The sequence below is a fragment of the Sulfitobacter sp. S190 genome, from assembly GCF_025141935.1.
In the GTDB taxonomy this organism is placed as follows: domain Bacteria; phylum Pseudomonadota; class Alphaproteobacteria; order Rhodobacterales; family Rhodobacteraceae; genus Sulfitobacter.
Map to the genome: position 1 here is coordinate 502,692 of NZ_CP081120.1, position 56,379 is coordinate 559,070.

Annotated in this window: 58 protein-coding genes and 1 tRNA gene (2 of these 59 running past the window's edge); 42 read left to right on the top strand and 17 right to left on the bottom strand. The window is 61.9% G+C overall.

The window, feature by feature from the left end; translation table 11 throughout:
* The 8 genes from K3756_RS02575 to recO all read left to right on the top strand — a co-directional run.
* Positions 1-402, top strand: the 3' portion of a protein-coding gene (locus K3756_RS02575) for a DUF2062 domain-containing protein (protein WP_259990602.1). 273 nt of this gene lie to the left of the window's left edge; the window shows 402 of its 675 coding nt (coding positions 274-675); its start codon lies off the left edge, out of view; it ends in the stop codon at positions 400-402.
* Between the two features lie 14 nt (positions 403-416).
* A complete protein-coding gene (locus tag K3756_RS02580) occupies positions 417-1,172 on the top strand; it encodes a pyridoxine 5'-phosphate synthase (protein WP_259990604.1) in 756 nt (251 codons plus the stop codon).
* 9 nt (positions 1,173-1,181) lie between these two features.
* Positions 1,182-1,586: a holo-ACP synthase gene (gene acpS, locus K3756_RS02585; RefSeq protein ID WP_259990606.1), complete on the top strand. Its 405-nt coding sequence runs from the start codon at positions 1,182-1,184 to the stop codon at positions 1,584-1,586.
* Positions 1,587-1,700: 114 nt separating this feature from the next.
* Positions 1,701-2,540 carry a signal peptidase I gene (gene lepB, locus K3756_RS02590; RefSeq protein WP_259990608.1) on the top strand — a complete coding sequence of 280 codons (840 nt, stop codon included), beginning with the start codon at positions 1,701-1,703 and terminating at the stop codon, positions 2,538-2,540.
* Complete coding sequence (rnc, locus tag K3756_RS02595) at positions 2,537-3,223, top strand: ribonuclease III (RefSeq protein WP_259990610.1); 687 nt, start codon at positions 2,537-2,539, stop codon at positions 3,221-3,223. The genes lepB and rnc overlap by 4 nt, the downstream gene beginning before the upstream one ends.
* Positions 3,220-4,128: a GTPase Era gene (era, locus tag K3756_RS02600; protein WP_259990612.1), complete on the top strand. Its 909-nt coding sequence runs from the start codon at positions 3,220-3,222 to the stop codon at positions 4,126-4,128. Before rnc ends, era begins: the two co-directional genes overlap by 4 nt.
* Before the next feature lie 72 nt (positions 4,129-4,200).
* A complete protein-coding gene (locus K3756_RS02605) occupies positions 4,201-4,530 on the top strand; it encodes a DUF1491 family protein (RefSeq protein ID WP_259990614.1) in 330 nt (109 codons plus the stop codon).
* Positions 4,530-5,255, top strand: coding sequence for a DNA repair protein RecO (gene recO, locus K3756_RS02610; RefSeq protein ID WP_259990616.1), 726 nt, complete (start codon positions 4,530-4,532; stop codon positions 5,253-5,255). The genes K3756_RS02605 and recO overlap by 1 nt, the downstream gene beginning before the upstream one ends.
* Here the strand turns inward: recO and K3756_RS02615 are convergent.
* The 3 genes from K3756_RS02615 to K3756_RS02625 all read right to left on the bottom strand — a co-directional run bounded on the left by K3756_RS02615 (position 5,239) and on the right by K3756_RS02625 (position 7,897).
* Entirely contained in the window at positions 5,239-5,634 is a 396-nt protein-coding gene (locus K3756_RS02615) for an META domain-containing protein (protein WP_259990618.1), read from the bottom strand. The two genes, recO and K3756_RS02615, sit on opposite strands and share 17 nt — an antisense overlap.
* Positions 5,631-6,152: a TetR/AcrR family transcriptional regulator gene (locus tag K3756_RS02620; protein ID WP_259990620.1), complete on the bottom strand. Its 522-nt coding sequence runs from the start codon at positions 6,150-6,152 to the stop codon at positions 5,631-5,633. Before K3756_RS02620 ends, K3756_RS02615 begins: the two co-directional genes overlap by 4 nt.
* A 62-nt stretch (positions 6,153-6,214) precedes the next feature.
* Positions 6,215-7,897: an acyl-CoA dehydrogenase family protein gene (locus tag K3756_RS02625; RefSeq protein WP_259990622.1), complete on the bottom strand. Its 1,683-nt coding sequence runs from the start codon at positions 7,895-7,897 to the stop codon at positions 6,215-6,217.
* A 141-nt stretch (positions 7,898-8,038) separates the two neighbouring features.
* Between K3756_RS02625 and K3756_RS02630 the strand changes: the two genes are divergently transcribed.
* Positions 8,039-8,806 carry a sulfite exporter TauE/SafE family protein gene (locus K3756_RS02630; RefSeq protein WP_259990624.1) on the top strand — a complete coding sequence of 256 codons (768 nt, stop codon included), beginning with the start codon at positions 8,039-8,041 and terminating at the stop codon, positions 8,804-8,806.
* A gap of 1 nt (position 8,807) precedes the next feature.
* On the opposite strand, the gene K3756_RS02635 is transcribed toward K3756_RS02630, so the two are convergent.
* Complete coding sequence (locus K3756_RS02635) at positions 8,808-9,170, bottom strand: helix-turn-helix domain-containing protein (protein ID WP_259990626.1); 363 nt, start codon at positions 9,168-9,170, stop codon at positions 8,808-8,810.
* Between the two features lie 151 nt (positions 9,171-9,321).
* Between K3756_RS02635 and K3756_RS02640 the strand changes: the two genes are divergently transcribed.
* Positions 9,322-10,230 (top strand): LysR family transcriptional regulator, encoded by a 909-nt coding sequence (locus K3756_RS02640; protein ID WP_259990628.1) that lies wholly within the window; start codon positions 9,322-9,324, stop codon positions 10,228-10,230.
* A 66-nt stretch (positions 10,231-10,296) separates the two neighbouring features.
* Entirely contained in the window at positions 10,297-11,013 is a 717-nt protein-coding gene (locus K3756_RS02645) for a hypothetical protein (RefSeq protein ID WP_259990630.1), read from the top strand.
* A 72-nt stretch (positions 11,014-11,085) separates the two neighbouring features.
* On the opposite strand, the gene K3756_RS02650 is transcribed toward K3756_RS02645, so the two are convergent.
* Positions 11,086-12,684, bottom strand: coding sequence for a phosphoenolpyruvate carboxykinase (locus tag K3756_RS02650; RefSeq protein ID WP_259990632.1), 1,599 nt, complete (start codon positions 12,682-12,684; stop codon positions 11,086-11,088).
* A 403-nt stretch (positions 12,685-13,087) separates the two neighbouring features.
* Between K3756_RS02650 and K3756_RS02655 the strand changes: the two genes are divergently transcribed.
* From K3756_RS02655 to K3756_RS02685, 7 genes are all read left to right on the top strand, one after another.
* Positions 13,088-13,789: a response regulator transcription factor gene (locus K3756_RS02655; RefSeq protein ID WP_259990634.1), complete on the top strand. Its 702-nt coding sequence runs from the start codon at positions 13,088-13,090 to the stop codon at positions 13,787-13,789.
* Between the two features lie 8 nt (positions 13,790-13,797).
* The gene (locus K3756_RS02660) at positions 13,798-15,510 is read left to right on the top strand and encodes a sensor histidine kinase (protein WP_259990636.1); all 1,713 of its coding nucleotides are present in this window, start codon (positions 13,798-13,800) and stop codon (positions 15,508-15,510) included.
* 4 nt (positions 15,511-15,514) lie between these two features.
* Complete coding sequence (locus K3756_RS02665; RefSeq protein WP_259990638.1) at positions 15,515-15,940, top strand: HPr kinase/phosphorylase; 426 nt, start codon at positions 15,515-15,517, stop codon at positions 15,938-15,940.
* Positions 15,937-16,827: an RNase adapter RapZ gene (rapZ, locus tag K3756_RS02670; RefSeq protein WP_259990641.1), complete on the top strand. Its 891-nt coding sequence runs from the start codon at positions 15,937-15,939 to the stop codon at positions 16,825-16,827. Before K3756_RS02665 ends, rapZ begins: the two co-directional genes overlap by 4 nt.
* A gap of 2 nt (positions 16,828-16,829) precedes the next feature.
* Positions 16,830-17,222 (top strand): PTS sugar transporter subunit IIA, encoded by a 393-nt coding sequence (locus K3756_RS02675; RefSeq protein ID WP_259990643.1) that lies wholly within the window; start codon positions 16,830-16,832, stop codon positions 17,220-17,222.
* A gap of 11 nt (positions 17,223-17,233) precedes the next feature.
* Complete coding sequence (locus K3756_RS02680) at positions 17,234-17,503, top strand: HPr family phosphocarrier protein (protein WP_259990644.1); 270 nt, start codon at positions 17,234-17,236, stop codon at positions 17,501-17,503.
* Between the two features lie 106 nt (positions 17,504-17,609).
* Entirely contained in the window at positions 17,610-18,443 is an 834-nt protein-coding gene (locus K3756_RS02685; RefSeq protein WP_259993469.1) for a lysophospholipid acyltransferase family protein, read from the top strand.
* A 10-nt stretch (positions 18,444-18,453) separates the two neighbouring features.
* Here K3756_RS02685 and K3756_RS02690 read toward each other — a convergent pair whose 3' ends face one another.
* Positions 18,454-19,329: a 3-hydroxybutyryl-CoA dehydrogenase gene (locus K3756_RS02690; RefSeq protein ID WP_259990646.1), complete on the bottom strand. Its 876-nt coding sequence runs from the start codon at positions 19,327-19,329 to the stop codon at positions 18,454-18,456.
* A gap of 156 nt (positions 19,330-19,485) precedes the next feature.
* On the opposite strand from K3756_RS02690, the gene K3756_RS02695 reads away from it, so the two are divergent.
* A complete protein-coding gene (locus K3756_RS02695; RefSeq protein ID WP_259990648.1) occupies positions 19,486-20,316 on the top strand; it encodes a DUF6473 family protein in 831 nt (276 codons plus the stop codon).
* A gap of 63 nt (positions 20,317-20,379) precedes the next feature.
* Here K3756_RS02695 and K3756_RS02700 read toward each other — a convergent pair whose 3' ends face one another.
* The 6 genes from K3756_RS02700 to K3756_RS02725 all read right to left on the bottom strand — a co-directional run bounded on the left by K3756_RS02700 (position 20,380) and on the right by K3756_RS02725 (position 24,615).
* The gene (locus tag K3756_RS02700; protein ID WP_259990650.1) at positions 20,380-21,306 is read right to left on the bottom strand and encodes an electron transfer flavoprotein subunit alpha/FixB family protein; all 927 of its coding nucleotides are present in this window, start codon (positions 21,304-21,306) and stop codon (positions 20,380-20,382) included.
* Positions 21,306-22,064, bottom strand: coding sequence for an electron transfer flavoprotein subunit beta/FixA family protein (locus tag K3756_RS02705; protein ID WP_259990652.1), 759 nt, complete (start codon positions 22,062-22,064; stop codon positions 21,306-21,308). The genes K3756_RS02700 and K3756_RS02705 overlap by 1 nt, the downstream gene beginning before the upstream one ends.
* Before the next feature lie 211 nt (positions 22,065-22,275).
* Entirely contained in the window at positions 22,276-22,848 is a 573-nt protein-coding gene (locus K3756_RS02710; RefSeq protein WP_259990655.1) for a cob(I)yrinic acid a,c-diamide adenosyltransferase, read from the bottom strand.
* A gap of 12 nt (positions 22,849-22,860) precedes the next feature.
* Positions 22,861-23,055, bottom strand: coding sequence for a twin transmembrane helix small protein (locus K3756_RS02715; protein WP_259990657.1), 195 nt, complete (start codon positions 23,053-23,055; stop codon positions 22,861-22,863).
* 62 nt (positions 23,056-23,117) lie between these two features.
* Positions 23,118-23,948, bottom strand: a complete 831-nt coding sequence (locus K3756_RS02720) for an SDR family NAD(P)-dependent oxidoreductase (protein WP_259990659.1) — start codon at positions 23,946-23,948, stop codon at positions 23,118-23,120.
* Between the two features lie 73 nt (positions 23,949-24,021).
* Positions 24,022-24,615, bottom strand: coding sequence for an SH3 domain-containing protein (locus tag K3756_RS02725; protein WP_259990661.1), 594 nt, complete (start codon positions 24,613-24,615; stop codon positions 24,022-24,024).
* Positions 24,616-24,818: 203 nt separating this feature from the next.
* Between K3756_RS02725 and parC the strand changes: the two genes are divergently transcribed.
* The 3 genes from parC to K3756_RS02740 are packed head-to-tail and all read left to right on the top strand — an operon-like array spanning position 24,819 to position 29,557.
* The gene (gene parC, locus K3756_RS02730; protein ID WP_259990663.1) at positions 24,819-27,125 is read left to right on the top strand and encodes a DNA topoisomerase IV subunit A; all 2,307 of its coding nucleotides are present in this window, start codon (positions 24,819-24,821) and stop codon (positions 27,123-27,125) included.
* Positions 27,126-27,128: 3 nt separating this feature from the next.
* Positions 27,129-28,433: a DUF898 family protein gene (locus K3756_RS02735; RefSeq protein ID WP_259990665.1), complete on the top strand. Its 1,305-nt coding sequence runs from the start codon at positions 27,129-27,131 to the stop codon at positions 28,431-28,433.
* Positions 28,430-29,557, top strand: coding sequence for a M48 family metallopeptidase (locus tag K3756_RS02740; RefSeq protein ID WP_259990667.1), 1,128 nt, complete (start codon positions 28,430-28,432; stop codon positions 29,555-29,557). Before K3756_RS02735 ends, K3756_RS02740 begins: the two co-directional genes overlap by 4 nt.
* Here K3756_RS02740 and K3756_RS02745 read toward each other — a convergent pair.
* On the bottom strand, positions 29,543-30,931 hold the full coding sequence (locus tag K3756_RS02745) for a cytochrome P450 (protein WP_259990669.1): 1,389 nt from the start codon (positions 30,929-30,931) through the stop codon (positions 29,543-29,545). The two genes, K3756_RS02740 and K3756_RS02745, sit on opposite strands and share 15 nt — an antisense overlap.
* Positions 30,932-31,043: 112 nt before the next feature.
* On the opposite strand from K3756_RS02745, the gene K3756_RS02750 reads away from it, so the two are divergent.
* Both K3756_RS02750 and tuf read left to right on the top strand, forming a co-directional pair.
* Positions 31,044-31,649: a hypothetical protein gene (locus K3756_RS02750; RefSeq protein ID WP_259990672.1), complete on the top strand. Its 606-nt coding sequence runs from the start codon at positions 31,044-31,046 to the stop codon at positions 31,647-31,649.
* 174 nt (positions 31,650-31,823) lie between these two features.
* Positions 31,824-32,999, top strand: a complete 1,176-nt coding sequence (tuf, locus tag K3756_RS02755; RefSeq protein ID WP_259990674.1) for an elongation factor Tu — start codon at positions 31,824-31,826, stop codon at positions 32,997-32,999.
* Positions 33,000-33,262: 263 nt separating this feature from the next.
* On the opposite strand, the gene K3756_RS02760 is transcribed toward tuf, so the two are convergent.
* Positions 33,263-33,583 (bottom strand): Dabb family protein, encoded by a 321-nt coding sequence (locus tag K3756_RS02760; protein ID WP_259990676.1) that lies wholly within the window; start codon positions 33,581-33,583, stop codon positions 33,263-33,265.
* Positions 33,584-33,757: 174 nt separating this feature from the next.
* On the opposite strand from K3756_RS02760, the gene K3756_RS02765 reads away from it, so the two are divergent.
* Complete coding sequence (locus K3756_RS02765) at positions 33,758-34,420, top strand: CatB-related O-acetyltransferase (RefSeq protein ID WP_259990677.1); 663 nt, start codon at positions 33,758-33,760, stop codon at positions 34,418-34,420.
* A gap of 51 nt (positions 34,421-34,471) precedes the next feature.
* Here the strand turns inward: K3756_RS02765 and K3756_RS02770 are convergent, their stop codons facing one another.
* The gene (locus tag K3756_RS02770; RefSeq protein WP_259990679.1) at positions 34,472-34,969 is read right to left on the bottom strand and encodes a DUF892 family protein; all 498 of its coding nucleotides are present in this window, start codon (positions 34,967-34,969) and stop codon (positions 34,472-34,474) included.
* Between the two features lie 154 nt (positions 34,970-35,123).
* On the opposite strand from K3756_RS02770, the gene K3756_RS02775 reads away from it, so the two are divergent.
* From K3756_RS02775 to nusG, 4 genes are all read left to right on the top strand, one after another.
* Positions 35,124-35,199, top strand: a tRNA-Trp gene (locus K3756_RS02775).
* 120 nt (positions 35,200-35,319) lie between these two features.
* Entirely contained in the window at positions 35,320-36,057 is a 738-nt protein-coding gene (locus K3756_RS02780; protein WP_259990681.1) for a hypothetical protein, read from the top strand.
* 90 nt (positions 36,058-36,147) lie between these two features.
* Positions 36,148-36,345, top strand: a complete 198-nt coding sequence (gene secE / locus K3756_RS02785; RefSeq protein WP_259990683.1) for a preprotein translocase subunit SecE — start codon at positions 36,148-36,150, stop codon at positions 36,343-36,345.
* A 217-nt stretch (positions 36,346-36,562) separates the two neighbouring features.
* Positions 36,563-37,096 carry a transcription termination/antitermination protein NusG gene (gene nusG, locus K3756_RS02790; RefSeq protein WP_259990685.1) on the top strand — a complete coding sequence of 178 codons (534 nt, stop codon included), beginning with the start codon at positions 36,563-36,565 and terminating at the stop codon, positions 37,094-37,096.
* A gap of 181 nt (positions 37,097-37,277) precedes the next feature.
* Here nusG and K3756_RS02795 read toward each other — a convergent pair whose 3' ends face one another.
* On the bottom strand, positions 37,278-37,757 hold the full coding sequence (locus K3756_RS02795; RefSeq protein ID WP_259990687.1) for a GFA family protein: 480 nt from the start codon (positions 37,755-37,757) through the stop codon (positions 37,278-37,280).
* 316 nt (positions 37,758-38,073) lie between these two features.
* Here K3756_RS02795 and rplK point away from each other — a divergent pair, with 316 nt between their 5' ends.
* The 10 genes from rplK (at position 38,074) to K3756_RS02845 (ending at position 53,177) form a co-directional block, all read left to right on the top strand.
* Positions 38,074-38,499: a 50S ribosomal protein L11 gene (gene rplK, locus K3756_RS02800; protein WP_259990689.1), complete on the top strand. Its 426-nt coding sequence runs from the start codon at positions 38,074-38,076 to the stop codon at positions 38,497-38,499.
* A 1-nt stretch (position 38,500) separates the two neighbouring features.
* The gene (rplA, locus tag K3756_RS02805; RefSeq protein WP_259990692.1) at positions 38,501-39,199 is read left to right on the top strand and encodes a 50S ribosomal protein L1; all 699 of its coding nucleotides are present in this window, start codon (positions 38,501-38,503) and stop codon (positions 39,197-39,199) included.
* Between the two features lie 141 nt (positions 39,200-39,340).
* Complete coding sequence (locus tag K3756_RS02810; protein WP_259990694.1) at positions 39,341-40,276, top strand: hypothetical protein; 936 nt, start codon at positions 39,341-39,343, stop codon at positions 40,274-40,276.
* A gap of 87 nt (positions 40,277-40,363) precedes the next feature.
* On the top strand, positions 40,364-41,341 hold the full coding sequence (locus K3756_RS02815; protein ID WP_259990696.1) for a LicD family protein: 978 nt from the start codon (positions 40,364-40,366) through the stop codon (positions 41,339-41,341).
* Between the two features lie 298 nt (positions 41,342-41,639).
* On the top strand, positions 41,640-42,152 hold the full coding sequence (rplJ, locus tag K3756_RS02820) for a 50S ribosomal protein L10 (protein ID WP_259990698.1): 513 nt from the start codon (positions 41,640-41,642) through the stop codon (positions 42,150-42,152).
* A gap of 80 nt (positions 42,153-42,232) precedes the next feature.
* Positions 42,233-42,604: a 50S ribosomal protein L7/L12 gene (gene rplL, locus K3756_RS02825; RefSeq protein ID WP_259990701.1), complete on the top strand. Its 372-nt coding sequence runs from the start codon at positions 42,233-42,235 to the stop codon at positions 42,602-42,604.
* Between the two features lie 247 nt (positions 42,605-42,851).
* Positions 42,852-46,991: a DNA-directed RNA polymerase subunit beta gene (rpoB, locus tag K3756_RS02830; RefSeq protein WP_259990703.1), complete on the top strand. Its 4,140-nt coding sequence runs from the start codon at positions 42,852-42,854 to the stop codon at positions 46,989-46,991.
* 107 nt (positions 46,992-47,098) lie between these two features.
* Positions 47,099-51,352 (top strand): DNA-directed RNA polymerase subunit beta', encoded by a 4,254-nt coding sequence (gene rpoC, locus K3756_RS02835; RefSeq protein ID WP_259990705.1) that lies wholly within the window; start codon positions 47,099-47,101, stop codon positions 51,350-51,352.
* A gap of 131 nt (positions 51,353-51,483) precedes the next feature.
* Positions 51,484-52,299 (top strand): putative rhamnosyl transferase, encoded by an 816-nt coding sequence (locus tag K3756_RS02840; RefSeq protein ID WP_259990707.1) that lies wholly within the window; start codon positions 51,484-51,486, stop codon positions 52,297-52,299.
* On the top strand, positions 52,299-53,177 hold the full coding sequence (locus tag K3756_RS02845) for a DMT family transporter (RefSeq protein WP_259990709.1): 879 nt from the start codon (positions 52,299-52,301) through the stop codon (positions 53,175-53,177). The genes K3756_RS02840 and K3756_RS02845 overlap by 1 nt, the downstream gene beginning before the upstream one ends.
* Here K3756_RS02845 and K3756_RS02850 read toward each other — a convergent pair.
* Positions 53,152-53,970 (bottom strand): putative rhamnosyl transferase, encoded by an 819-nt coding sequence (locus K3756_RS02850; RefSeq protein ID WP_259990711.1) that lies wholly within the window; start codon positions 53,968-53,970, stop codon positions 53,152-53,154. The genes K3756_RS02845 and K3756_RS02850 overlap by 26 nt on opposite strands.
* 388 nt (positions 53,971-54,358) lie before the next feature.
* On the opposite strand from K3756_RS02850, the gene rpsL reads away from it, so the two are divergent.
* The 3 genes from rpsL to fusA form a co-directional block, all read left to right on the top strand.
* Entirely contained in the window at positions 54,359-54,730 is a 372-nt protein-coding gene (gene rpsL, locus K3756_RS02855; protein ID WP_025063456.1) for a 30S ribosomal protein S12, read from the top strand.
* A gap of 93 nt (positions 54,731-54,823) precedes the next feature.
* A complete protein-coding gene (gene rpsG / locus K3756_RS02860; RefSeq protein WP_259990717.1) occupies positions 54,824-55,294 on the top strand; it encodes a 30S ribosomal protein S7 in 471 nt (156 codons plus the stop codon).
* 75 nt (positions 55,295-55,369) lie between these two features.
* Positions 55,370-56,379, top strand: the start of a protein-coding gene (fusA, locus tag K3756_RS02865) for an elongation factor G (protein ID WP_259990719.1). 1,108 nt of this gene lie beyond the right edge of the window; only the first 1,010 of its 2,118 coding nucleotides appear in the window; it begins with the start codon at positions 55,370-55,372; its stop codon lies off the right edge, out of view.

The following is a 56,379-nucleotide window of genomic DNA, read 5'->3' on the forward strand; positions in this document are numbered from 1 at the left end:
CCGCTGACCTATGTGCCCATCGGGATCGCGTCGCTGTCGACGGGGCATTGGCTGCTGGGCACGCAGATGGACGAGGCGGTCCAGCGGTCCTTTGGCGGCAAATTCGTCGATGCGGGGGCGGACCTGCGCCATAATTTCGTGGCGATCTTTACCGACCATGAAACCGATTGGCACGGGCTTGCGCGGTTCTGGGACGAGGTGTTCTATCCCTATATGATTGGCGGCATTTTGCCCGGTATCATTTGCGGCACGATCGCCTATTACTTGTCCGTGCCGGTGATCCGCGCCTACCAGAAGCGCCGTCGCGGCATGATCAAGGCCAAGTTCGAGGCGCTCAAGGCGAAGGCCGCGGCCAAGAACGAAAGCAAACGCAAGGCCGAGAAGGCCGTCAAGGATACGTGAAAGGGAGGGCCGGCATGGCCGCGTCTGAAAAACTGAGGTTGGGGGTCAACATCGACCACGTCGCCACCGTGCGCAACGCCCGTGGCGGCGCCTATCCCGATCCGCTGCGCGCGGCCCGGATTGCCGAAGAGGCGGGCGCCGACGGCATCACCGCCCACCTGCGCGAGGACCGTCGCCATATCTCGGACGCCGATATCGAAGGGTTAATGGAGGTGCTGACGGTACCGCTCAACTTCGAGATGGCGGCGACCGACGAGATGCAGAAAATCGCGCTGCGCCACAAGCCCCACGCCGTTTGCATCGTGCCCGAAAAGCGCGAGGAGCGCACGACCGAAGGCGGGCTGGAAGTGGCCCGCGAAGAAAACAGGCTGGCGCATTTCATCGCCCCCCTGCGCGAGGCGGGCAGCCGTGTGTCGATCTTCATCGCCGCCGAACAGCGCCAGATCGAAGCCGCCCACCGCATCGGGGCAGAGGTGATCGAACTGCACACCGGCGCCTATTGCGATGCCCACGCCGAGGGCCGGATGGACGAGGCGCAGGCCGAACTGGTGCGGCTGGGCGAGATGGCGACCTTTGCCAAGGAGCTTGGGCTGGAGGTGCACGCCGGTCACGGGCTGACCTATGACACGGTGTCGCCGGTGGCCGCCTTTCCCGAGGTGATGGAGCTCAACATCGGGCATTTCCTGATCGGGGAGGCGATTTTTCTGGGGCTGGAGCCCGCCATTGCGCAGATGCGCCGCCTGATGGACGAGGCGCGGCAGGGTGGCTGAGGGATCGGCATGATCCTCGGCATCGGCACTGATCTGGCCAATATCGAGCGGATCGCGGGCACGCTTGACCGCTTTGGCGACCGGTTTCGCAACCGCGTTTTCACACAGGTCGAACAGAACAAGGCCGAGCGGCGGCGCGACACCGTGGGCACCTATGCCAAACGCTGGGCCGCCAAGGAGGCGTGCTCAAAGGCGCTGGGCACCGGGCTGCGCATGGGCATCAGCTGGCGCGACATGGCGGTGAGCAATCTGCGCACCGGCCAGCCGGTGATGCAGGTGACCGGCTGGGCCGCCGAGCGGCTGGCCGCGATGACCCCGCCGGGCCATGAGGCGATCATTCACGTCACCCTGACCGACGACCACCCCTGGGCGCAGGCCTTTGTGGTGATCGAGGCCCGCCCCGTTGAGCCGTGAGTTCGCGGTGGCCGAGGACGGCCGTGTTGCGCCCGCCGCCACCCCGCAACGCTTGACAGTCCCGCGCACCCTGCGCATGTAACCTCAAACCAAATCCCCGAAAGGACGCGCCGCATGGCCGAGACGGAAGAGAAAAAAGGCAACAGCATTATCGAGACGATCAAGACGGTGGTCTATGCCCTGCTGATCGCAGGTGTCTTCCGCACGCTGTTCTTCCAGCCGTTCTGGATCCCGTCGGGATCGATGAAGCAGACGCTGCTGATCGGTGATTTCCTGTTCGTCAACAAGATGGCCTATGGCTATTCCTATGCGTCGTGTCCCAGCATCATCCTGCCGAACTTCGGCATCAATATCGACGCCAAGAACATCTGCGGATTTCTCGATGGCGACAACACCCGCATCTGGGGTGGTGAGCCCGAGCGCGGCGATGTCGTGGTGTTCCGTCACCCTGTATCGGGGCGTGACTATATCAAGCGTCTGATCGGGCTGCCGGGCGACAAGATCCAGATCACCGATGGCCAGATCATCCTCAACGACACGCCGGTGCCGCAGGTCGATGACGGCACGTTCGAGGAAATCTACGCGCGTCAGGGCTCGCAGGGGCTGTTGCCCGCCTGTGCCAACGGGGCGGTCGGTCAGGGCGGCGTCTGTGTCAAGGAACGCGCCATCGAAACGCTGCCCAACGGGGTGAGCTATCCGGTGCTCAACATCCGCGGTCAGGCGTCCGATCGCACCGGCGTCTATACCGTGCCGGAGGGGCATTACTTTTTCATGGGCGACAACCGTGACAATTCATCCGACAGCCGTCTGGTGCAGGTCGCGGGCGGTGTCGGCTATGTGCCGTACGAAAATCTCATCGGGCGCGCCGATCTGATCATGTTCAGCTCTGCGGGGCGGTCCATGCTGGCGTTCTGGACCTGGCGGGGCGACCGTTTCTTCAAAGGGGTCGAGTGAAGCTGTCTGCCGAACTCAAGGCGTTTGAAAAGCGTCTGGGGCATCAGTTTGCCCGACCTGCGTTGCTGGGGCAGGCGGTGACCCACGCGTCGATGTCGAGCCCCAACCGCAATGACAACCAGCGGCTAGAGTTTCTGGGGGACCGGGTTCTGGGGCTGGTGATGGCCGAAGCGCTGCTGGCGCAGGATCCGCAGGCCACCGAAGGACAGATGGCGCCGCGGTTCAATGCGCTGGTGCGCAAGGAAGCCTGCGCCGAAGTGGCGCGCGACATCGATGTGGGCGCGGTGCTGAAGCTGGGCCGGTCGGAGATGTTGTCGGGCGGGCGGCGCAAGCAGGCGCTGCTGGGCGATGCCATGGAGGCGGTGATTGCCGCGGTGTATCTGGACGCAGGGTATGACGCGGCGCGCGATGTGGTTCTGGCCCTGTGGGGCGACCGGACGACATCCGTAAAGGACGATGCCCGCGACGCCAAGACATCGTTGCAGGAATGGGCGCAGGCCCGGGGGTTGCAACCGCCCAAATACATACAGATCGATCGCAGTGGTCCCGACCATGCGCCGGTTTTCACCATAGCCGCGCGGCTGTCGACCGGTGAGGAGGCAAGTGCCACCGCCAAGTCCAAACGCGCCGCAGAGCAGGATGCCGCAAGTCGCCTGCTGAGCAAATTGGAGCACGTCACATGACCACACGCGCCGGGTTCGTCGCCCTTATCGGAGAGCCCAACGCGGGCAAATCCACCCTGCTCAACCGCATGGTCGGTGCCAAGGTGTCCATCGTGACCCACAAGGTCCAGACCACCCGCGCGCGCATCCGTGGCGTGGCGATGGAGGGCGACAGCCAGATCGTTTTTGTCGACACGCCCGGGCTTTTCCAGCCGCGTCGCCGGTTGGACCGTGCCATGGTCGCCGCCGCCTGGGGCGGTGCATCGGACGCTGATGTGATCGTGTTGCTGATCGAGGCGCACCGCGGGGTGACCGAGGGGGTCGAGCGCATTCTGGAGGGGTTGGCCGAGATCGGGAAAGGCCGCCGCGTGGCGCTGGCCATCAACAAGATCGACCGTGTCGAGGCCCCGGTCCTGTTGGGGTTGAGCCAGGATCTGAACGCCCGCTATGCCTTTGAGGAAACCTTTATGATTTCGGCGGAGCGGGGCCACGGCATTGACGCGCTGCGCGGCTGGCTGGCGGCGGAATTGCCCGAGGGGCCGTTTTTGTACCCCGAGGACCAGATCGCCGATTTGCCGATGCGGATGATCGCCGCCGAGATGACCCGAGAAAAGCTGACCCTGCGCCTGCATCAGGAGCTGCCCTACCAGATGACGGTCGAGACCGAGAACTGGGAAGAGCGCAAGGATGGTTCGGCGCGGATCGACCAGCTGATCTATGTGGTGCGTGATGGGCACAAGGGCATCGTGCTGGGCCACAAGGGCGAGACGATCAAGGCCGTGAGCAAGGCCGCCCGCGAGGAGCTGGAAGAGTTTCTGGGCCGCCGCGTGCATCTGTTCTTGCAGGTCAAGGTTCGCCCCAACTGGCTGGAGGAAGCCGAGCGCTATTCTGAGATGGGGCTGGAGTTCAAGGATGGAAACGGGTGATCCCGACGCGCGACCTGTGCCCGGCCGGGGCTGCGGGATTGAGTTTAAGGGCAAGATGAAGGGCCGTGTGACATGCCCCGGTTGACCGCCCGCTTTTGGGTCGATGCCTATCTGGCGCGGTTGCGGGTGATGGATATTCCCGCGTTTGTGGTTGCGCATGGGGACGACACCGGCGGGGCCGTGTTGGTCAAGGTTGCCACGCTTGACGGGCAGGCGCGTGTGTTCCAGCGGTCCTTCGACATCATGACCGGCGACCGGGAGTGGGTTGCGTTGGCCAGCGGAGCGGAGCGTGACGTGGACGAGGCGATTGGCCGGCAGCGCGGGTTTGACCCCGATCTGTGGGTGATCGAGGTCGAGGACCGGTTGGGGCGTCATCTGCTCCACGATGAGGGGTTGGCCTGATGGAGTGGCGCGACGAGGGCATATTGCTGAGCACGCGCCGCCACGGGGAAACCTCTGCGATCATTGAAGTGTTTACGCCCACCAAGGGCCGTCATGCGGGGGTCGTGCGGGGCGGCACAAGCCGCAAGATCGCGCCGATCCTGCAACCGGGGGCGCAGCTGGACGTCGCCTGGCGTGCGCGGCTGGAAGAGCATATCGGCGCGTTCAGTGTCGAGCCCGTGCGCAGCCGTGCGGCCCATGCGATGGCATCGCGGATGACCCTTGCGGGGTTGAACGCGGTCACCGGACTGATCAGTTTCGCCTTGCCCGAGCGCGAGCCCCATCTGCCGCTCTATCGCCGGACGGAGGCCTTGCTCGACTTGTTGGGTCAGCAGGATGTATGGCCGCTTGCCTATCTGCGCTGGGAAATGGCGCTGCTCGAGGAGTTGGGGTACGGGCTTGACCTGACGGCCTGTGCGGTGACCGGTGCGACGCAGGATCTGTGCTATGTCTCGCCGAAGTCGGGGCGGGCGGTGTCGCGCGACGGGGCGGGGGACTGGGCCGATCGGCTGTTGCCCCTGCCGATGGTGATGCGCGGGATGGGAGCGGGAGAGGATGCGGAGATCGCGGAGGCCTTTCGCACCACGGGATATTTTCTGGATGCCCATCTGGCCGCGGATCTGGGCGGCAAGCCCTTGCCCGAAGCGCGGGCACGGTATGTGGATGCGTTCACTCGGCAGCTTTGAAGACCATCGACAGGCCGTCGGTGTTTGACAGGATCAGCGTGTCGCCTGCCACTTCCGAAAGAGCGGCGGCATCCAGTGCCGCGAGATAGGCGGTTTCTGCGGCCAGAGCGGGACAGCTGCGCCGGGTGGCGGCGATGGGGCCTGTGTCAAACCACGGGTAGGGGGCGGTCATCGCGGCGGTGTAGCTGTTGCAGGGCGCGTCACCGGCGATGCGTCCGGTTTCGGGAAATGTCAGGGTTGCGCGGTCCGCGAAGGGGGCCCCGTCGAGCGTTTCGAGCAGCCAGACCCGATCTGCGCCGCCGTAGGCGCGCACCGTTTCGTCGCCCTGGCAAGCGCCCAGCAGTGCCGCGGTGGCCAGTGAAAGAAGGGCGAGCTTCATGCGAGGGCCACTACGGTGTCGACGAGCGCGTCGAAGGCGGCGGCGGGGTCGGTATCGCCGTGCAGCTGCGGCAGACCCGCGAGGGCCGCCAACAGCGCCTGGGCAAACCCGGGGTTTGACAGGCCGAACTGTTTGAGCAGGTGGCGCAGGTAGGTCAGACGTTCTGCGTCGATCTCCGCAAGTGCCGCGGCCACGGCCGGATCGCCATGCGCCCAGACCCGCAGGGCGGCCTCCGTCGGGTTGGACAGGATGCCGGACCCGAATTGGCGCAGGCGGGCGTCGGGCGCCCCGTCAGAGCGCAGAAGGTCCATCACATCGGCGAGTGCGTCGGCCTGCCATTGGCGCAGCAGGGCTGCGTGGAATGTGGGCACATCCTTGAAGTGCCAGTAGAACGATCCCTTGGTCGTGCCGAGCCGGCGCGCAAGCGGTTCGGCGGCCAGCGCCTTGGGGCCTGCCATTTGCAGCGCGTCAAAGCCTGCGGTGATCCATTTTTCGACGGAAAGCCGTGTGTCTGCCATGGGTTGAGGTTAGCAGAGCGCGGGCGGGCCACAAGAGCGCGCCCGCAAGAAGGGAACAACAATCAGCCCAGAATGCGCCGCGCGATCACTTGTGCCTGAATTTCAGCCGCGCCTTCGAAAATGTTGAGGATGCGGGCGTCACACAGCACGCGGCTGATCTTGTATTCCAGCGCAAAGCCGTTGCCACCGTGGATTTGCAGACCGTTGTCGGCTGCGGCCCATGCGACGCGGGCGCCGAGCAGTTTGGCCATCCCGGCTTCAACGTCACAGCGGCGGCCGTCGTCTTTTTCGAAGGCGGAAAAATACGTCAGCTGACGGGCGATCATGATTTCGACTGCCATCATCGCCAGTTTCGAGCTGACGCGCGGGAAGTCGATCAGAGACTTACCGAATTGCTTGCGGTCCTGGGCGTATTGCATGGAGATATCGAGCGCCGATTGTGCCACGCCGATGGCGCGGGCGGCGGTCTGGATGCGGGCGCTCTCGAAGGTTTCCATCAGCTGTTTGAAGCCCTTGCCCTCTTCGCCGCCGAGCAGGTTTTCTTCCTTCACCTCGAAGCCGTCGAAGCCAAGCTCGTATTCCTTCATCCCGCGGTAGCCGAGCACCTCGATTTCACCACCGGTCATGCCGGGGGTGGGGAAGGGGTCTTCATCGGTGCCGGGGGTTTTTTCGGCCAGAAACATCGACAGGCCTTTGTAATTGTCGGTGGCCGGATCGGTGCGCGCCAGAAGTGTCATGATCTGTGTGCGGGTGGCGTGGGTGATCCACGTCTTGTTGCCGGTGATCTTGTAGGTGTCGCCGTCCTTGACCGCGCGGGTGCGCAGCGATCCCAGATCCGATCCGGTGTTGGGTTCGGTAAAGACGGCCGTTGGCAGGGTTTCGGCGCTGGCCAGCCCGGGCAGCCATTTCTGCTTTTGCTCTTCGGTGCCGCCCGCGATGATCAGTTCCGCCGCGATTTCGGAGCGGGTGCCAAGGCTGCCGACCCCGATGTAGCCGCGCGAGAGTTCTTCGGACACCACGCACATGGAGGCCTTCGACAGGCCAAAGCCGCCGTATTCCTCGGGGATGGTCAGGCCGAAGACGCCCATTTCGGCCAGCTCTTCGATGACCTCCATCGGGATCAGCTCATCCTTGAGGTGCCAGTCGTGCGCGTGGGGCTCTACCTTGTCGATGGCGTAGCGGCGGAACTGCTCGCGGATCATCTCGAGCTCGTCATCGAGACCGGACGCGCCAACGGTGATGTTCGCGGAATGCTCCTGCATCGCGGCGACAAGCCGGGTGCGCACCGCTTGGGTGTTGCCGAACTGGGTCAGCTGCATGATCGCGGGGTCCATCAGGGCGCGCTGGTCTTCCTGACCCAGCCCCAGATCCTGAAGGCGGACGATTTCGCCCTGGTTCATCTGGATGCCGCCGTAGATTTGCCAGAGGTATTCGCCAAAGGCGATCTGGTGGATCAGCTGTTCTGTTTCGCCGAATTTGCCATCGGCGGCGAGCGCTTCGGCCCACGCCTGCATCTGGCGCAGGGATTGTGCATATGTTGCAAGCCACGCCAGACCATGTGCCGCCGTCTGGTTCTGCTCCACCAGCGCGTTGGATACGCGGCCGCCATCGGTGACCATGGCACGGACCGTTTCGGTCGCACGGGCCAGCGTCGCCTCGACCGGACCGACAGCCGCAGCGGTCAGCGCCAGAAGGTCGTTCAGGATGAGATCGGGCTCAGCAGTCATCTGTCCATCATGGGGCATATTCACGTTCCTTTTCAACTTGGGGTCGGAATAATCCTTTTGCAGGTGCAGCGCAACAAAGATACGTTTGGATGCGTCAATTTGGTCGAAAATTACCGCGCAAATGCAGTGCCTGTGTGCCGGCAAGTGGTATGTAGGGCCATGGATACGCTATTTCCGCTGCTGACGACTGGTGAATTGATGCTGGCCTGCCTTGTCGGGGTGATGGCCGGGCTGGTAAAGGGAATCGTCGGCTTTGCGATGCCTTTGGTCTTTATTTCAGGGCTGACCGTGTTCATGTCGCCGGAATTGGCGCTGGCGGGGCTGATCCTGCCGACGCTGGCGACGAATGCCTATCAGGCGCTGCGGCAGGGGCCGCGGGCGGCGTGGGCGTCCACGGCGCGGTTTCGGGTGTTCCTGATCAGCGGGGGCATCACGCTCGTTGCTGCAGCGCAGCTTGTCCGGGTGTTTCCAGACCGCGTGATGATGTTGGTGATCGGTGTGCCTTTGACGTTTTTCGCGGCCGTGCAGCTGGGGGGCTGGACCTTCCGTCTGGCGCGGCAGGAGCGGCGGACCGAGGCGGTCGTCGGTGCCGTGACCGGCGCGCTGGGTGGATTGTCGGGCAGTTGGGGCGCGCCGACCGTTGCCTATCTGACCGCGCTGGATACGCCCAAGGCGGACCAGATGCGGGTGCAGGGTGTGATTTACGGTCTGGGCGCGATTGCGCTGGTCGGGGCGCACATCGGATCGGGGGTTTTGCGGGCCGAAACAGTCGGATTTTCGGCCGCAATGATACCCGCCGGGCTGGTCGGGATGTGGGTGGGCACGCGCGTCTCGGACCGCATTGACCAACAGCTTTTTCGAAAAGCTACATTAGTCGTGCTGTTGATCGCCGGTTTGAACCTTCTGCGACGTGCCCTGATCGGTTAGCTCAGCCCTGACGCGCGACGGTGAGGCCCGACACGTCTTCGATGAAGGTGACAATGCGGGTTTTGACCGCTTCGTCCTGAATCGCGGCGAGCGCGTTCACGATTTCCATACCGGGGTCGCGGCGCGGATCATCGCTGCTTTCGTCACCATAGAGACCTTCGAAGAAATACGACGGCGAGACGTCGAAGATCTGTGCGAGTTCGAAAAGGCGGCTGGCCGCGATGCGGTTCGAGCCGATTTCATATTTCTGAATCTGCTGGAAGGAGAGGCCGAGCTTATTGGCCACCTCTGTTTGAGAGAACCTGCGGAGGGTTCGAATCTGTTTAAGTTTCCGACCAACGTGTTCGTCTACTGGATGCGCCATGTGTCTAACCTCTGGTTGTAGCTATTCTTTTGATCATAAATTTCGCCGCTTCGATCAATTGCTTAAGTATATAAATTTTTCACACAAAAATGGTCACCAAATGGGTGATTATTGTTGCTCTAATGGGTGATTTATTTACAGTCATTTCGACATGATTGAAAGCCCGCCTGCAAAAACGGTCCAAAATAGTGGCAAGGCGTCTCCGGCACTGCTGCACGAGATGATGCGCTCTTTTGTCGCACTCGCGAAAACCCTCAATCTCAGTCGCGCGGTGGAGGATTTGGGATCCACCCGCCAGACGGTCCGTCGCCACATCCAGCAGCTTGAAGACGCGATGGAAATGAGGCTGTTCGACAACCGCGACCGGCGGTTCGAGCTGACGCAGGAGGGGCGGCGGGCGCTGGTGCCAGCGCAGCTTTTGCTCGACTTGGGGGAAGTGTGGTACCGCGGCCAGTTCGACGATGTCGATGGCATGATGCGGTTCAGCTACGAAGACGACAAAGGCTGGGTCTATCACCAGCAGGAACAGCCGATGAACCGGCTGTGGGCGCACGAATCGCCGCTGTTGAAGCAGGCGATCAAATGTTGGGCACTTGCCGAGGGGAAGCTCGAAAGCAAGCATATGGCGCCGTTGCGCCCTTATATTCTGACCTATCGCGCGATGGACGAGGGGTGGATCTGCTTCGAGATCGGGGCCGAATCATTCTATTCGAACTGGTTCGGTTGGGCGCGTGCGCGCAGCAGCGTGGGCAGCAATCTCAACCAGTTTCCCGGCGGTGCGGAATTCGCGAGCCTCGCCAATGCGCCGTTCAAGGACATCAACAACGGTCAGGGTCTGCGGCTGGATCAGGTGATGACCAAGATGCCGTCCGACGATGGCGAAAAGTTGGAGAATATCTTCTTCGACCGGTTGCTGATGGGGGTGCGTCTGCCGGACCAGTCACCGGCGATTGTTTCTGTCGTGGACCGGTCGCGTGAGGTGTTGATCGCGGGGCTCGACCCGGACCAATTGGCCAGAATGCCGGAGCGTGCCAAGGTCGATTTCTCGTCTAAAGGGTAAACGACGGGTAACTTTCCCCGATTTGCGATATACTGTCCCGAAGTTTTCAACAAAGGGACGACTCGGATGACATTGATCACGATGAAAACTGGTGACCGGTTTGTTGCCAGTAGTGCGGATATTTTCAGCAGATACGGGGTCACGCTCGAGATCGGCTATGACTTTGAAGTCTACCGCACGCTTCTGGCCGAAGCCCGGCCTGATCATATTCTGGGGGCGCCGTTCGACCCTGATTTGCACGAAATGACGGCGCAGAACGCGCTGTGGATCGTCGGGCGCAATGCCGAAGGGCGCATTGTCCACACGCAGGCGCTGCGGATGCTGGATATGAACGGGTTGAGCGTGGGGGAGTATTTCACCCACCGTTTCCGCGAATTCCCGCCGTCGGGCGTCGATCTGGATCTGGAGCGGTCGCGGTTCCGTGCCGGACCGGGCGCCAAGCGCATGTACGGGCGCGTCGCCTACCACGGCGAATTCTGGATCGCGCCGGAAGAGGGGGGCCTGCGCGGGCAAGGGGTGTCTTGCGTTCTGGGCCGCTACGGGTTTTTCGAGGCGATCCAGCATTGGGATCCCGACCACATCATCGCCTTCATGGTCAAGGCGATTGCATTCAAGGGGCTGGCCGAGCGGACGGGATGGATGCACACCCAGCCCGGCGCGCTGCGTTGGTTCCTGCGGGGCAATGACACGCCGGTCGAGGGGTTCATGGCCTACATGGACCGCGATGACCTGCATTATATTCTGGAGCTGCCGCTGCACGATCTGGTGGCGATGGCGGCCTGAAGCCGCGCCAGTGAAAAAGGGCCGCAGACTGTGTGGTCTGCGGCTCTTTTGCGTGTCTGAAGTCCCGAGCGCCTAGCTGATGGAGGCGGCTTTCACGTCATCGTCGATGTAGGGCAGGTACTGCTCGAAATTGTCGGAGAACATGCCCACCAGCTTGGCCACCTGCCGGTCGTAGGCGGCGGCGTCATCCCAGGTGCGGCGCGGATCGAGCAGGATGTCGGCAACGCCGGGCACCGCCACGGGCACCTCGAAGCCGAAGTTTTCGTCCTTGCGGAATTTGCCCGCCACCAAAGTCCCGTCCAGCGCCGCGGTCAGCAGGGCACGAGTGGCGCGGATGGGCATGCGCGATCCGGTGCCATAGGCGCCCCCCGTCCAACCTGTATTCACAAGCCAGCAGGTCGCGCCGTGTTCGGCGATCTTTTCGCGCAGCAGGTTGCCATAGACTTCGGGACGCCGCGGCATGAAGGGTGCGCCAAAGCAGGTGGAGAAGGTGGGCTCGGGCTCGGTCACGCCGCGTTCTGTGCCCGCCACCTTGGAGGTGAAGCCCGACAGGAAGTGGTACATCGCCTGCGCAGGCGTCAGACGTGCGATGGGCGGCAGCGTGCCAAAGGCATCGCAGGTCAGCATGATGATGTTCTTGGGATGCCCGCCCGTCGCCTTGGCCGATGCGTTCGAGATATAATGCAGCGGGTAGGCGCACCGCATGTTGGCCGTCAGGCTGTCATCGTCGAAATCAAGCTCGCGGGTCTGTTCGTCGTAGACCATGTTTTCGATCACCGTGCCGAATTTGGTGGTGGTGTCGTAGATTTCCGGCTCGGCCTCGCGGCTGAGGTTGATCGTCTTGGCATAGCAGCCGCCTTCGAAGTTGAAGGTGCCGTTGTCGGACCAGCCGTGTTCGTCGTCCCCGATCAGCGTGCGGTCGGGATCGGCGGACAGCGTGGTCTTGCCGGTGCCCGACAGGCCAAAGAAAATGGCCGTATCAACGGGATTGCCCGTGGCGTGGTTGGCCGAGCAGTGCATCGGCATGATGCCTTTTTCGGGCAGCAGGTAGTTCAGCAGCGTGAAGACCGATTTTTTGTTCTCGCCGGCGTATTCGGTGCCGCCGATCAGGATCAGCTTGCGATCGAAGTTCATCGCGATCACGGTCTCGGAGCGGCAGTCGTGCTTGGCCGGATCGGCCTGGAAGCTGGGGCAGTTGATGACGGTGAAATCCGCGATGAAATCATCCAGCTCTTCGCGGTCGGGGCGCCGCAGCATGTGCCGGATGAACAACCCGTGCCACGCCAGTTCGGTGACCATACGCACATTGATCGCGTGCTTCGGGTCCGCGCCGCCGATCAGATCCTGCACGAAATATTCGCGGCCCTTCATGTGGGCGAGCATGTCCTGATAGAGCGCGTCGAACCCTTCGGAGGACATGGCGGCGTTGTTTTCCCACCATATCGTGTCGGTCACGCTGTCGGTCTTGACCACATGTTTGTCCTTGGGGGAGCGGCCGGTGAACTTGCCTGTGCTGACCAGAAACGCGCCGCCTTTGCCCAGACGGCCCTCTTTGCGGGCGAGGGCCTGTTCGATGAGGTCCGGTTCGATCAGGTTATAATAGACATCGCCAAGCCCTGTGATCTCTTGGTGATCGAGGCTGAAGTTCGGGTTTACCCGTCCGATTGTCATGCGAAGTCTCCTGTAAGCGCGCCGGACTGGCGCTGATATCGCGAAGGAGCGCAGGCATGCGAAAATCTGCCCGCTCCCTAATAAAGGCCTCATAACATGACGATTTGCGCAATGAACAGGTCGCTTTCGACAGTTAGCGCCACCAAAAATTGCGTTTGCCCCCTGTAGCGGAGCTGGTAGCGCCACCGCGCCCGTATATGCGCCATCCGCGTGGGCGCAGGGCAGGGCACGCGGGCAGCGGCGCAGAATAGATGTGCGGCAATTTAGTCATTCCTAACCAAATTATGGCGGAAATGAGGCTGAACATCCCAGCGATTCGCACTTTTGGATTGATTCGACCGGCAAAGGAGTGGTCAATGACGCAAAAAGCAAAAACAAATTGAGCAGCACAAGGAAACAGGCAATGTCAAAAATTGCATTGGTTGACGACGACAGGAACATCCTGACGTCTGTCTCGATGACTCTTGAAGCCGAAGGTTTTGAGGTGGAAACGTATAACGACGGTCAGGCGGCACTGGACGCTTTCAACAAGCGCCTGCCCGATATGGCCGTTCTCGACATCAAGATGCCGCGCATGGACGGGATGGATCTGCTCCAGCGGTTGCGGCAGAAAACCGCGATGCCGGTGATCTTTCTGACGTCCAAGGACGATGAGATCGACGAAGTTCTGGGCCTGCGCATGGGCGCTGACGACTACGTCAAGAAGCCGTTTTCCCAGCGTCTGCTGGTCGAGCGTATTCGCGCGCTGTTGCGCCGTCAGGATGCGGTCGCCACTGACGAGGTTGGCGAAACCGAAGAGACCAAGGTCATGGAACGTGGCGATCTGCGGATGGACCCGTTGCGCCACGCGGTGGCGTGGAAGGGCAAGGATGTTTCCCTGACCGTAACCGAGTTCCTGCTGTTGCAGGCGCTGGCCCAACGCCCGGGTTTCGTGAAGTCGCGTGATCAGCTGATGGACGTGGCCTATGACGATCAGGTTTATGTCGATGACCGCACGATCGACAGCCACATCAAGCGTTTGCGCAAGAAGATGCGCTCGGCCGATGAGGAATTCTCGGCGATTGAGACGCTCTACGGGATCGGCTACAGATATAACGAAGAGTGATCTGAGCAATGGCATTGGCCGATGGGAGTTTCGTGCGCGATATGCAGCCGCCCAAGCGGGAAGGTGATGTTGTTCTGGGCGACGATTGGGTCGCACCGGACAGCGCAGCACCGAATGAGATCAGGGCGCGTCGGGAACGGCGAGGCCTTTTTTCGCTGCGTGCCTCACCGCTGACGCGCAAGATCATCACGTTCAACCTGATCGCGTTGAATGTGCTGGCTGCGGGCATCCTGTATCTCAATTCGTCGCGCGACAGTCTTGCCCTGCAACGGGCCGCCTCGCTTGTGTCCGAAGCGGAACTGATCGCCGATGTGATGGAGGCCAGGCTGCCCGAGGGCACGTCCGGTGATCTGTCCTCAGCGTCCGGTATCGACGTGGCCGACACCTTGCGCGGGCTGGACCTGCGCAGCGGGATCGAGGTGTTCGTCTACGACACCCAAGGCGCGTTGCTGGCAGAATATGCGGCCCCTACCAATGCCAATGCGCAAACCATCACTGACAATGACAAGGCGCTTCTGACCGACGGTCTGTCGTGGCTGTGGGAGCTTGTCTCGAGCCCTTTCAACGCCGACGTGCAGGAACTGAGCATCGAGGACCGGTTGAAACCGGTGGTCGCGGCCAGCCTGTCGGGTGAAGCGCAGATCAAGAAAGAGACAGACGAGCAGGGTGGCACGCTTCTGGCCGTCGCAACCCCGATCGAGATTAACGGTGCCCCTGTCGGGGCCATCGCCATCGCGTCTGCCAGTGGCGAGATCGACCGCCTCGTGCGCGGCGAGCGCGAGCGCGTGTTGCAGATGTTCATTATCGCAACGCTGGTGTCCATCGGGCTGAGCCTTGTTCTGGCGTCGACCATCGCCAACCCGCTGGCCGATCTGGCCGCGGCGGCGGAACTGGGGCGTGACAAAGATGCCCGCAAGATGAACCCCGGCCGCATCCGCATTCCCGATCTGACCGCCAGACCGGATGAAATCGGCAGGCTTTCGGGGGCTTTGCGCGGCATGATCAGCGCGCTTTACAACCGCATTGATGGCAACGAACAGTTCGCCGCCGACGTGGCCCATGAAATCAAGAACCCGCTGGCATCGCTACGCTCGGCGGTGGGGACACTGCGGCTGGTCAAGCGGGACGACCAGCGCGAGAAGCTGCTGGATGTGATTGACCACGATGTGCGCCGTCTGGACCGGTTGGTCAGCGATATCTCCAACGCTTCGCGGCTCGACAGTGAGCTGGTCAAGGAAGAGGAAGAGCCGTTCGACCTGATGACGATGCTGGGCAATCTGGGGCAGTATCTGGGCGAGGACGCCAAATCGAAAGGCATTGATTTCATCGTCGATCTGCCGCGCGATCCGATCACCGTGCACGGGCTTGAAGCGCGGCTGGCGCAGGTTTTCGTGAACCTGATCACCAATGCCATTTCGTTCTGCGAGGACGGTGATGCGATCCGCGTCTGGGCGCGCAAGCGCGAAAACCGCGTGTTGATCGTGGTCGAAGATACCGGTCCGGGTATCCCCGATCAGGCACTGGCGAAGATTTTCAAACGCTTCTATTCCGAACGCCCCGAAGAGCATTTCGGCAATAACTCCGGTCTGGGGCTCGCGATTTCAAAGCAGATCGTCGAGGCCCACGGCGGCGTGATCTGGGCCGAGAACATTCGCCCGACCGAAGCCGACATCACCTCCGATCCCTTGGGTGCGCGTTTCGTGGTCGGTCTGCCGGTCTGAGCCGGTGACCCCCACAGTATTGCACGCGTCCTGCGTTGCCGTGAACGGGCGGGCGGCCCTGTTGCTGGGCCCGTCCGGCAGCGGCAAGTCGGCACTTGCATTGCAGATGATCGCATTGGGCGGTGTTCTGGTCGCCGATGACCGCACCGAACTGGTAGTAAAAGACCGCAGTCTGCATGCCAGTGCCGTGGGCTCCATTGCGGGTCTGATCGAGGCGCGCGGCGTCGGCATTCTGGCGGTTGAGCATGTGGCGTCGGCCCCCGTGCGCTTTGTCGTCGATCTGGCGCAGACCGAAAGGGACCGTTTGCCGCATTGGCGCACGACCGATATTCTGGACATATCTCTGCCCACACTTCACAACTGCGCCAGCCCCCATTTCGCCGCCGCATTGGTGCTTTATCTAAAGGGGCACAGGAAACACCCGCCATGAGCCAGCCAGATCACAGCCAGCGCCGCATCGTCCTTGTTACCGGTCCGTCCGGTGCGGGGCGGTCTTCGGCGCTCAATGTGCTAGAGGACGCGGGGTTCGAGGCCATCGACAACCTGCCTTTGCGGCTGCTGTCGGCGCTGTTTGACGGGGCAGAGGATCGCGGGCCGCTGGCCCTCGGGCTGGACCCGCGCAATCGCGACTATTCCACCGACCGGATTCTTGATCTGCTGGGCGAGCTGAACGCGCGCGACGATCTGCGCCCCGAACTGCTGTATCTGGACTGTGCCACTGATGTGCTGCTGCGGCGGTTTTCCGAAACACGCCGCCGGCATCCACTTGCCCCCGAAGACCGCCCCGCCGACGGCATCGGCCGCGAGCAGGACCTGCTGGCGCCGCTGCGCGCGCGCGCCGATGTGCTGATCGACACGACCGAACTGAACATCCACGAGTTGCGCGCCGAGGTGGAGCACTGGTTTGCGCCGGGCGGCAAGCGCCATCTGACGGTCACGGTACAGTCGTTTTCCTACAAGCGCGGCCTGCCACGCGGTGTCGACATGGTGTTCGACTGCCGGTTCTTGAAAAATCCCTATTGGGAGCCCAGTTTGAGGGCGTTGAACGGCACGAACGAGGCTGTTGCCGCACATGTGAAAACCGATCCGCGGTTCGCCGCGTTTTCGGACCAGACGGTCGATCTGAGCCTGCTTGTGCTGCCCGCCTGTCGCGATGAGGGAAAGAGCCACTTTTCGGTCGCCTTTGGGTGTACCGGGGGCCAACATCGCTCTGTTACATTGGCCGAAGATCACGCTTTGCGGCTTGCACAGGCGGGATGGCAGGTGTCAATTAGGCACCGAGAACTGGACCGAAAAACCGGCGAAAGGGCGTCTTGAACGTGATCGGTATCGTGATTGTAGCCCATGGTGGATTGGCCCGCGAATACCTTGCGGCCATCGAGCATGTCGTGGGGTCGCAAAACGGCATTCAGGCGATCGAGATCCGCGCCGATCATGACCGCGGCGCCAAGCAGACCGAGATTTGCAAGGCGGCCGATGCCGTCGATCAGGGCAGCGGCGTTGTGGTGGTGACCGATCTGTTCGGCGGCTCGCCCAGCAACCTGAGCCTTCTGGCCTGTCAGCCCGCCGACCGGCGGATTTTGTACGGCGCAAACCTGCCCATGCTGATCAAACTCGCCAAAAGCCGCCACAAACCTGTGCCCGACGCTGTACGTGCTGCACTCGAAGCGGGTAAGAAATACATCGACGCGCAAAACGTCAGCACCGAATAGCAAGGCTTCACATGACCTCAATCACCCTTGAAATCGTCAACGAAAAGGGACTGCACGCCCGTGCGTCCGCCAAACTGGTCGAGGTGGTCGAAGGGTTCGATGCGCAGGCCGAGGTGACAAAGGAAGGCATGAACGCGTCGGGCGACAGCATCATGGGGCTTTTGATGTTGGCAGCGGCCAAGGGAAGCTTTATTGACATTGAAACGTCGGGCCCGGACGCCGATGCCCTTGCACAGGCGTTGACGGCGCTGGTGGCCGACAAATTTGGCGAAGGCATGTAGGCGCACCCCGCAGCGCCTTCGACAGACAAGCGAGGTTGCCCAAGTGGTCGACAAGACGCGAACATTCACGCCCCAACGCAAGGTCCCCGGTCCCGCGACCGAACAGGTGAGCTTTACCAAATACGACCGCTCCAGCCTGTCCTATGCCTCGACGTTCGAGGATCCGTGGAAGTCCCGGATGATTTCGGTGATCGAACTGCTCACCGGCAAGCTCAAGATCCTGCGCATGATCCGTGCGTTCGAGCGGCGTGGCGCGCCATCGGGGCAGGCGTTCTGGCGGGCGGCGCTCGATACGATGGGCATCGATTTGCAGACCCCGCAAGAGCAGCTGGACCTGATCCCGCGCGAGGGGCCCGTGATCGTGGTGGCCAACCACCCGCACGGCATGGTCGACGGCATGATCTTTGCCGATCTGATCGGGCGGGTGCGGCCCGACTACCGTATTTTGACGCGGTCCTTGCTGACCTCCATCGACGAGGTCGCGGGCAGCTATATGATTCCGGTGCCCTTTCCTCACGATCCCGAGGCACAGCGCAAGGGTGTCGAGATGCGGGCAAAGGCGATGGCCCACCTCAAGGAGGGCGGCGTTGTGGCGTTGTTTCCGTCGGGTGTGGTTGCGGCGTCCGAGACCTGGTTCGGCCCCGCGGTGGAGGCGGAGTGGAACGTCTTTACCGCCAAGATGATCCGCCGGTCGGGGGCAACGGTCGTTCCGATCAAGTTTCCCGGTCAGAACAGCCGTGCCTACCAGATCGCCAACAAGCTGTCGCCGATGCTGCGTCAGGGGTTGTTGCTGCATGAAATCGTGCACAGCTGCAACAAGCCGCAGGCGCCGGTTGTCGGCAAACCCATCACACAGGCCGAAATCGACGAACGCGCCGATGATCCGCGCCGGTTCATGGCGTGGCTGCGTGCGCGAACGATGGGTCTGGACGAAAGCTGAGCGTTGCGGGCTAGCGGGTCGGCACGGGTGTGTCGCCGCGGTAGTCGTAAAAGCCCCGCTTTGACTTGCGGCCCAGCCATCCGGCCTCGACGTATTTGGTGAGCAACGGGCAGGGGCGGTATTTGGTATCCGCCAGCCCGTCGTGCAGCACATTCATGATTGCAAGACAGGTGTCGAGCCCGATGAAATCGGCAAGCTCGAGCGGCCCCATGGGATGGTTGGCGCCCAACTTCATCGAGCTGTCGATGGATTGCACCGATCCCACCCCTTCGTAGAGCGTATAGACGGCCTCGTTGATCATCGGCATCAGGATGCGGTTCACGATGAAGGCGGGAAAATCCTCGGCGGAGGCGGATGTCTTGCCAAGTTTTGCCACCACGGCCTGACACGCCTTGAAGGTTTCTTCGTCGGTGGCAATGCCGCGGATCAGTTCGACCAGCTGCATCACAGGCACGGGATTCATGAAGTGGAACCCCATGAACTTTTCGGGCCGGTCGGTGCGGCTCGCCAGACGTGTGATCGAGATCGACGAGGTGTTCGAGGTCAGGATCGTATCGGGCTTCAGCGACGGCAACAGATCCTCGAAGATCGCCTGCTTGATGGTTTCACGTTCGGTCGCGGCCTCGATGATCAGGTCGCTCTGGCCCAGATCGGTGAGGGTTGTCGTTGTCTTGATGCGGGCGATGGCGGCATCCATGTCGTCCTGCGCAATCTTGTCGCGGCTTACCTGCCGGGCGAGATTGCCGTTGATCACGTTCATACCGCGGTCCAGCGCGTCCTGGCTGATGTCGGTGACCATCACGTCATATCCCGCCAGTGCCATCACGTGGGCGATGCCATTGCCCATCTGCCCTGCGCCGACGATGCCGATTGATTGGATGTCCATTGGGATACCTTTTGCCATGATTGCGCCACCATAAGATGTAGCGCCGCGCACCCGCAAGGCCCGCCGTTGATGAAAGTTCTCGACAAATTCGGCCATTAAGCGAATCGCAACCGGCCGCGGCGCATGGTCCGCACGGGTGAAATAAAGGTGGGTATCATGACCTATGATGTACTGGGGCCGGGGGGCCTTGATTATTTGCCGTGTCGCTATGGCACTTCCAAGTTGCTGTTTCGCGGGCCGCAGCGCGATCTGAACGACCCGTTCGTAGCCTTTGTGGGCGGCACGGAAACCTACGGGAAATTCGTACCGACCCCTTTTGCCATGGCGGTCGAGCAACGGGTGGGCGTGACCTGTGCGAACCTCGGGATCGCCAATGCGGGGCTGGATGCGTTTCTGGGCGACGGGTTCGTGATGGACACGGTCGTGCAGGCGCGTGTGACCGTGGTGCAGGCGCTGGACGCCAGCAACCTGTCGAACCGGTTCTACCGCGTGCATCCGCGCCGCAACGACCGCTTTATCGAGGCGCTGCCGCCGCTGCGCGCGCTTTATCCCGATGTCGATTTCGCGCAGTTCCATTTCACGCAACATCTGTTGAATTATCTACAGGTCTGGGCGCCGGAGCGTTTCGTGATGCTGCGCCGCGAGCTGGAAAAGCTGTGGGTGGACCGGATGCGCCAGCTTCTGGGTCAGGTCGCGGGGCGGGCGATCGTGATCTGGGCGGCGCGGGACTTGCCCGACGATTACGGCAGCGATGCGTCCCGTCCGGATATTCCGGCTTTTGTGAGCAAGCGGATGCTGCAAAGCGTCGAGGATCTGGCCGATGAGACGGTGCTGTTTGCCCCTTCGGAGGCGGCCCGTGCCAAAGGCACCGATGGTATGGTGTTCAATGAACTCGAAGCGCATGCGGCGTCCTCGCTCATGGGGGCGCCAGCGCATGAGGAACTGGCCGCCCGGTTGGTGCCGCTGCTCGACCGGTTGATCGTATGAAAAAGGCCCGCATGCGACACATGCGGGCCTTCTCAATTATCAAAGGAGCGCGGCTGTGCCGGCTTACAGCTTCTCGGTCAGCTCTGGCACGGCGGTAAACAGGTCCGCCACAAGACCGTAGTCGGCAACCTGGAAAATTGGTGCTTCTTCGTCCTTGTTGATCGCCACGATGATCTTGGAGTCCTTCATACCGGCGAGGTGCTGGATCGCGCCGGAGATACCGACCGCGACGTACAGATCGGGTGCGACGACCTTGCCGGTCTGTCCGACCTGCCAATCGTTCGGGGCATAGCCGCTGTCGACGGCCGCGCGCGATGCACCGACGGCCGCGCCCAGCTTGTCTGCCAGCTTTTCGATCATGGCGAAGTCTTCTTCGGAACCGACACCGCGGCCACCGGAGACAACCACGCCTGCCGATGTCAGCTCGGGGCGATCGCTTTCGGCGACCTTGTCCTCGACCCAGACCGAAAGACCCGATGCATCGGGTGCCGAGATGGTTTCAACCGAAGCCGAGCCGCCTTCGCCTGCCGCGTCGAACGTCGCGGTGCGGAATGTCACGACCTTTTTCGCGTCGGAGGATTTGACCGTCTGGATCGCGTTGCCCGCATAGATCGGACGCTCGAACGTGTCGGCATCAACCACGCCGGACGCGTCGGAAATGATCATCACGTCCAGGAGAGCCGCGACCCGTGGCATCACGTTCTTGGCGTCGGTAGTGGCAGGGGCGACGATATGGTCGTAATCGCCCGACAGCGACACGATCAGATCGGCGGTCGCTTCGGCGAGCCGGTGCCCCAGGCTGTCGCCCTCGGCAACCAGCACCTTGGACACGCCGTCAATTTTCGCAGCCGCTTCGCCCGCGGCGGCGGCAGAACCACCGGCGGCCAGAACGGTCACATCACCCAGCGCCTGCGCCGCGGTCACGGCCTTTGCCGTGGCATCCATCGCCAATTCGCCATCGTTTACTTCTGCAAGGAGTAGAACAGCCATTACACAGCCCCCGCTTCTTTGAGTTTCTCGACCAGTTCGTCCACGGAGCCGACCTTGATACCGGCGGCGCGTTCGGCTGGTTCTTCGGTCTTGAGGATCTCCAGACGGTTCGCCACCTCGACGCCGTAGTCGCCGGGTGTCTTTTCGTCCAAAGGCTTCTTCTTGGCCTTCATGATGTTGGGCAGCGACGCATAGCGCGGCTCATTGAGGCGCAGATCGACGGTCACGACCGTTGGCATGGTAACCTCGATGGTTTGCAGACCGCCGTCCACTTCGCGCGTGACCTTGGCCTTGTCGCCCTCGATCGCCACTTCGGAGGCAAACGTCGCCTGCGACCAGCCCATCAATGCCGCGAGCATCTGACCGGTGGCGTTCATGTCGTTGTCGATGGCCTGTTTGCCGCACAGCACGAGGCCCGGCTGCTCTTCGTCGACGATGCCCTTGAGGATTTTCGCAACGGTCAGCGGCTCGATGTCATTGTGCACGTCATCGGTGGCAACAACCAGAATGGCGCGGTCCGCGCCCATGGCCAGTGCCGTGCGCAGTGTTTCCTGGCTTTGCTTGACGCCAATCGAAACCACAACCACCTCGTCGGCCTGACCGGCCTCTTTCAGGCGGATCGCCTGTTCGACGGAAATCTCGTCGAAGGGGTTCATGGACATTTTGACGTTGGCAAGATCAACACCGGAACCGTCCGCTTTGACGCGCACTTTCACGTTATAGTCGATCACGCGTTTGACAGGTACGAGCACCTTCATGAGCGATTATCTCCTTGGTTGCGACTCGGCCCTTGTGGACCCAGCCAATTCATCTGCGCCATGTCTAACGAAGCACAGGCGGGCAAAACAGCGTAAAATCGCCACATGCGGCACTAGGCACGTCACGTTACATTAATTGTGGGCCGAATATTGCAACAATGTTGCGCGGGTCGGGCGGGGCGCCGCCCAAGCCGTTGAGAATACGCGCACCCTAGCGGTTGGCGCCCGGCACCCACAGGACGTCGTCCTTGCCGCCGTTGTTGGCGACACGGGCTGCGACGAAGAACCAGTCACTCAACCGGTTGAGATAGCGCACGGCGATGTCATTGACCGCCTCGTGATCGGCGAGCGCCGTGGCCAGCCGTTCCGCGCGGCGGGCAATCGTGCGGCAGACGTGCAATTGTGCGGCAAGCGGTGTACCGCCGGGCAGGATAAAGCTGCGCAGCGGTTCGAGATCGGCGTTCATCACATCAATCTCGGCTTCCAGACGGTCGACCTGTGCGTCGTTCATGCGCAGGGGCGGGTACTCGGCTTCGGCGTCCTTGGCCATGTCGGGGCGGCATAAATCGGCGCCCAGATCGAACAGATCGTTCTGGATGCGGCTGAGTGCGGCGTCGGTTTCGCCCTCCGCTTGCAGACGGGCCACGCCCACAAAGCAGTTCAGCTCGTCCGAGGTGCCATAGGCTTCGACCCGCGCGTCATGTTTGGCGACACGGTCCCCGTTCCCGAGCGCGGTATCGCCCTTGTCACCGGTACGCGTGTAGATTTTGTTCAGAACAACCATGCTCCGGGCTCCTTACTTGACGAAATAGACATAGGCCACGATCAGCAGCACGGCGATAAACTGCGCCAGAATACGGTAGCGCATGAGTTTGTTGGAGTTTTTCTTGTTGAATTCACCGCCAGACGCGAAGCCGCCCAGCCCCAGCATGAGCACCACAACCACCGCCAGCACGGCGAGGATGATGAGAATGAATAACGGATCGGCCATTTCGTGTCCCTTCGAGCGTTGGGGTCAGCATGTAGCTGTGTGCACCGCGCCTGCAACCCCGCTTAGCGGCTGAGCACCCAGTCGAGCGCGCGCGTCGGTAGTAGCCTGCGCAGAAAGCCCATCAAATAGGTCGGGGTTGTGACATAGTACCGCGCACGGGGGCGTTTGGCTTCGACCGCGTGCACCAGTTTCTTGACGACCGCCTCTGGCGGCAGTTCGAATTTATCCGGCTTTCCGGTATCGGCATAAAGCCGTTGGGCCAATTCGGTCTCGTACTGTGACGCGCGGGGGGAGTTTTCCCAATCGATCCAGCGTTCGAAATGCGCGATCGAGTTGACGCGGATTTTCGATGTGACAGGACCGGGTTCGATCAACACCACGTCGACGGGCGTGTCGCGCATTTCGATGCGCAGGGTGTCCGTCAGCCCCTCCAGCGCGAATTTCGTGGCGTTATACGCCCCCCGCCACGGCAGCGTCACGAACCCCAGAACAGAGGAACATTGAACAATGCGGCCATGGCCCTGCGCGCGCATCACGGGGATCACGGCCCGCGTCAGCGTGTGCCAGCCAAAGAAATTCGCCTCGAAAATCGCGCGCAGTGCTTCTGTCGGCAGATCCTCGACCGCGCCGGGGGTGCCGTGGGCGCCATTGTTGAACACCGCATCCAGCGTGCCGCCCGTGGCCTCCAGCACATCGGCCAGCGCGGTGATGATGCTGTCGGGGTCGGTATAGTCCAACAGCGGGCTGTCAAACCCCTCTTCGCGCATTTTCGCGCAGTCGAGTTCCTGCCGGCACGCGGCAAAGACGCGCCAGCCCCGCGCGCGCATCCCGTGGGCTGCGGCATAGCCGATGCCGGAGGAACATCCGGTGATGAGAATGGAACGGCTGGACATGAAAAAGGCCTCGGTTGGGGAACGAGGCCTTAGGTGCCGCTTTTGGCGGCCATATGCAATATGGTGCGGGTGTTCAGCCCGATGTCAGCAAGAATTCGGCCATCCAGCCTTCGGTATTGCTGTCGACGTGCTGCATCAGAACCCAGCCATTGCCATTGTCTTCGAGGATGCGGACCTGATCGCCACGCACCAGCTTGCCGACGACACCGAAGTTGGTGCTTGGCCCGCCGCGGACATTCACGCGGTTGCCGCTCACGGCACGCAGGGTGGTGTCCTGCTGCTGGGCGACGGGTTCGGCAGTCACGGGGCTGTCGTCCTGAAGGATCAGGCTGGGCAGCACGATCTGCGGGATGTCCGAGCCACCGATGCTCTGGGCTTCGGAAAATTTCACGCGGGTGATGTTGCTTGGCGTTTCCGCTTTCGGTTCAATCTTGGCCACGGAGGTAAGATTGATTGCAGCGCGGCTGACCTCGCTGGCGGGCTCATCCGCGATCTCTTGCGACTCGACCTGGTCCGCGGCGGCGACAACAGTTGGCTCGGCGGTGTCGATTCGTGCGGGCTGCGTCTCGGCAACACGGGCGCTGGCGGGCTCAAAATCTGCGCCACCGCTCATTTCATAGAAGGCAAAGGCCAAAAAACCAAAGGTCAAAAGAATAAAGGACTTCATTGTCTGTTTCCCCAAACATCACTCACGGAAGCCCAACACAAAGCCTCCCCCCAGGGTTCAATAATATCATAAAAAATTTGAGTTGAGGGGAGAATTTCGAGAATCTTGACCCGTCACCGGAATGTCACGCATTCAACTTGCCCTTGCAGGATAGGGGTCCGGTATGGCTTGTCGCTGCGCGAGGCCCCCGATACATATCCGTCATGTCCGATACCCCCGATCCCGAAAACACCGGTTTTGCCGAAATGTCCGAACCCCTGCGCCGCGCGCTGGGGGACCGGTACCTGACCTATGCGCTCAGCACGATCATGCACCGCGCGCTGCCCGATGCGCGCGATGGTCTGAAGCCGGTGCACCGGCGGATTCTCTACGCGATGAGCCGCCTGCGGCTGAACTCGACGGGCGGTTTTCTGAAGTCTGCCAAGATCAGCGGCGACACGATGGGGGATTTCCACCCGCACGGCGACGCGGCGATCTATGACGCGATGGCCCGGCTGGCGCAGGATTTCAACGTCCGCTACCCGCTGGTCGACGGGCAGGGGAACTTCGGCAACATCGACGGCGATAATCCCGCCGCGAGCCGCTATACCGAAGCGCGCATGACGGCCGTGGCCGAAGCGCTGCTGGAAGGGTTGGGCGAAGATGTCGTCGATTTTCGCGACAATTACGACGGGCGGCTGACCGAGCCTGCGGTCTTGCCCGCGCAGTTCCCCAATCTGCTGGCCAACGGGGCGTCGGGCATTGCCGTGGGCATGGCGACGAACATCCCGCCCCACAACATCGCGGAACTTTGCGATGCCTGTATCCATCTGATCCGTACGCCCGACTGCCGCGATGATACGCTGCTGAACTTCGTGCCCGGCCCCGATTTCCCCACCGGGGGGATCATCGTGGAGCCTGCCGAAAACATCGCCGCGGCCTACCGGACGGGCAAGGGGGGCTTCCGTCTGCGCGCCCGCTGGGAGGTGGAGGACCTGGGCCGCGGACAGTGGCAGATCGTGGTCACCGAAATTCCCTACCAGGTTCAGAAATCCAAGCTGATCGAAAAGATCGCGGAGGCGATCCAGACCAAGAAAATACCCGTGCTGGCCGACGTGCGCGACGAAAGCGCCGACGATATCCGCATGATCCTCGAGCCGCGTTCGAAGAACGTCGATCCCGAGGTGCTGATGGGCATGATGTTCCGCGCCACCGATCTCGAGGTGCGGTTTTCGCTGAACATGAACGTGCTGATCGACGGGGTCACGCCCAAGGTCTGTTCGATGAAAGAAGTGCTGCGCGCGTTTCTGGACCACCGGCGCGACGTGCTGGAACGCCGGTCCCGCCACCGCATGGGCAAGATCGACCACCGTCTTGAAGTGCTCGAAGGCTTTATCGTTGCGTTCCTGAACCTCGACCGTGTGATCGACATCATCCGCTACGATGACGATCCAAAGGCCGCGCTGATGCGCGAGGACTGGTCGCGGGACCACGTGCGCGCGATGGACGAAAAAGACTATGTCAGCCCCTTGCCGGGCAGTGGCGAGCTGTCGGAAACGCAGGCCGAGGCGATCCTGAACATGCGCCTGCGGTCTTTGCGCCGCCTCGAGGAGCTGGAGCTGCTGCGCGAGCAATCCGAGTTGATGGAAGAACGTGCCGGTCTGGAGGATTTGCTGGAGAATGAATCGCTCCAGTGGGACAGCATCACCGATCAGCTGCGCGCCACCAAAAAGCAGTTCGGCAAGGACTACGAGGGCGGCGCGCGCCGGACCACCTTTGCCGAAGCGGGCGAAATCGAAGAGGTGCCGCTGGAGGCGATGATCGACCGCGAACCGGTGACGGTTGTCTGTTCGGAAATGGGCTGGATCCGCGCGATGACGGGCCACATCGATCTGGGCCGCGAGTTGAAATTCAAGGACGGTGACGGCCCGCGGTTCATCTTTCACGCCGAAACGACCGACCGGTTGCTGGTGTTCGGATCGAACGGCCGGTTCTACACGGTTTCGGCCGCCAGCCTGCCGGGCGGGCGCGGCATGGGCGAGCCCCTGCGGCTGATGGTGGATTTGCCCAACGAGGTGCAGATCGTCGATCTGTTCATCCACCGCCCCGATGGCAAACTGTTGGTGGCCAGTACGGCAGGCGACGGGTTCGTGGTGCCGGAGGCCGAAGTTGTCGCCCAGACCCGCAGCGGCAAACAGGTGTTGAACGTGCGCGGCGAGACGCGGGCGCTGGTGTGCAAACCGGTGCGCGGTGATGCGGTCGCTGCGGTGGGCGAAAACCGCAAGGTGCTGGTGTTCGGTCTGGACGAATTGCCCGAAATGGGCCGCGGCAAGGGAGTGCGGTTGCAAAAATACAAGGACGGGGGCCTGTCGGATGCGATCACCTTCGACCGTGCAAGCGGACTGAGCTGGTCCGATCCGGCCGGACGCACCCGCACCGAAACGGAGCTTGCCGAATGGACCGGAAAACGCGCCACCGCCGGGCGCATGGCACCGCGCGGCTTTCCGCGTGACAACAAGTTCACCGACTGACGCATGAGCGATATGCCATCCGCCGCGCCGCCACCGGTGCCGGACCTGAACATGCCGGTGTGGTTCGGGGGCGCGCGATCGGCGCTGTTCTGGCTGGCGGTCAAAACGGGTTTTCTGTCGATCGTGACGCTGGGGTTTTACCGGTTCTGGATGAAAACCCGCTTGCGCCGCTGGTTCTGGTCCGCGATCCGGCCGGGCGGACACCCGATGGAATACGTGGGCGACCCTCTGGAAAAGCTGTTGGGCTTTTTCATCGCCGTGGTCATCCTGACCTTCTACATCGGGCTTGTGAATCTCGTTTTGATGTTCGTCAGCTTTTCGGTCTTTAATAATTCGGTCTTCGGCTATGTCGCGAGCTTTGCCGGTGTGGTGCCGCTGTGGTTCTATGCGCAATACCGCGCGCGGCGCTACGTGCTGGCGCGCACGCGCTGGCGCGGGGTGCGTTTCGGGCTGGAGCCCGGGGCGTGGGGGTATGCGCTGCGCGCCCTGATGCATTGGGCCATCACGCTGTGCACGCTGGGCCTGTTGTGGCCGCGCATGACATTCTACCTCGAGAAATACAAAACAGACCGGACCTATTTCGGCTCCGCGCGGCTGGCGCAGGGGGGGCGCTGGACCATGCTTTACCGCGCCGCGATCCCGATGCTGGTCGCCGTTGGATGCGGTGCTTTGCTGACCCTGTGGGTGCTGGTGCTGACCCCGGTTTTTCCCGGGGGCCCTCTGGGCGCGCTGGAGCAAGTCGGCGATGCGCTTGAAAACCCGTTCGGTGCGCAGCCCGAGATCGAGACAACCGCACCGTCACGGCTTTTGCTGTTTATTCCGTTGTTCTTTCTGCTGGGCTACGGTGCCGTGCACTACCGGTTCGCGGCAAAGCGCATTCTGGCCAATCACAAGACGGCGAACGGCGTTGCGCTTGTCTCACAGCTGAGCGCGTTGCAGGTGTCGGTGATCTACGTGCTGGGGACGTTGATCGCCTATACCCTGCTGGTCATGGGGATCGCCGGATTGCTGGCGCTGGCTTTTGGCCTGTGGGGCGTGGGCGATCTCGTGTCGGTCGAGAACAGCGTGCTGGAGGGGCTGCCACTGTTGTTGCGGACCCTTGTTTTCGCCCTGTCCTACCTTGGTGTGTTCCTGCTGTGGAGCGCGCTTTACAACGCTTTTGTGACCTTTCCCCTGATGCGCCACATGGCCGCGACCCTCTCGCTGAGCGGTACGGCAGGGTTGCAGGGCATCAGCCAGCGCGCCCGCGATGAATTCGCCGAAGCCGAAGGGTTTGCCGAAGCTCTTGATCTGGGGGCTGCGATATGACGCAGCCGCCGCCCCTGGCCCCGCGCGCCCAAAGCGTGGCCGATTACGTCTATTTCGACGGGGACAGGCCACTGGGTCGGCCTGTGGCGCTGGAGCTTGACGCGCTCGCAGGCACGCTGACCATCGCGTCTGCCGAAGAGGGGGTGCCGACGGTCCGTTGGCCGCTCGCTGAAATACGCGTCCTGCCGGATACGTCCGACCGCGGCGGCACCAGTTTGCGGCGCGAGGGCGATCCGCTTGCCCGTCTGCTTGTGCGTTCCGATGCGCTGATCAAGACTCTGCCAGCGGCCCGCCGCCGCACCGCGCCAAAGGGGCTTGGCCGGATTGCGGCGTGGGGCATCGGTGCAGTGGCGGCGGTTGCGCTTCAGGTCGGCGTGCTGATCCCCGCGCTGTCCGACCGGTTGGCCACGTTCATTCCCCCCGCGGGAGAGGCCGCGCTGGGCGAGGCCACCTTGGGACAAGTGCGCGGCATGCTGGCCGGATCGGGATTGCCGCCGTTGCCGGTGTGCGAAAATCCGCGCGGGCAGGCGGCGTTCGCGCAGATGCTCGACACCCTGCAAGACGGCGATGACGCGGCTGCGGCCATCACCCTGCTGGTGCTCGACCACGAAATGATCAACGCCTTCGCGCTGCCCGGTGGCTATGTGGTGTTCTTTCGCGGCATGATCGACGCTGCCGAAACGCCCGAAGAGATTGCCGCCGTGCTCGCGCATGAAATCGGTCATGTGGAAAACCGCGATCCGACGCGACACGCGCTGCGCTCTGCCGGCTCCATCGGGATACTGGGGCTGCTCTTTGGCGATTTTGCGGGGGGCGCTGCGGTGCTTTTCATGGCCGAACGGCTGGTCGCGGCGCGCTACTCTCAGGGGGCCGAAGCGGGGGCCGACACCTTTGCCTATGGTATGCTGGAAAACGCCAACGTCTCGCCCGCTGCCTTGGGTGACATGTTTGACCGCTTGCGCGAGGAATACGGCGATGCAGAGGGTGTCGAAGCCCACTTCATGAGTCATCCGACCTTGGGCAGCCGCATTGCCCGCGCGCGTGCTGCGGCGGATGCGAATGCGCAATACGGCGGTATTCTGGACGAGGCCGATTGGGACGATCTGCAGTCAATCTGCGACTGAACCGTCTGACGCGAGGGGTCTGGCCGTCATCCAGACACCGCCGTCCGGGCGCAGCGTGATGATCATGCGCGGCACAGGCGTTTTGCCCGGCACGGCGGTAAATTCGAACTGCCCCAGCAGGGTCGACAGGATGATCACGGCCTCTTGCAGAGCGAAGGATGCGCCGATGCACACGCGCGGCCCGTCGCTGAAGGGCAAGTAGGCAAAACGGTCAATCGCCTTGCGATCGGCAAAGCGTTCGGGGCGGAACGCGTCTGGGTCCTCCCACAATCTGCGGCTGCGGCCGAGGGCGTAGATCGGCACCATCACGGTGTCGCCGGGGCGGATTTCGGTGCCCGCTAGCGTGTCGGGCCCCTGTGCGGTGCGCGAGATCAAACCGCCGGCAGGATAAAGGCGCAGGGTTTCGTCGATGATCATGCGGGCAATCGGCAGATCGGGCAAATCCTCTGCGGTGGCGGCGCGGCCCTGCAGCACGCCGACCGCCTCGTCCCGCGCGCGGCGCTGCATATCGGGATCAAACCCCAGCAGGTAAAACGCCCAAGCCAGCGTCAGCGCCGTGGTTTCGTGACCCGCCACGATAAAGGTCAGCAGATTGTCGCGCAGTTCCTGCGTCGACATTTCACGCCCCGTCTTGGGATCGCTCGCCCCCAGCATCAGGTCCAGCAGGTCGGGCACATCGCCCGGGCCTCTCGCATGGCGGGCCTCGATGGCGCGGTCGGCGGCCTGTTTTGTCTGCTCCAGCGCACGGGCGGATTTCATGCGACCGGGGCGCGGCACCCATCCGGGCAGCCCCAGCACGTCAAGCAGCCCGACCTTGCCCGCATCCGCGATGTAGGCGTCAATCGCGCGGTGCACGGCGCTGCGGTCCAGACTTGCCTGATCCGAGAAGGTGACATCGGCGATCACATCGAAGGTCGCGGTGACCATTTCGTCCAGCATGTTCACGGCGCGGGGCCCCGTGGCGGCGATGCGCTGCGCGGTCCGTTCGGCGGCGGCTGTCATGACGGGGGCCAGCGCGGTCACGTTGCGGTGCGAAAAGGCGGGTGCCGCCGCACGCCGCTGCCACCGCCAATGGCTGCCTTCGGCGATAAAGAGCGACTCGCCAATGGCCGGGGCCAGCAGGTTCTTGGTGACATCCGACTTGGGGTAATTGTCCAATCGCTCCAGCAGGATTTGCCGGATTGCCGGCGGATCCATCACCATATGCCAGCGTTTGCCCGTACGCCCCGACAGGATCGGGGCATCCAGCGCCGCATCCGGTATGATCGACAGCACGTTGTCGCGTACCATGGCAAGGCTGCGCATCATGCCGATTTCGTCGTGCAACAGCGGCACACAAACGGGATACATCGGGGGGGCGGCTTCGGTTTTCATGCTGTCTTGCAACATAGCGCGCGGCGTCAACGGCGCCAGCCACGCAAGTGATTGCACCGCTCTGAGCCATGCGCTACGCACGTGGGCAACGATGTCGGGGAGAGGCAAATCAATGAAAAGACGTGGATTTGGCCTGTTGCTGGCCGCCGCCCTGCTGGCGGGATGCAACGGCGCGCGCGACCTGAACGAAGCGCCCGTGCCGCTGGGGGATTTCAACCTTGTGCATAACGTGGTCGTGGCCCCCAAGGTGCAAAAGGTGCCGCTGGGGCGCGAATTGCCCACCGAGCAGATGATCGAAACGCTGCGCAGCGCGGTGGCCGAACGGTTCGACCGCTACGAAGGCGCGCGGGGCTACCATTTCGGCATTTCGATCGAGAGCTACTTTCTTGCCCCTCCGGGTGTGCCGGTCGTTGCCGCGCCCAAATCCGCGATGATCATCCAGATCACCGTGTGGGACGACGCGCGCAATCTCAAGCTGACCGACAAGCCGCACCAGATCACGGTCATAGAATCATTGGATCAGGGGCCGCTCGTGGGGTCGGGCTATACCAAGTCGGCCGAAGAGCAATTCCGCAATCTCAGCCAGAACGCGGTCAAGCAGATCGAGAATTACCTGGTGAAGATGAACGCCGAAAACGGCTGGTTCAACACAAGTCCCGATGCTGAAGAAACTGCAGGCGATGCCCCGCAGGACGTGGCCGAAACCGACAACGGCTGATCTGCATTTGGCAGGATGCGCGCGCGGCGCGGCGGGCCATCCGCCGCGGTGCCGATATATTCGCGCGCCATGCCGCAAGACCTGCTTGATTTTGCCGCCCAGACCAAATATGCCGCCCGCCATATGCAAATCAGGTCCGCATCGGACCTCAGGCAATTTGGAAGGGCGCCCACCATGGCAAAGGAAAAGTTTGAACGTAACAAGCCGCACGTCAACATTGGCACGATCGGCCACGTTGACCACGGCAAGACGACACTGACGGCTGCGATCACCAAGTATTTCGGTGATTTCAAGGCGTACGACCAGATTGACGGCGCGCCCGAGGAGAAAGCCCGCGGGATCACGATTTCGACGGCACACGTCGAGTATGAAACCGACGCGCGTCACTATGCGCACGTCGATTGCCCCGGCCACGCGGACTACGTCAAGAACATGATCACCGGTGCGGCGCAGATGGACGGCGCGATCCTGGTTGTGAACGCGGCCGACGGCCCGATGCCTCAGACGCGCGAGCACATCCTGCTGGGCCGCCAGGTTGGCATCCCGTACATGGTTGTTTTCATGAACAAGGTTGACCAGGTCGACGATGAGGAGCTGCTGGAGCTGGTGGAAATGGAAATCCGCGAGCTGCTGTCGTCCTACGAGTATCCCGGCGACGACATTCCGATCATCGCGGGTTCCGCGCTGGCGGCGATGGAAGGCAACAAGCCCGAAATCGGCGAAGAGAAGATCAAGGAACTGATGGCGGCTGTGGACGAGTACATCCCGACGCCCGCACGTGCCGTTGACCAGCCGTTCCTGATGCCGGTCGAAGACGTGTTCTCGATCTCGGGCCGTGGTACAGTTGTGACGGGCCGTGTCGAGCGTGGCGTGATCAACGTGGGCGACGAGATCGAAATCGTCGGCATCCGCGACACCAAGAAGACGACCTGCACGGGCGTTGAAATGTTCCGCAAGCTGCTGGATTCTGGCGAAGCGGGCGACAACATCGGCGCGCTGCTGCGTGGCGTTGACCGTGACGGCGTCGAGCGTGGCCAGGTGCTGTGCAAGCCCGGTTCGGTGAACCCGCACACGAAGTTCGAAGCCGAAGCCTACATCCTGACCAAGGAAGAGGGTGGCCGTCACACGCCGTTCTTCGCCAACTACCGTCCGCAGTTCTACTTCCGTACGACGGATGTGACCGGCACGGTTCAGCTGCCCGAGGGCACTGAAATGGTGATGCCGGGTGACAACCTGAAGTTCGACGTCGAGCTGATCGCGCCCATCGCGATGGAGCAGGGCCTGCGCTTCGCGATCCGCGAAGGCGGCCGGACCGTCGGCGCGGGTGTCGTGTCGAAGATCACGGAGTAAGTGTAGCGGCCCACAGGGCCGATGCACCTACCCGACAGTGCAAAGGGCGTCCCTCGGGGCGCCCTTTGTCACGAGAGGGAGACCGCGAGACGCGCCAGTCAAAGCGTGTCGAAGATCACGGAGTAAGTGTAGCGGCCCACAGGGCCGATGCACGTACCCGACAATGCAAAGGGCGTCCCTCGGGCGCCCTTTGTCACGACAGGGAGACCGCGAGACGCGCCAGCTTGAGCGTGTCCAAGACCAAAGACCCCCCCCGCCGCTCCTCAGAAATCCGCCGCCACGCGCAGGTCTCGTAGGGGTCGCACGATACGGATCGATTCCTCATAAAGCGGATGTCTTTGGTAGCGGTCCAGCGCTGCCTGATCTTCAAACTCGGCATAGACGACCACATCCACCGCGTCGGAGAAGCGGTCCACATGACGGTTGTAAGACACTTCGAAGCACTGTGCGCCCGGTATGCCCTGCAAGATCGACAGCCCCCTGTGCACGGTTTCCAGATCGGCACGGTCGCGGGCGCTGAAAAAGACCACGTGCCGGATGAAACTGCGCTGCGGACTGGCGTCGGCGGTGGAAATATCTGTCATCGTCTACCTTGTATGAATGGGCCTGCCCTGCGGTGTGGCGCTTTAAGTCGGGCAGGCGCAAAGATGCTTGGACTTGCGCGTCCGATTGCCTAGGCTACACCCGACCGAGGGAGGGTGACATGAACAAGTCTGCGATCTGAACCTTAAAATGAGATCAAGATCGAGGAGACCGTTATGTCAGATCCGTCAGCCCACCGCCCTTTCCCGCCGCCGACCCGCACCCATCCCGTTTCGCTGCCCGATGGGTCCGGGCACCCCGGCACCGTTTTCCTCAGCGCGGTCATCGACCACCCGCGCATGGTAATCGGTGATTATTCCTACGCCAGCGCGTTTGACCCGCCCGAGGACTGGGCCGCGCGGCTGGCCCCATACCTGTTCGACTTCAGCCCAGAGCGCCTGCATATCGGAAAGTTCTGCCAGATCGCCGACGGGGTGCAGTTCATCACGGCTTCGGCCAATCATCGCCACGACGGTATTTCCACCTTTCCGTTCGCGATCTTTGGCGGCGATGGCTTTGCGGACCGTCCGTCGATGCCGGGGCCGGGGGCGGATACCCACGTGGGCCATGATGTGTGGATCGGGCAGGGCGCCCGCATCCTGCCCGGTGTGCGGATCGGCACAGGAGCCATCATCGCGGCGGGGGCCGTGGTTACGGCCGATGTGGCGGCCTATACCATCGTGGGCGGCAACCCGGCCCGGCCCCTGCGCCGCCGGTTCCCGGAGCCACAGAGTGCGGCGCTTCTCGATATTGCCTGGTGGGACTGGCCGGTCGAGAAGATCCTGACGCATGAAGCGGTCATCTACGGCGGTGACGTCACTGCGCTGGCGGCCCTTTAAAACGTCAAAAGCCCCGCGCATTGGCGGGGCTTTTCATTGGGGTCGGGGCGTTCAGGCGGCTTGTTTGTTCACGCCGCCTTGTGTCGCAATCTCGGTCATGTGGCGATCGCCATCGTAGGTGTCGTCGAGCAGTTTGCTCAGGATCGCACCATCCTCGTCAAGGTCCAGACGGTTGGCAAAGGCAGCCAGGGTGCCGTAGCCTGCCAGTGCATAATGCACCATGCGCTGGTACTGGCTGATGATCATGGCGTCACGGGTGGCGTCGTCGCCGAAGTCTTCTTCAAGACCGTGGGCGCGGGCCTCTTTGACCAGACCTTCCATGCCCTTGCAATGCTCGCCCTCGGGGTCGATGTCATGCGTGGCGCAGAGCGATTTGATCTTGTCCATCCCTTCGCTAATGCCGTTCGCACCCGCGATCAGGGCTTCGCTCAATTCCTTGTCGCTGGCGGCACGGCCCAGCTCGGTTGTGGCCTCGAGCGACTGTTTGCAGGCGCTGTAAAGGTCTTGCAGCTGGTCATGGTATACATCGTGCAGATTGTTGAGGGTCATGTGTCGTCCCTTTCAATTTTGTTTCTGTTTCGGCTTCGGGGTTCAAACGCGTACCGACGGCGACCCGTTCCAAGAAATTGCGGGAAAATCCGCTTGATTGGGGTTGATCCCCCTTGATCATGCGGCCGATTGGGACTACCCAGACCACCGGCATAGGGGTTTAGCTCAGTTGGTAGAGCATCGGTCTCCAAAACCGAGGGTCGTGGGTTCGAGTCCCTCAGCCCCTGCCAGATATCCAGCATTCCCGGATCCCGCGGCGGTTGCCCCGAATTTGTCGAAATTCGATCAATCAACCGCCCGATTGGTGGCCTAGGCTCGGTTCATTCGAATTGAGTGTAATGGACCTCCGCATGTCGTCAGAAGCCAAGCGAACCCAGCCCGCCGGTGATCCACCGGAGACGGAACTCGATGCAGACAGCATCGCCGCGATCCGTGATCTCATGGCGCAAACCGTGGCCGTTGATGCCGCACCGGTGGCGGCAAATGCCCCGGTCGAAGCGACCGCCGAGGCCGAAGCTGTCGCAGCCCCGCGGCACGCACCGCGCAAGGCCGACAGCTTTCCCGAACTCGAAGAACCTGTAGCAGCCGAGCCTGTCGCCGCCCCGCGCAAACGCCTGTCGCTGCGGCGCACGCCCAAGCCCCCGCGCGCGCGCGCAAAAGATACCGCAGCCAAAGCACGCGCGCCGATGCTGGACAAGGTGCGCAGCTATCGCCCGACGCGACGCCATATCATTCTCGCGGCGCTGCTGCTGGTTGTTGTGCTGCGCCCGTGGCTGGTGCTGGGGCTGGTCTTCCTGTCGCTGTTCATTCTGGCCGGTGTGTTCCTGATGATGGGGTACGACGGGTTCTGGCACGGCGCGATGAAGCTGGGCCGCTGGTACGCCAACCGCCGTCCCGCCCGCGCGGCGGAGCTGCACCGCAAGCTCGACGCCTTCGCGATGCGCTGGGATGCCGTGCTCGACCGGTTTCCCGAAGGGACGGTCGACGGACTTTATCTGCCCGATTTCGGCGAGATGGCAACCGCGCAGGCCCGCCACGACGAAGCGGTCGACCGCCGCCTTACCGACCTGCAGGACACCAACGCCTGAGACCCGTACCCGACGCCCGATTTGTAGCCTTGAATACATGTGCCGCAGCCGTTAGATGCAGTGCACGCAGATATGTTTGGGATTTGATCCATGGCCACCACCAACCCGCTTCAGTTCATTCAACAGGTCCGCGCCGAAGTGGCCAAAGTTGTGTGGCCCACGCGGCGCGAGGTCATGCTGACCACCGTCATGGTGTTTATCCTTGCGGCGCTGACGGCGGTTTTCTTCGCGCTTGTGGATATTATCATCCGTAGCGGCCTGCAGTACGTGTTGAACGTGTTTGGCTGACGGGCTTTGCCTGCCGCGCCTAAATCACCTTTAATCACTTGAATCCTCATCTGCTGCGGGCTATCCCGCAGGCCTACCGCGACAGCGTGCGCTTCGATTCGAATTGCGCGCCACGGTCTGTTGCGGACAGGGTGGCACATGCCCCCGATATTCAGGAATTTGCGCAGCGCCCGCAACGGCGCGCCCCGCGCCCCAAGACGAAGGACGAAACGGTCAGATGGCAAAACGGTGGTATTCGGTCAGTGTCCTGTCCAACTTCGAGAAAAAGATCGCCGAGCAGATCCGCACTTCGGTCGAGGAGCAGGAACTGCAGGACCAGATCGACGAGGTGCTGGTGCCCACCGAAGAGGTGATCGAGGTCCGTCGCGGCAAGAAGGTCACGACCGAGCGGCGCTTCATGCCCGGCTACGTGCTGGTGCATATGGAAATGTCCGACCAGGGCTACCACCTGATCAACTCCATCAACCGCGTCACCGGTTTTCTGGGCCCGCAGGGTCGCCCGATGCCGATGCGCGATGCCGAAGTGCAGGCCATTCTGGGCCGCGTGCAAGAAGGCGAAGAAGCGCCCCGCACGCTCATCCACTTCGAAATCGGCGAAAAGGTCAAAGTGGCCGACGGCCCGTTCGAGGATTTCGACGGCATGGTCGAAGAGGTCGACGAGGACAACCAGAAGCTCAAGGTCACCGTGTCGATCTTTGGCCGCGAAACCCCCGTCGAACTGGACTTTACCCAGGTCAACAAACAGATCTGACCGCAAGCCGGGCCACCGGCCCGGCACGCACCCCTTTGTACGGTCACGGGCGGCAGACGAACCTGCCCGTGCCAGCCGATTTCTTTGACGTGAAGGAATTTGGCGGTCCACGCTGCGGGACCAAGTTACTTATTTGTCATTGGTAGCGTGTGTCGGCTTAGTGAAATGCCACCCTACGCTTCTAGGGCTTTTGATAAGAGATCACGGTAGCATTCCACTCATCGTTTTCTGCAACCGTCTCGCTGTCCGGTGTTGGAAGTTTTCCAATGTCATCCGAAAATGAACAAGCGTACCGGTGATTGATTTGCAAGCTCGGTGGAGCAAGCTCGGGATTGTCGAGCGAACCAGTCGCTATTTCCAACAGCGCATCGTCAGAATTTTTCAAGCTCAAAGGAGTTCCGCAGCCCTGACAAAAGCCGCGTTTGCTGAGGTTAGAGCTTGCGAAGAAAGAAGGTTGTCCGCTCGTCCATATCAGGTCCTGCGCAACGACGAGAGCGGCGTAAAATGAACCGAATGCCCGCTGGCACATCCGGCAATGACAAACGGATGACCGACCAAGTGAGGCGACACTGTAGCGGACTGCTCCGCACTGACGTCCTCCGGTTATAGGACCTGAATTTTCCATACCGAAAATTTCACAAATCCGTTTTGGGAAGTCCATCAGGAAATCCACACTGGATGAGCGGGGAAGGTGCGGACGTTAGCGTACAGCGCAGCATCAGTTACTTTAAACCCTCACCTGGCTTTCGCCACCTTGTAGCAGCATGGCGGATCATCCTCGCGCCGGTTGTCACGCTGCCCCCCAAGCCGCCGTCTCTCCGCTCTTGCAAGTTGCGCGGCGTTTCGGTATCCGGCCCCAGTCGTCCTTCGGGGCGATTCACATCGTGGGAGGCGAGGGGGCCGCGGCGCCCGGACCGTAACCACGCAACACATATCCCGCAGGGTCGCGACCCGAGGGTGTTGAAAGGAGAAGGCCAATGGCCAAGAAACTCGTCGGTACGATGAAGTTGCAGATCAAGGCGGGGCAGGCAAACCCCTCCCCACCAGTAGGCCCGGCATTGGGTCAACGCGGCATCAACATCATGGAATTCTGCAAGGCGTTCAACGCCAAGACAGCGGATATGGAGCCCGGCGCCCCATGCCCGACCGTGATCAGCTACTATCAGGACAAGTCCTTCACGATGGACATCAAGACGCCGCCCGCGTCCTACTACCTGAAAAAAGCGGCCAAAGTGAATTCCGGCGCGAAAACGCCCAGCCGTGAAACAGTCGGTTCCGTGACCACCAAGCAGCTGCGCGAAATCGCGGAAGCGAAAATGGTCGACCTGTCCGCAAACGATGTGGATCAGGCCATGAAGATCATCCTTGGCTCGGCCAAGTCGATGGGCATCGAGGTTAAGTAAGATGGCAAAACTCGGAAAACGCACCCGCGCCGCACGCGAAGCATTCGCAGGCAAAGAAAACGTCACCGTGGAAGAAGCGGTATCGCTGATCAAGGCGAACGCCAACGCCAAGTTCGACGAAACCATGGAAGTCGCGCTGAACCTCGGCATTGATCCGCGCCACGCCGACCAGATGGTCCGCGGTGTTGTCGGTCTGCCCAACGGCACCGGCAAAACAGTCCGTGTTGCGGTCTTTGCCCGTGGCCCCAAGGCCGAAGAAGCACAGGCTGCCGGCGCTGACATCGTCGGTGCAGAGGACCTGATGGAAACCGTACAGTCCGGCAAGATCGAATTCGATCGCTGCATCGCGACACCGGACATGATGCCGATCGTCGGCCGTCTGGGTAAGGTTCTGGGCCCCCGCAACCTGATGCCGAACCCCAAGGTCGGCACCGTGACAATGGATGTCGAGGCCGCCGTGAAGGCAGCCAAGGGCGGCGAAGTGCAGTTCAAGGCCGAAAAGGGCGGTGTCGTCCACGCAGGCGTTGGCAAAGTGTCCTTTGACGAGGCCCAACTGGTCGAAAACATCCGCGCGTTCGTGGGTGCCGTGGCCAAGGCCAAGCCATCGGGTGCCAAAGGCGCCTACATGCAGAAGATCGCGCTGAGCTCGACCATGAGCCCCGGCGTGACCGTCTCCGTGGACAACGCAGTCAGCGAATAATCGCGACCCTGGCCACCAGATCATCGGGGCGTCCCTGCCGGGGGCGCCCTTTTTCTTTGGTCGCGCTCTTTTGCGATGGCCCGCCCCACGCTAGAGTGCACGCGAAGATCGGGCGCCAAGCCCGGCCACGAGGAGCAGGGCATGGTTCAGGACAAAAGCACCCTCGCTGCGGTGCGCGACATTCGCGACAGGTTGATGACGCAGCTGTCGGGGGGCGAGGGCGGGCATGATTTTCCGACCGCCCGCGCCGCGATGGACGCGCTCTCCCTTGCCGAGGACGCGCAGATGCACCCCGCCGTGCTGGAAGCCGAAACACTGCTGATCCTCGCGTCGCCCAAACCCTCGCGCCGCGCGACCAAAAAGCTCTACCACCTGTTTCAAAAGCGCAGCGCCCTTGGCGAGATCGAGGCATTCGAGACATTCCAGACCTCGGTGAAGGCGCTCGGGGCGGCGGGCGTCGATCTGGGGGGCGTGCATTTCGTCCGTCATTTCGGAAATACAGATCACGCGCCTGTCTGGTCCGCCGTGGCGCAGGCGATCACACAGGTCACCGATCTGATCGGACCGGCATTCCTCAATTCCGGCACGTTGCTGGGCGTGGTGCGGGAACATGGTCTGCTGCTGCATGATGACGATGTGGATCTGGGCGTGCTGCTGTCCGCCACCACGGCCGAGGACGCGGCGGCAGAATGGGCGCGGGCCTATCACCTGCTGCATGGCGCGGGGCTGCTGGACAAGGAAGTCAAGCGCAATCACGGGGTCTTCAAACTGCGGCTGGGGCAGGAAATCAACGTCGATCTGTTTCCCGCGTGGATCGAGGAAGGGCGCGTGTGGCTCTATCCACATACCGCGGGCACGCTTAACGCCGATCAGCTGATGCCGCTGGCCGTGTGCCCTTTCACCCGCCAGCCCATTCCACGCGACAGCGGCGCGATGCTGGCGTCGAACTACGGCGACGGCTGGACCAGACCCGACCCCGGCTATGTCTTCCGCTGGAGCCGCGCCAACCGGAATTTCGAACGCTTCCGCACGGCGTTGACCGCCGATATGTCTGTATGGACACTGCAACAGTCCTGACGGGAAATAAGGCAAGAAATGGCGCGTGCCACATAGTTGCCATATTTCCCTGAACACGCTGCGGCAAAGCAGTTAGGGTAACAAGGTATGGATGATACAGACCTGACCGAGAAGGAGGCGATCCGCCTCAAGCGCCGCGCCGTGCGCCGCATCAAGGAAATCCGTCAGCAGGCATTCGCCATTCTGGGCGAGGAGGGGGCCGATACCCAGGCGGCGGGCCCGCTCTGGGCAGAGCTCAAGGCGCTCGGCAAGTTCGAGGGCCGAATCCTTTACCGCGAGGCGCGCGTGGCGCTGTTCGTGGCGTTGCGCTTGCACCCCAAGGTCGTCGTGCGCGAGCTGCGCGCCCTGCGCCGCATCCACACGGACCGGGGCGATCCTGCCCAATACGATAGCCTGTCGCGGATGATCGACACCCATCTGCACCCCGATGTGCTGACTTTCCACAGCTATAGCGGCACCAGCTTCAGCCATGTCGACACCGCGCCGGTCTGGCAGAATGTCGCGACCGTGATGGCCTGGCTTACGAAGTACGGATACGAAAGCTTTCTCAACTCCGGCACCCTTCTGGGTGTCACGCGCGATGGCGATTTCATTGCCCACGACGATGACGTCGATCTTGCCGTCATGGTGCCCGGCACATCGGTCAATCAGGTCGCCCGCAACTGGCAGGCGTTGCGCGAGACGCTGGCCGCCGCCAACCTGCTCGATGCCGAGCAAAGCAGTAACGAGGTGCTCAAGACGACGCTGACGGGCGGCTTCACGCTCGATCTGTTCCCCGCATGGGTCATCCGCAGCCGTGTCTACGTCTATCCGCACACCAACGCGGAGCTGACCCGCTCGCAGGTCTTGCCGCTGGGTACATGTGCCACCACAGGGCTGGCCATCCCGCGTGATCCCGAAGCCATGTTGGCGATCAATTACGGCGAGACGTGGCGTACGCCGGACCGGCTGTTTGTCTTTCCGTGGCGCGACGCCTTCGCCAAATTCGCCGCATTCCGGCAGGCCACCGATGAGAACCAGCGCGCCGCCGAACGGGCGCGGTTGCCGCACAAGATGTCTGCCTGACCCGGCGTCGGGGGCAGAAAGCCGCCGCAAGCCATTGCACAAACGCGACAAAGAAAGTATCTGCAGTCCAGTCAAGGAGCGTGCGATTCGTCGTGCGCTCTTTGCGCTTCGTCCGAGATGGCGGGTGGTGCGGAATTTCCAAACCATAATTCCTGCCTGAGACGGGGAAACTCGTGACTTTTCAGAGCTTTGCTCTCGGACGGTCTTGGGAAGGACCCGTAATGGACCCGACGTCGGGCATCGCGCCCGGCAAAACGAGCCCGGGGGGTCACACCTCCGAAAACTTTGGAGTGAAACTGTGGATAGAGCACAAAAAGAACAGCTGGTCGACGAACTCGGCCAGATCTTTGAAAGCTCTGGCGTCGTTGTGGTAGCCCACTACGTCGGTCTGACAGTTGCCGAAATGCAAGACCTACGTGCACGCGCCCGCGCTGCAGGTGGGGCTGTGCGTGTTGCAAAGAACCGGCTCGCCAAGATCGCCCTTGAGGGCAAGCCATGCGAAAGCATTGCTGACCTTCTGACGGGTATGACCGTTCTGACCTATTCTGAGGATCCGGTGGCCGCGGCCAAGGTTGCTCAGGAATTCGCCAAGGAGAACCAAAAGTTCGTCATCCTTGGTGGTGCAATGGGTGAGAATGCGTTGGACGTCGCCGGTGTGGAATCGGTGTCCAAAATGCCTTCGCGCGAGGAGCTTATCTCCACGATCGCGGGCATGCTGGGCGCACCTGCTTCCAACATCGCTGGCGCCATTGGCGCACCTGCAAGCAACATCGCATCCATCTTGTCCACGATCGAGGACAAGGCGGCGTAATTCGACAATATCGTCAAACCGGCGGGGTTGGTTGAAACAACACGTTGGAACACACATATCGTTAACGGAAAGAGCTAAACATGGCTGATCTGAAAAAACTGGCAGAAGACATCGTTGGTCTGACGCTGCTTGAAGCACAAGAACTGAAAACAATCCTCAAAGACGAATACGGCATCGAGCCAGCAGCCGGTGGCGCTGTCATGATGGCCGGTCCTGCCGATGCAGGCGCCGCCGAGGAAGAGAAAACCGAATTCGACGTCGTTCTGAAGAACGCCGGCGCATCCAAAATCAACGTGATCAAAGAAGTTCGCGGCATCACCGGTCTGGGCCTGAAAGAAGCCAAGGACCTGGTCGAAGCCGGCGGCAAGATCAAAGAAGGCGTGGACAAAGCCGAAGCAGAAGACATCAAAGGCAAGCTGGAAGCAGCTGGCGCCGAAGTCGAGCTGGCCTAAGCCATCCCCAAGAGACGCTGATCTCTTGCACAAAATCTTGGCTGGATGGGGTGAGAACCCTGTCCAGCCAAACCTGTCTTGAAAGACGCTTTGCCGCAAAAGCGTCTTTCTGGAGAGGTCCAATGGGTCGGAAGGAGCACGGTGGGACGTGGTCCAGCATAGACCCGGATCAACCCGCTCTTATGAATGTGCATCGCGGCCCCGGCGATGGCGCATCCGGCAAGAGACACGAAAGGTGACACGACACATGGCACAATCCTTCCTTGGCCAGAAACGTCTTCGTAAATACTACGGCAAAATCCGCGAAGTGCTGGAAATGCCGAACCTCATCGAGGTACAGAAATCTTCCTACGACCTGTTCCTGAACTCCGGTGACGCGCCCGAGCCCACCGACGGTGAAGGCATCACAGGCGTCTTTCAATCGGTTTTCCCGATCAAGGACTTCAACGAAACTTCCGTTCTGGAATACGTCAAGTACGAGCTCGAGAAGCCCAAGTACGACGTCGAGGAATGTCAGCAACGCGACATGACCTACAGCGCGCCGCTCAAGGTGACGCTGCGTCTCATCGTGTTCGATGTCGATGAAGACACCGGTGCGAAATCCGTCAAGGATATCAAGGAACAGGACGTGTTCATGGGCGACATGCCCCTGATGACGCCAAACGGGACGTTCATCGTGAACGGCACCGAGCGTGTGATCGTGTCCCAGATGCACCGCTCGCCCGGTGTGTTCTTTGACCACGACAAGGGCAAGACCCACTCCTCCGGCAAGCTGCTGTTTGCCTGCCGCATCATCCCCTACCGCGGCTCCTGGCTCGACTTCGAATTCGACGCCAAGGATATCGTGTTTGCGCGCATCGACCGTCGCCGCAAGCTGCCTGTGACCACCCTGCTTTATGCACTCGGGCTGGACCAGGAATCCATCATGGATGCCTATTACGATACGGTCACCTACAAGCTGGAAGACAAAAAGGGCTGGGTTGCACCCTTCTTCCCCGAGCGTGTGCGCGGCACCCGTCCGACCTACGACATCGTGGATGCGGCGTCCGGTGAAGTGCTGTTCGAGGCCGGCAAGAAAGTCACTCCGCGTGCGGTCAAGAAACTGATCGACGATGGCGCCGTGACCGACCTGCTGCTGCCGTTCGACCACATCCAGGGCAAATTCGCGGCCAAGGACATCATCAACGAAGAAACCGGTGCGATCTATGTCGAGGCCGGTGACGAGATGACGCTGGAATACGACAAGGACGGCGAACTCATTGGCGGCACCGCCAAGGAACTGGTCGACGCCGGTATCACCGAGATCCCACTCTTGGATATCGACAACGTCAATGTCGGCCCGTACATGCGCAACACCATGGCGAACGACAAGAACATGAACCGCGAAACCGCGCTCATGGACATCTACCGCGTCATGCGCCCGGGCGAGCCGCCCACCGTCGAAGCGGCCTCCGCGCTGTTCGACACGCTGTTCTTCGATGGCGAACGCTATGACCTGTCGGCCGTTGGCCGCGTGAAGATGAACATGCGTCTTGCACTGGATAAGGAAGACACGCAGCGCACGCTGGACCGCGACGATATCGTGGCCTGCATCAAGGCGCTCGTCGACCTGCGCGATGGCCGCGGCGACATCGACGACATCGACCACCTCGGCAACCGCCGTGTGCGCTCGGTCGGTGAGCTGATGGAAAACCAGTACCGTGTGGGCCTTCTGCGGATGGAACGCGCGATCAAGGAACGCATGTCGTCGGTCGAGATCGACACCGTCATGCCGCAGGATCTGATCAACGCCAAACCGGCTGCGGCTGCGGTACGTGAATTCTTCGGCTCCTCGCAGCTGTCGCAGTTCATGGACCAGACCAACCCGCTGTCCGAAGTGACGCACAAGCGTCGCCTCTCGGCGCTTGGACCCGGCGGTCTGACACGCGAACGTGCGGGCTTCGAGGTGCGCGACGTGCACCCGACCCACTACGGCCGCATGTGCCCGATCGAAACGCCCGAAGGCCCGAACATCGGTCTGATCAACAGCCTCGCGACCTTTGCCCGCGTCAACAAATACGGCTTCATCGAAACACCTTATCGCAAGGTGTCCGGCGGTGTGGTCAGCGATGACGTGCAGTACATGTCCGCGACCGAGGAAATGCGTCACACCGTGGCGCAGGCCAACGCGAACCTCGACGAGGACATGAAGTTCGTCAACGATCTGGTGTCCACACGCCAGTCGGGCGACTACACGCTCGCGCCGTCGGAAAACGTGGACCTCATCGACGTGTCGCCCAAGCAGTTGGTCTCGGTTGCCGCCTCGCTCATTCCGTTCCTGGAAAATGACGATGCGAACCGCGCCCTGATGGGGTCGAACATGCAACGTCAGGCGGTTCCGCTCCTGCAGGCCGAAGCGCCTCTGGTCGGCACCGGCATCGAAGAAGTCGTGGCGCGCGATTCCGGCGCGGCCTATATGGCCAAGCGGGCGGGCATCATTGACCAGGTCGATGCCACACGTATCGTGATCCGCGCGACCGAGGATCTGGAACTGGGCGACGCGGGTGTGGACATCTACCGCATGCGCAAATTCCAGCGCTCCAACCAGAACACCTGCATCAACCAGCGTCCGCTGGTCAAAGTGGGTGACCGGGTGTCCAAGGGTCAGGTGATCGCGGACGGTCCCAGCACCGACATGGGTGAACTGGCGCTCGGCAAGAACGTCGTCGTCGCCTTCATGCCGTGGAATGGCTACAACTACGAAGACTCGATCCTGATCTCCGAGCGGGTCAGCCGCGACGACGTGTTCACCTCCATCCACATCGAAGAATTCGAAGTGGCCGCACGTGACACGAAACTCGGCCCTGAGGAAATCACCCGCGACATTCCCAACGTCGGCGAGGAAGCCCTGCGCAACCTCGACGAGGCGGGCATCGTCTATATCGGTGCAGACGTAGAGCCGGGCGACATTCTGGTGGGCAAGATCACCCCCAAGGGCGAAAGCCCGATGACACCGGAAGAAAAGCTTCTGCGTGCCATCTTCGGTGAAAAGGCCTCTGACGTGCGCGATACGTCGCTGCGTGTGAAGCCCGGTGATTTCGGCACGGTCGTCGAAGTGCGCGTCTTTAACCGCCACGGTGTGGAAAAAGACGAACGCGCGCTGCAGATCGAGCGTGAAGAAGTCGAACGTCTGGCCCGTGACCGCGACGACGAACTCGCGATCCTCGACCGCAACATCTACGCGCGTCTGCGCGAGATGCTGCTGGGCAAGACCGCCGTCAAAGGCCCCAAGGGTGTCAAATCGAACAGCCAGATCACCGAAGAGGTGCTGGATGACGTGCTGACGCGCGGCCAATGGTGGCAGCTCGCACTCGAGGACGAGGACGATGCGAAAATCGTCGAAGCCCTGAACGAGCAGTACGAGATCCAGAAACGGACTCTCGATGCCCGCTTCGAGGACAAGGTCGAGAAAGTGCGCCGTGGCGACGATCTGCCCCCCGGCGTGATGAAAATGGTCAAAGTGTTCGTGGCGGTGAAGCGCAAGCTGCAACCGGGCGACAAGATGGCCGGTCGTCACGGCAACAAGGGTGTGATTTCTAAGGTTGTCCCGATGGAAGACATGCCGTTCCTCGCGGACGGTACACCGGTCGATTTCTGTCTGAACCCGCTGGGCGTGCCGTCGCGCATGAACGTCGGTCAGATCCTCGAGACGCACATGGGCTGGGCCGCACGCGGTCTGGGCGTGAACGTCGACGAGGCGCTTCAGGAATACAAACGCTCTGGCGACATGACGCCGGTGCGCGAAGCGATGAAACTGGCCTACGGCGATGATGTCTACGAAGAGGGCATCACCGGCATGGACGAGGATACGATGTTGGAAGCGGCGGGCAACGTGACCCGCGGTGTGCCGATCGCAACCCCCGTCTTTGACGGCGCGAAAGAGGCCGACGTGAACGACGCGCTGAGCCGCGCGGGTTTCGACACCTCTGGCCAGTCGGTGCTGTTCGACGGTCGCACGGGCGAGCAATTCGCGCGCCCCGTGACCGTGGGCATCAAGTACCTGCTGAAACTGCACCACCTCGTGGACGACAAGATCCACGCGCGTTCCACCGGTCCATACTCGCTGGTCACCCAGCAGCCGTTGGGCGGTAAGGCACAGTTCGGTGGTCAGCGCTTTGGTGAGATGGAAGTCTGGGCCCTCGAAGCCTACGGCGCCGCCTACACCCTGCAGGAAATGCTGACGGTGAAGTCGGACGACGTGGCAGGCCGGACCAAGGTCTATGAGAGCATCGTCAAGGGCGAGGACAACTTCGAGGCCGGCATTCCGGAATCGTTCAACGTTCTGGTCAAAGAGGTCCGCGGTCTGGGCCTCAACATGGAACTCCTGGATGCGGAGGAAGACGAGTAGGCGCGAAACCACGGTGCGCAACACGTGCACACCCTACGTAGGGTGCGCATTCACTGCGCACCTTCCGCCGACCTTCCCCCGCACCCTCTGACACTTGAGGAAAAAGTATGAACCAGGAACTGACAAACAACCCGTTTAACCCGCTGACACCGCAGAAGGTTTTCGACGAGATCAAGGTCTCCCTCGCAAGCCCCGAGCGTATCCTCAGCTGGTCTTTCGGCGAAATCAAAAAGCCAGAAACCATCAACTACCGGACGTTCAAGCCCGAGCGTGACGGCCTGTTCTGTGCGCGTATTTTTGGCCCCATCAAGGACTACGAATGCCTGTGCGGCAAATACAAGCGCATGAAATATCGCGGCGTTGTCTGCGAGAAATGCGGCGTCGAAGTCACGCTGCAAAAAGTCCGCCGCGAGCGCATGGGCCACATCGAGCTGGCCTCGCCGGTTGCGCACATCTGGTTCCTGAAATCGCTGCCGTCGCGCATCGGCCTGATGCTCGACATGACGCTGCGCGATCTGGAACGTGTGCTGTACTTTGAAAACTACGTCGTGATCGAACCGGGTCTGACGGATCTCACCTACGGTCAGATGATGACCGAGGAAGAGTACATGGACGCGCAGGATGCCTATGGCATGGACGCGTTCACCGCCAACATCGGTGCCGAAGCGATCCGCGAAATGCTCGCCGCCATTGATCTGGAGGCCGAGGCCGACCAGCTGCGCGAAGATCTCAAGGAAGCCACGGGCGAACTGAAACCCAAGAAGATTATCAAGCGCCTCAAGGTGGTTGAAAGCTTCCTGGAATCCGGCAACCGCCCCGAATGGATGGTCATGACCGTCATTCCGGTGATCCCGCCGGAACTGCGTCCGCTGGTGCCGCTGGATGGCGGCCGTTTCGCGACATCCGATCTCAACGATCTGTACCGCCGCGTGATCAACCGCAACAACCGTCTGAAGCGTCTGATCGAACTGCGTGCACCCGACATCATCGTGCGCAACGAAAAGCGGATGCTGCAGGAATCCGTCGATGCGCTCTTCGACAACGGTCGCCGTGGCCGCGTGATCACCGGTGCCAACAAGCGCCCGCTGAAATCGCTGTCCGACATGCTCAAGGGCAAGCAGGGTCGCTTCCGCCAGAACCTTCTGGGCAAACGCGTCGACTTCTCGGGTCGTTCGGTCATCGTGACCGGTCCGGAACTGAAACTGCACCAGTGTGGTCTGCCCAAGAAGATGGCGCTGGAGCTGTTCAAGCCGTTCATCTACTCGCGGCTCGAGGCCAAAGGCCTCAGCTCCACCGTCAAGCAGGCGAAAAAGCTGGTCGAAAAAGAGCGTCCCGAAGTGTGGGATATCCTCGACGAGGTCATCCGCGAACACCCTGTCATGCTGAACCGTGCGCCTACGCTGCACCGGTTGGGCATTCAGGCGTTCGAACCTGTCCTGATCGAAGGCAAGGCGATCCAGCTTCACCCGCTCGTCTGTTCGGCCTTCAACGCCGACTTTGACGGTGACCAGATGGCCGTGCACGTGCCGCTCTCGCTCGAAGCGCAGCTGGAAGCACGCGTTCTGATGATGTCCACGAACAACGTTCTGTCGCCCGCCAACGGCGCGCCGATCATCGTGCCATCGCAGGATATGATCCTGGGTCTGTACTACACGACCCTGGAGCGTGACGGCATGAAGGGAGAAGGCAAGGTCTTTGGCACCGTCGACGAAGTGCAGCACGCGCTTGACGCCGGTGAGGTGCACCTGCACTCCAAGATCAAGGCCCGGATCAAGCAGATCGACAACGAAGGCAACGAAGTGATGATGCGCTTTGACACGACCCCCGGTCGTGTGCGTCTGGGCGCGCTTCTGCCGCTCAACGCGAAGGCGCCGTTCGATCTGGTCAACCGTCTGCTGCGCAAGAAGGAAGTGCAGCAGGTGATCGATACCGTCTACCGGTATTGCGGCCAGAAAGAGAGCGTCATCTTCTGTGACCAGATCATGACCATGGGCTTCCGCGAAGCGTTCAAGGCGGGCATCTCGTTCGGCAAGGACGACATGCTGATCCCCGAAACCAAATGGGATCTGGTCGAGGACACACGCGGTCAGGTGAAAGACTTCGAACAGCAGTACATGGACGGCCTGATTACCCAGGGCGAAAAGTACAACAAGGTCGTCGATGCCTGGTCCAAGTGTAACGACAAGGTGACCGACGCCATGATGGGCTCCATCTCGGCGGAACGTCACGACGAGAACGGGACCGAAATGGAACCGAACTCGGTCTACATGATGGCCCACTCCGGCGCGCGTGGCTCTGTCACCCAGATGAAACAGCTGGGCGGCATGCGCGGCCTGATGGCCAAGCCGAACGGCGACATCATCGAGACGCCGATCATCTCGAACTTCAAGGAAGGTCTGACCGTTCTTGAATACTTCAACTCGACCCACGGCGCCCGTAAGGGTCTGTCGGATACCGCTCTGAAGACGGCGAACTCGGGCTACCTGACCCGCCGTCTGGTTGACGTGGCGCAGGACTGCATCGTGCGCATGCACGACTGTGGCACCGAAACCGCGATCACTGCCGTGGCAGCCGTCAACGACGGTGAAGTGGTGGCTTCGCTGGCCGAGCGTCTGCTGGGCCGTGTCGTGGCCGAGGACATCCTGCGCCCCGGCACCGAAGAAGTGCTGGCCGCTGCCGGTTCGATCGTGGACGAGCGGACCTCGGACATCATCGACGAAGCGGGTGTGGCCTCGGCCCGGATCCGCAGCCCGCTGACCTGTGACGCCGAAGAGGGGGTCTGCGCCATGTGCTACGGCCGTGACCTCGCACGCGGCACGCTGGTCAACCAGGGCGAAGCTGTCGGCATCATCGCCGCACAGTCGATCGGTGAACCCGGTACACAGTTGACGATGCGGACCTTCCACATCGGCGGCGTTGCACAGGGTGGCCAGCAGTCCTTCCAGGAAGCGGGCCAGGCCGGCAAGATCCAGTTCGAGAACGCGCAAACGCTCGAGAACGCGCAAGGCGAAACCATGGTCATGGGCCGCAACATGAAGTTGCTCATCATCGATGAGCAGGGCGAAGAACGCGCCAACTTCAAAGTGGGCTACGGCACCAAGCTGTTTGTATCCGAAGGTCAGGAAGTGGCCCGCGGCGACAAGCTGTTTGAATGGGATCCCTACACGCTGCCGATCATCGCGGAGGCCGCAGGTACGGCCAAGCACGTTGATCTGGTGTCGGGCATCGCCGTCAAGGACGAAACCGATGACGCAACAGGCATGACCCAGAAGATCGTGATCGACTGGCGTGCCGCACCCAAGGGCAATGAACTCAAGCCAGAGATCATCCTGATGGATAAAGACGGCGAGCCGCTGCGCAACGACGCGGGCAACCCGATCACCTATCCGATGTCCGTGGATGCGGTCCTGTCCGTCGAAGACCAATCGGAGGTTCAGGCCGGTGACATCATCGCGCGCATCCCGCGTGAAGGTGCCAAGACCAAGGACATCACCGGTGGTCTGCCGCGTGTGGCCGAACTCTTTGAGGCACGTCGCCCCAAGGACCACGCCATCATCGCGGAAATCGACGGCTACGTGCGGTTCGGCAAGGACTACAAGAACAAGCGTCGTATCGCGATCGAGTCGTCCGAAGATCCGGATCACAAGGTCGAGTACATGGTGCCCAAGGGGAAACACATCCCCGTTGCCGAAGGCGACTTCGTGCAGAAGGGTGACTACATCATGGACGGTAACCCCGCGCCGCACGACATCCTCGCCATCATGGGTGTCGAAGCACTGGCGGATTACATGATCGACGAGGTTCAGGACGTCTATCGCCTGCAAGGTGTGAAAATCAACGACAAGCACATCGAAGTCATCGTGCGCCAGATGCTGCAGAAGTGGGAGATCCAGGAATCCGGAGACACCACGCTGCTCAAGGGCGAACACGTCGACAAGCAGGAATTCGACGCGGCCAACGAAAAGGCCCTGTCGAAAGGCGGTCGTCCGGCCAAGGGCGAACCGATCCTGCTGGGCATCACCAAGGCGTCGCTGCAAACCCGCAGCTTCATCTCGGCGGCGTCCTTCCAGGAAACGACCCGCGTTCTTACCGAAGCCTCCGTGCAGGGTAAGAAAGACAAGCTGGTCGGCCTGAAAGAGAACGTGATCGTTGGTCGTCTGATCCCTGCGGGCACCGGTGGGGCAACCCAGCAGATGCGCCGTGTGGCTCAGGATCGCGACAATGTCGTAATCGAAGCGCGCCGGATCGAAGCCGAAAAAGCGGCTGCGCTGGCAGCGCCCGAAGCGACGGGTGCGGATGACTTCGTCGGTGGCGACGTCTTTGACCAGGCGCCGATCATCGATGAGGAAAGCCGCGATTGATCGCCGCTGACCTTTGAAAATCTTGGGCCCCCGCACCTCTCTGGCGCGGGGGCCTTTTCTTTATGGCTACTGCGCTTTCGCCGGGCGGGGGGCTCTGCTAGGCTCGCGGTACTCCAGTCCCAAAGAGCATCATGTCAGAGCAGTTCAAACTTCAGATGCGCGGGCTCATCCGCTTTTCCTACCTCTCTGAATCCGGATTTGCGGTTTCGCGGCGCGGCGTCGATGCGGTGCGCGACATGCTCTATGATACGGACCGGCTCGAACGCCGTTTCGCGCTTTTCGAAGCGCTGGCGCTGCCGTCCTTGCGCGTGCAGGACGACCCGGACTTCAAGATCGGCCTGCTCATCGGGGATGACTTTCCGCTCTGGGCCCATGCCCGCCTCGAAAAACTGATTGCCGATCTGCCGCAGGCCCGCCTCGTGGCCCTGCCGCCAATGCAGCATTTTCAGGCGGTCAAGCAGGCGATCCGCAAACTGGGCCATGACAAGGGCGCCACCCACACGTTGACCTTCCGCTTCGATGACGATGACGCCATCCACCGCAGCACCACAGCGCGGTTGCGGGCGATTGCCATGGCCAACGCCCCCGTCCGCGACGTAGCGCAGCGTTTCGCCATCGGCTTTAACCGCGGTTTCTACATCACCACCGGTCCCGACGGGATGACGCTGAGCGAAGAATACGAAAAGACACCACTGGGCATCGGTCTGGGGTTGGTCGAACCGCTGGGAAAGGTGCACACTGTCTTTCGCCGCAACCACCGGCATCTGCCGCAGTACTATGACACGCTGACGGAGGTCTCGCGCCCGATGTACCTGCGCTCGGTGCACCGCGACAACGATTCCGGCGCCAGACCATCGGGCCGCAGCGGCACCATGGCGCAAGAGCAGATCGAAGAAACGCTGGAGGCCGATTTCGGCCTGTCCCTCGACCGGTTGCGCGCGCTGTGATGTCGCGCAATCTGGCCGGGGCGCTGCTGATGGTGGCGTCGATGTCGGCCTTTGTATTCAACGATATGGCGATCAAGCTGACGGGCGGCGTGGTGCCCCTGTTCCAGCTGATCTTTGTGCGCGGCCTGCTGGCGACCACGCTGATCTGTGCGCTGGCCTATGCGGTGGGCGGTCTGCGCCTGCGGTTGCCGCGTGCGGATTGGGGCTGGATTGTGCTGCGCGGCCTGTCCGAGGTTATGGTGGCCTACTTCTTCCTTGCGGCCTTGCTCAACATGCCGCTGGCGAACGTGACGGCGATCCTGCAATCGGTGCCGTTGATGGTGACGCTCGCGGCGGCGCTGATCTACCGCGAACGGGTGGGCTGGCCGCGTCTGCTGGCCATCGCCATCGGCTTTTGCGGTGTGCTTTTGGTAGTGCAACCGGGGGCAGACGGATTCACCCGCTGGTCGCTTTTCGCGCTTGGCGCAGCACTGTGCGTGACCGCCCGCGATATGATCACGCGCCGCATTTCATCGCAGGCGCCGGGCTGGATGGTGACGCTGGGCACATCGCTGTGTGTCACGCTCGCCGCCGGACTGGGCAGCACGTCGGAAACCTGGGTCTCCGTCGCCCCGCCCACCGCCGCCCTCATCGCGCTGTCGGCGTTCAGCATCGTGGCGGGCTATTTCTTCAGCGTGCAGGTGATGCGCACGGGCGACGTGTCCTTCACCGCGCCGTTCCGCTATACGGGGCTGCTGTTTGCGATCGCGCTTGGCATCTTTGTGTTCGGCGAAATTCCGACCGCGCCGACGGTACTCGGGGCGGCGATCATCATGGCCACGGGGCTTTTCACGCTTTACCGCGAAGCGCGGGTCAGACGGGTGCCGCACCGGCGCTGAACACACGGCGGACCTGCGCCTCGTCGATGGCAAAACGGTCGGCAAATTCGGCGCGGGTGGCGTCATCCAGCGCGATAAGCTCCACCGGTTTTACCTTCTTCTGGCGGCTGTCGTTGGTGGTGTTATGGCCACGGATGAACATGGTGGGTTCGGCAAAGCTGACACAGGGCATGAAGCGGCCAATGCGCTCATGGGCGAAATTCATGATGGTTAGCGGGCTGTTGCCGCGGATCTGCATCGCCAACCCCGCCACGTTGAACGTCTTGCGCAGGGGCGTGGCGTTGATCCCGCTGGCGCCGAAATTGGCGATGTATCCCTTGGTCCAGTCAAAGGCGATGGCCTTGTGCTGCGCGCTCAGCGCGGCACAATCGACCGCCGCCTGCCGCAGCCGTTCGATGAAATCGACCGCCACGGCATCATCGTCGTCGTAGCGGAACTGCAGACAGGGCGCGGCCGGATCACGGCGGGCAGTGTTGAGCACCTCTTTCATGACCTCGCGGTGGTTGCGCGGCGGATGCGCCTCGATGCGGGCCTGCGGCATGTCCCGGATCAACGCCTGCAACCGCGCCAGATAGGGGGCAGGCAACTGGTCGCCCACCACGATCACCAGTTCGAAATCGGGATCGGTCTGGTGGCGCAGGCACTTCAGCGCGACCGTCTCGAACAGGTGGAATCGTTCCTCCATGCGGGCGGGGTCATAAAGATAGGCGATCTTGTCGGCCATATCCTCGAAATCGACCTGAAAGCCGCCCAGTGCGGGATAGGAAAACCGGCATAGCCCGATGACTTGCATAACTGCTTGGTCCCGTTGGTTTTGCCCGACTATGGTGCGCCCGCGCGATCCTTGGCAAGGGCAGAATGGCGCAGGGTGCGGGTTGCGGCCCCGCTGCGGTTGACAGCCGGGGCAGGGGTGCGTATATGCCCGCTATCTGATCGAAGGGGTCGCCCCGAGATCGCACATATCATACCGCATGTGGTCAAGATCCAGGCCGCCTTCACTGGCCCGATCCTCTGTAAGCAAGCCGCCGCGCTCACCTCGGTACGGGAGCGTTGCGGCCTAATCGCTTTGGACCATCTGCCCGCAACCCGCCCGCTGGACGCAGGGGGCATCGAATTTCACCGCACAGGGGGCCACGGGCTTCGCGTGCATCCATGACGAGCAACACGGGGATAAAACCGGAATGCCAACGATCCAACAGCTGATCCGCAAGCCGCGCCAGCCAAAACGCAAGTATTCGAAATCCATGCACCTGCAGGAATGCCCGCAAAAGCGCGGCGTCTGCACACGTGTGTACACAACAACGCCCAAGAAACCGAACTCCGCGATGCGGAAAGTTGCGAAGGTTCGCCTGACCAACGGTTTCGAGGTCATCTCCTACATCCCGGGCGAAAGCCACAACCTGCAGGAACATTCCGTTGTTCTGATCCGCGGCGGTCGTGTCAAAGACCTTCCCGGTGTGCGCTACCACATCCTGCGCGGTGTTCTGGATACCCAAGGCGTCAAGGACCGCAAGCAGCGTCGTTCCAAATACGGTGCCAAGCGTCCCAAGTAATGTAGCCGCGGTGCGCGGAAGATGCGCACCGGACCCATCCACTCGTAGGGTGCGCATTCATGCGCACCGACCCGCCAAGAGGAAGACAAAAAAATGTCACGCCGCCACGCAGCTGAGAAGCGCGAAGTTCTGCCAGACGCCAAATACGGCGATCTGGTTCTGACCAAATTCATGAACAACCTGATGATCGATGGTAAGAAGTCGGTCGCAGAACGCATCGTCTACAACGCGCTGGACCGCGTCGAGGGCAAGATCAAACGCGCCCCCGTCGAAGTGTTCCACGAAGCGCTCGACAACATCAAACCGTCCGTCGAAGTGCGCTCGCGCCGCGTCGGTGGTGCGACATACCAGGTGCCCGTCGAGGTCCGCCCCGAGCGCCGCGAAGCGCTGGCGATCCGCTGGCTGATCAAGGCATCGCGTTCGCGCAACGAAAACACCATGGAAGAGCGCCTCGCAGGCGAACTGCTGGACGCCGTCCAGTCCCGTGGTACCGCCGTGAAAAAACGCGAAGACACGCACAAGATGGCCGACGCCAACAAGGCGTTCAGCCACTACCGCTGGTAACACCCTAAGATCGGGGCCCGGATCCGCCGGGCCCCTGACCCTTTTCAAAGCAATACCTCTGAGGAAGCTTTACAAATGGCACGCGATTATCCGCTCGACCGATACCGTAACTTCGGCATCATGGCCCACATTGATGCCGGTAAAACCACATGCTCCGAACGCATCCTGTACTACACGGGCAAATCCCACAACATCGGTGAGGTGCACGATGGTGCAGCCACGATGGACTGGATGGAGCAGGAGCAGGAACGCGGCATCACCATCACCTCGGCTGCGACGACCACCTTCTGGGAACGCACCGAAGACGGTGAAACCGCCGACACGCCCAAGCACCGCCTGAACATCATCGACACCCCCGGCCACGTTGACTTCACCATCGAAGTCGAACGTTCGCTCGCGGTTCTCGATGGTGCCGTTTGCGTTCTGGACGCCAACGCCGGTGTTGAGCCGCAGACAGAAACCGTCTGGCGGCAGGCTGACCGCTACAAGGTGCCGCGCATGGTCTTCGTCAACAAGATGGACAAGATCGGCGCCGACTTCTTCAACTGTGTCGAGATGATCGAAGACCGCACCGGTGCGGTTGCCGTGCCTGTCGGTATCCCGATCGGTGCCGAGACCGAACTCGAAGGTCTGATCGATCTGGTCACCATGGAAGAGTGGCTGTGGCAAGGCGAAGATCTGGGCGCGTCCTGGATCAAGGCGCCGATCCGCGACAGCCTCAAGGACATGGCCGACGAATGGCGTGCCAAGATGATCGAGAACGCCGTCGAGCAAGACGACGACGCGATGGAAGCCTACCTCGAAGGCAACGAGCCCGACGTCCCGACCCTGCGCGCCCTGCTGCGCAAGGGCTGCCTGTCGATGGCCTTCGTTCCCGTTCTGGGCGGCTCCGCGTTCAAGAACAAAGGTGTTCAGCCTCTGCTCAACGCTGTGATCGACTATCTGCCCAGCCCGCTGGACGTTGTCGACTACATGGGCTTCAAACCCGGCGACGAAGACGAAGTTCGTAACATCCCGCGTCGTGCGGACGATGAAATGGCCTTCTCCGGTCTGGCGTTCAAAATCATGAACGACCCCTTCGTGGG

Coding starts and splice junctions, on each gene's coding strand:
- K3756_RS02580 (WP_259990604.1), top strand. CDS start 417: ATGGCCGCGTCTGAAAAACTGAGGTTGGGGGTCAACATCGACCACGTC.
- acpS (WP_259990606.1), top strand. CDS start 1,182: ATGATCCTCGGCATCGGCACTGATCTGGCCAATATCGAGCGGATCGCG.
- lepB (WP_259990608.1), top strand. CDS start 1,701: ATGGCCGAGACGGAAGAGAAAAAAGGCAACAGCATTATCGAGACGATC.
- era (WP_259990612.1), top strand. CDS start 3,220: ATGACCACACGCGCCGGGTTCGTCGCCCTTATCGGAGAGCCCAACGCG.
- K3756_RS02605 (WP_259990614.1), top strand. CDS start 4,201: ATGCCCCGGTTGACCGCCCGCTTTTGGGTCGATGCCTATCTGGCGCGG.
- recO (WP_259990616.1), top strand. CDS start 4,530: ATGGAGTGGCGCGACGAGGGCATATTGCTGAGCACGCGCCGCCACGGG.
- K3756_RS02615 (WP_259990618.1), bottom strand. CDS start 5,634: ATGAAGCTCGCCCTTCTTTCACTGGCCACCGCGGCACTGCTGGGCGCT.
- K3756_RS02620 (WP_259990620.1), bottom strand. CDS start 6,152: ATGGCAGACACACGGCTTTCCGTCGAAAAATGGATCACCGCAGGCTTT.
- K3756_RS02625 (WP_259990622.1), bottom strand. CDS start 7,897: ATGCCCCATGATGGACAGATGACTGCTGAGCCCGATCTCATCCTGAAC.
- K3756_RS02630 (WP_259990624.1), top strand. CDS start 8,039: ATGGATACGCTATTTCCGCTGCTGACGACTGGTGAATTGATGCTGGCC.
- K3756_RS02635 (WP_259990626.1), bottom strand. CDS start 9,170: ATGGCGCATCCAGTAGACGAACACGTTGGTCGGAAACTTAAACAGATT.
- K3756_RS02640 (WP_259990628.1), top strand. CDS start 9,322: ATGATTGAAAGCCCGCCTGCAAAAACGGTCCAAAATAGTGGCAAGGCG.
- K3756_RS02645 (WP_259990630.1), top strand. CDS start 10,297: ATGACATTGATCACGATGAAAACTGGTGACCGGTTTGTTGCCAGTAGT.
- K3756_RS02650 (WP_259990632.1), bottom strand. CDS start 12,684: ATGACAATCGGACGGGTAAACCCGAACTTCAGCCTCGATCACCAAGAG.
- K3756_RS02655 (WP_259990634.1), top strand. CDS start 13,088: ATGTCAAAAATTGCATTGGTTGACGACGACAGGAACATCCTGACGTCT.
- K3756_RS02660 (WP_259990636.1), top strand. CDS start 13,798: ATGGCATTGGCCGATGGGAGTTTCGTGCGCGATATGCAGCCGCCCAAG.
- rapZ (WP_259990641.1), top strand. CDS start 15,937: ATGAGCCAGCCAGATCACAGCCAGCGCCGCATCGTCCTTGTTACCGGT.
- K3756_RS02680 (WP_259990644.1), top strand. CDS start 17,234: ATGACCTCAATCACCCTTGAAATCGTCAACGAAAAGGGACTGCACGCC.
- K3756_RS02690 (WP_259990646.1), bottom strand. CDS start 19,329: ATGGACATCCAATCAATCGGCATCGTCGGCGCAGGGCAGATGGGCAAT.
- K3756_RS02695 (WP_259990648.1), top strand. CDS start 19,486: ATGACCTATGATGTACTGGGGCCGGGGGGCCTTGATTATTTGCCGTGT.
- K3756_RS02700 (WP_259990650.1), bottom strand. CDS start 21,306: ATGGCTGTTCTACTCCTTGCAGAAGTAAACGATGGCGAATTGGCGATG.
- K3756_RS02705 (WP_259990652.1), bottom strand. CDS start 22,064: ATGAAGGTGCTCGTACCTGTCAAACGCGTGATCGACTATAACGTGAAA.
- K3756_RS02710 (WP_259990655.1), bottom strand. CDS start 22,848: ATGGTTGTTCTGAACAAAATCTACACGCGTACCGGTGACAAGGGCGAT.
- K3756_RS02715 (WP_259990657.1), bottom strand. CDS start 23,055: ATGGCCGATCCGTTATTCATTCTCATCATCCTCGCCGTGCTGGCGGTG.
- K3756_RS02720 (WP_259990659.1), bottom strand. CDS start 23,948: ATGTCCAGCCGTTCCATTCTCATCACCGGATGTTCCTCCGGCATCGGC.
- K3756_RS02725 (WP_259990661.1), bottom strand. CDS start 24,615: ATGAAGTCCTTTATTCTTTTGACCTTTGGTTTTTTGGCCTTTGCCTTC.
- parC (WP_259990663.1), top strand. CDS start 24,819: ATGTCCGATACCCCCGATCCCGAAAACACCGGTTTTGCCGAAATGTCC.
- K3756_RS02735 (WP_259990665.1), top strand. CDS start 27,129: ATGAGCGATATGCCATCCGCCGCGCCGCCACCGGTGCCGGACCTGAAC.
- K3756_RS02740 (WP_259990667.1), top strand. CDS start 28,430: ATGACGCAGCCGCCGCCCCTGGCCCCGCGCGCCCAAAGCGTGGCCGAT.
- K3756_RS02745 (WP_259990669.1), bottom strand. CDS start 30,931: ATGAAAACCGAAGCCGCCCCCCCGATGTATCCCGTTTGTGTGCCGCTG.
- K3756_RS02750 (WP_259990672.1), top strand. CDS start 31,044: ATGAAAAGACGTGGATTTGGCCTGTTGCTGGCCGCCGCCCTGCTGGCG.
- tuf (WP_259990674.1), top strand. CDS start 31,824: ATGGCAAAGGAAAAGTTTGAACGTAACAAGCCGCACGTCAACATTGGC.
- K3756_RS02760 (WP_259990676.1), bottom strand. CDS start 33,583: ATGACAGATATTTCCACCGCCGACGCCAGTCCGCAGCGCAGTTTCATC.
- K3756_RS02765 (WP_259990677.1), top strand. CDS start 33,758: ATGTCAGATCCGTCAGCCCACCGCCCTTTCCCGCCGCCGACCCGCACC.
- K3756_RS02770 (WP_259990679.1), bottom strand. CDS start 34,969: ATGACCCTCAACAATCTGCACGATGTATACCATGACCAGCTGCAAGAC.
- K3756_RS02780 (WP_259990681.1), top strand. CDS start 35,320: ATGTCGTCAGAAGCCAAGCGAACCCAGCCCGCCGGTGATCCACCGGAG.
- secE (WP_259990683.1), top strand. CDS start 36,148: ATGGCCACCACCAACCCGCTTCAGTTCATTCAACAGGTCCGCGCCGAA.
- nusG (WP_259990685.1), top strand. CDS start 36,563: ATGGCAAAACGGTGGTATTCGGTCAGTGTCCTGTCCAACTTCGAGAAA.
- K3756_RS02795 (WP_259990687.1), bottom strand. CDS start 37,757: ATGGACTTCCCAAAACGGATTTGTGAAATTTTCGGTATGGAAAATTCA.
- rplK (WP_259990689.1), top strand. CDS start 38,074: ATGGCCAAGAAACTCGTCGGTACGATGAAGTTGCAGATCAAGGCGGGG.
- rplA (WP_259990692.1), top strand. CDS start 38,501: ATGGCAAAACTCGGAAAACGCACCCGCGCCGCACGCGAAGCATTCGCA.
- K3756_RS02810 (WP_259990694.1), top strand. CDS start 39,341: ATGGTTCAGGACAAAAGCACCCTCGCTGCGGTGCGCGACATTCGCGAC.
- K3756_RS02815 (WP_259990696.1), top strand. CDS start 40,364: ATGGATGATACAGACCTGACCGAGAAGGAGGCGATCCGCCTCAAGCGC.
- rplL (WP_259990701.1), top strand. CDS start 42,233: ATGGCTGATCTGAAAAAACTGGCAGAAGACATCGTTGGTCTGACGCTG.
- rpoB (WP_259990703.1), top strand. CDS start 42,852: ATGGCACAATCCTTCCTTGGCCAGAAACGTCTTCGTAAATACTACGGC.
- rpoC (WP_259990705.1), top strand. CDS start 47,099: ATGAACCAGGAACTGACAAACAACCCGTTTAACCCGCTGACACCGCAG.
- K3756_RS02840 (WP_259990707.1), top strand. CDS start 51,484: ATGTCAGAGCAGTTCAAACTTCAGATGCGCGGGCTCATCCGCTTTTCC.
- K3756_RS02845 (WP_259990709.1), top strand. CDS start 52,299: ATGTCGCGCAATCTGGCCGGGGCGCTGCTGATGGTGGCGTCGATGTCG.
- K3756_RS02850 (WP_259990711.1), bottom strand. CDS start 53,970: ATGCAAGTCATCGGGCTATGCCGGTTTTCCTATCCCGCACTGGGCGGC.
- rpsL (WP_025063456.1), top strand. CDS start 54,359: ATGCCAACGATCCAACAGCTGATCCGCAAGCCGCGCCAGCCAAAACGC.
- rpsG (WP_259990717.1), top strand. CDS start 54,824: ATGTCACGCCGCCACGCAGCTGAGAAGCGCGAAGTTCTGCCAGACGCC.